Origin of the sequence: Bacillus sp. 22483 (genome assembly GCF_052044605.1) — a bacterium.
Lineage (GTDB): Bacteria > Bacillota > Bacilli > Bacillales > Bacillaceae > Bacillus > Bacillus altitudinis.
In genome coordinates this window covers 1-57,671 of the sequence record NZ_JBQENU010000012.1, presented here as the reverse complement: position 1 = coordinate 57,671, position 57,671 = coordinate 1, and the positions used below count along the sequence as shown (strand labels likewise).

At 41.5% G+C, this 57,671-nt stretch carries 51 protein-coding genes, 4 tRNA genes and 1 other annotated feature (1 of these 56 running past the window's edge); of the genes, 37 read left to right on the top strand and 18 right to left on the bottom strand.

The window, feature by feature from the left end; translation table 11 throughout:
* The 10 genes from ACTJJQ_RS15920 to ACTJJQ_RS15875 all read right to left on the bottom strand — a co-directional run.
* A protein-coding gene (locus ACTJJQ_RS15920) for an iron-hydroxamate ABC transporter substrate-binding protein (protein WP_056703837.1) crosses the window boundary here: on the bottom strand, nucleotides 1-628 show its 5' portion. 338 nt of this gene lie to the left of the window's left edge; only the first 628 of its 966 coding nucleotides appear in the window; it begins with the start codon at nucleotides 626-628; its stop codon lies off the left edge, out of view.
* Nucleotides 629-726: 98 nt separating this feature from the next.
* Entirely contained in the window at nucleotides 727-2,352 is a 1,626-nt protein-coding gene (locus tag ACTJJQ_RS15915; RefSeq protein WP_025208331.1) for an ABC transporter substrate-binding protein, read from the bottom strand.
* 122 nt (nucleotides 2,353-2,474) lie between these two features.
* Complete coding sequence (locus tag ACTJJQ_RS15910) at nucleotides 2,475-2,702, bottom strand: MbtH family protein (protein WP_024718451.1); 228 nt, start codon at nucleotides 2,700-2,702, stop codon at nucleotides 2,475-2,477.
* Between the two features lie 20 nt (nucleotides 2,703-2,722).
* Complete coding sequence (locus tag ACTJJQ_RS15905; protein WP_440600388.1) at nucleotides 2,723-9,871, bottom strand: amino acid adenylation domain-containing protein; 7,149 nt, start codon at nucleotides 9,869-9,871, stop codon at nucleotides 2,723-2,725.
* Nucleotides 9,872-9,886: 15 nt separating this feature from the next.
* Nucleotides 9,887-10,795 (bottom strand): isochorismatase family protein, encoded by a 909-nt coding sequence (locus ACTJJQ_RS15900; RefSeq protein ID WP_039169005.1) that lies wholly within the window; start codon nucleotides 10,793-10,795, stop codon nucleotides 9,887-9,889.
* 18 nt (nucleotides 10,796-10,813) lie between these two features.
* Nucleotides 10,814-12,433: a (2,3-dihydroxybenzoyl)adenylate synthase gene (locus ACTJJQ_RS15895; protein WP_440600387.1), complete on the bottom strand. Its 1,620-nt coding sequence runs from the start codon at nucleotides 12,431-12,433 to the stop codon at nucleotides 10,814-10,816.
* A gap of 25 nt (nucleotides 12,434-12,458) precedes the next feature.
* A complete protein-coding gene (gene dhbC, locus ACTJJQ_RS15890) occupies nucleotides 12,459-13,640 on the bottom strand; it encodes an isochorismate synthase DhbC (RefSeq protein ID WP_440600386.1) in 1,182 nt (393 codons plus the stop codon).
* A gap of 26 nt (nucleotides 13,641-13,666) precedes the next feature.
* The gene (locus ACTJJQ_RS15885) at nucleotides 13,667-14,452 is read right to left on the bottom strand and encodes a 2,3-dihydro-2,3-dihydroxybenzoate dehydrogenase (protein WP_440600385.1); all 786 of its coding nucleotides are present in this window, start codon (nucleotides 14,450-14,452) and stop codon (nucleotides 13,667-13,669) included.
* A 7-nt stretch (nucleotides 14,453-14,459) separates the two neighbouring features.
* Nucleotides 14,460-15,341 carry an alpha/beta hydrolase gene (locus tag ACTJJQ_RS15880; RefSeq protein ID WP_039168998.1) on the bottom strand — a complete coding sequence of 294 codons (882 nt, stop codon included), beginning with the start codon at nucleotides 15,339-15,341 and terminating at the stop codon, nucleotides 14,460-14,462.
* A gap of 736 nt (nucleotides 15,342-16,077) precedes the next feature.
* Complete coding sequence (locus tag ACTJJQ_RS15875; protein WP_440600384.1) at nucleotides 16,078-16,935, bottom strand: hypothetical protein; 858 nt, start codon at nucleotides 16,933-16,935, stop codon at nucleotides 16,078-16,080.
* A gap of 109 nt (nucleotides 16,936-17,044) precedes the next feature.
* Here ACTJJQ_RS15875 and ACTJJQ_RS15870 point away from each other — a divergent pair, with 109 nt between their 5' ends.
* The 3 genes from ACTJJQ_RS15870 (at nucleotide 17,045) to ACTJJQ_RS15860 (ending at nucleotide 20,194) form a co-directional block, all read left to right on the top strand.
* Entirely contained in the window at nucleotides 17,045-18,001 is a 957-nt protein-coding gene (locus ACTJJQ_RS15870) for a DUF4885 family protein (protein WP_440600383.1), read from the top strand.
* Between the two features lie 284 nt (nucleotides 18,002-18,285).
* Nucleotides 18,286-19,650, top strand: coding sequence for a replicative DNA helicase (gene dnaB, locus ACTJJQ_RS15865; protein WP_003214779.1), 1,365 nt, complete (start codon nucleotides 18,286-18,288; stop codon nucleotides 19,648-19,650).
* A gap of 130 nt (nucleotides 19,651-19,780) precedes the next feature.
* Complete coding sequence (locus tag ACTJJQ_RS15860) at nucleotides 19,781-20,194, top strand: VOC family protein (RefSeq protein WP_008347509.1); 414 nt, start codon at nucleotides 19,781-19,783, stop codon at nucleotides 20,192-20,194.
* Between the two features lie 32 nt (nucleotides 20,195-20,226).
* Here ACTJJQ_RS15860 and ACTJJQ_RS15855 read toward each other — a convergent pair whose 3' ends face one another.
* Nucleotides 20,227-21,432: a cytochrome P450 gene (locus tag ACTJJQ_RS15855; RefSeq protein ID WP_148779908.1), complete on the bottom strand. Its 1,206-nt coding sequence runs from the start codon at nucleotides 21,430-21,432 to the stop codon at nucleotides 20,227-20,229.
* A 137-nt stretch (nucleotides 21,433-21,569) separates the two neighbouring features.
* On the opposite strand from ACTJJQ_RS15855, the gene ACTJJQ_RS15850 reads away from it, so the two are divergent.
* From ACTJJQ_RS15850 to ACTJJQ_RS15835, 4 genes are all read left to right on the top strand, one after another.
* Entirely contained in the window at nucleotides 21,570-22,151 is a 582-nt protein-coding gene (locus tag ACTJJQ_RS15850; protein WP_304414256.1) for a TetR/AcrR family transcriptional regulator, read from the top strand.
* 216 nt (nucleotides 22,152-22,367) lie between these two features.
* The gene (locus ACTJJQ_RS15845; protein ID WP_007497400.1) at nucleotides 22,368-23,663 is read left to right on the top strand and encodes an adenylosuccinate synthase; all 1,296 of its coding nucleotides are present in this window, start codon (nucleotides 22,368-22,370) and stop codon (nucleotides 23,661-23,663) included.
* A gap of 131 nt (nucleotides 23,664-23,794) precedes the next feature.
* Complete coding sequence (locus ACTJJQ_RS15840; protein ID WP_241511662.1) at nucleotides 23,795-24,928, top strand: DUF418 domain-containing protein; 1,134 nt, start codon at nucleotides 23,795-23,797, stop codon at nucleotides 24,926-24,928.
* A 15-nt stretch (nucleotides 24,929-24,943) separates the two neighbouring features.
* Complete coding sequence (locus tag ACTJJQ_RS15835; RefSeq protein ID WP_024718463.1) at nucleotides 24,944-25,153, top strand: hypothetical protein; 210 nt, start codon at nucleotides 24,944-24,946, stop codon at nucleotides 25,151-25,153.
* Between the two features lie 30 nt (nucleotides 25,154-25,183).
* Here ACTJJQ_RS15835 and ACTJJQ_RS15830 read toward each other — a convergent pair whose 3' ends face one another.
* Nucleotides 25,184-25,708 (bottom strand): peroxiredoxin family protein, encoded by a 525-nt coding sequence (locus ACTJJQ_RS15830; RefSeq protein ID WP_039170410.1) that lies wholly within the window; start codon nucleotides 25,706-25,708, stop codon nucleotides 25,184-25,186.
* 332 nt (nucleotides 25,709-26,040) lie between these two features.
* On the opposite strand from ACTJJQ_RS15830, the gene ACTJJQ_RS15825 reads away from it, so the two are divergent.
* From ACTJJQ_RS15825 to ACTJJQ_RS15775, 11 genes are all read left to right on the top strand, one after another.
* Nucleotides 26,041-26,116: transfer RNA gene (locus tag ACTJJQ_RS15825), tRNA-Lys, on the top strand.
* 6 nt (nucleotides 26,117-26,122) lie between these two features.
* Nucleotides 26,123-26,194, top strand: a tRNA-Glu gene (locus tag ACTJJQ_RS15820).
* A gap of 81 nt (nucleotides 26,195-26,275) precedes the next feature.
* Nucleotides 26,276-26,352 (top strand) — tRNA-Asp (locus tag ACTJJQ_RS15815).
* A gap of 26 nt (nucleotides 26,353-26,378) precedes the next feature.
* Nucleotides 26,379-26,451, top strand: a tRNA-Phe gene (locus tag ACTJJQ_RS15810).
* Between the two features lie 347 nt (nucleotides 26,452-26,798).
* Complete coding sequence (gene yycF, locus ACTJJQ_RS15805) at nucleotides 26,799-27,506, top strand: response regulator YycF (protein WP_017359978.1); 708 nt, start codon at nucleotides 26,799-26,801, stop codon at nucleotides 27,504-27,506.
* A 7-nt stretch (nucleotides 27,507-27,513) separates the two neighbouring features.
* Entirely contained in the window at nucleotides 27,514-29,352 is a 1,839-nt protein-coding gene (gene walK / locus ACTJJQ_RS15800; RefSeq protein WP_007497390.1) for a cell wall metabolism sensor histidine kinase WalK, read from the top strand.
* Nucleotides 29,342-30,721 carry a two-component system activity regulator YycH gene (yycH, locus tag ACTJJQ_RS15795; protein WP_024718466.1) on the top strand — a complete coding sequence of 460 codons (1,380 nt, stop codon included), beginning with the start codon at nucleotides 29,342-29,344 and terminating at the stop codon, nucleotides 30,719-30,721. The genes walK and yycH overlap by 11 nt, the downstream gene beginning before the upstream one ends.
* Nucleotides 30,708-31,571, top strand: coding sequence for a two-component system regulatory protein YycI (locus ACTJJQ_RS15790; protein ID WP_017368442.1), 864 nt, complete (start codon nucleotides 30,708-30,710; stop codon nucleotides 31,569-31,571). Before yycH ends, ACTJJQ_RS15790 begins: the two co-directional genes overlap by 14 nt.
* 6 nt (nucleotides 31,572-31,577) lie before the next feature.
* The gene (locus tag ACTJJQ_RS15785; RefSeq protein WP_035704178.1) at nucleotides 31,578-32,372 is read left to right on the top strand and encodes an MBL fold metallo-hydrolase; all 795 of its coding nucleotides are present in this window, start codon (nucleotides 31,578-31,580) and stop codon (nucleotides 32,370-32,372) included.
* Nucleotides 32,373-32,453: 81 nt separating this feature from the next.
* Complete coding sequence (locus ACTJJQ_RS15780; RefSeq protein ID WP_035704177.1) at nucleotides 32,454-33,641, top strand: S1C family serine protease; 1,188 nt, start codon at nucleotides 32,454-32,456, stop codon at nucleotides 33,639-33,641.
* A 68-nt stretch (nucleotides 33,642-33,709) separates the two neighbouring features.
* The gene (locus tag ACTJJQ_RS15775) at nucleotides 33,710-34,174 is read left to right on the top strand and encodes a GNAT family N-acetyltransferase (RefSeq protein WP_035704176.1); all 465 of its coding nucleotides are present in this window, start codon (nucleotides 33,710-33,712) and stop codon (nucleotides 34,172-34,174) included.
* 39 nt (nucleotides 34,175-34,213) lie between these two features.
* Here the strand turns inward: ACTJJQ_RS15775 and ACTJJQ_RS15770 are convergent, their stop codons facing one another.
* Both ACTJJQ_RS15770 and ACTJJQ_RS15765 read right to left on the bottom strand, forming a co-directional pair.
* Nucleotides 34,214-35,095 carry an ABC transporter ATP-binding protein gene (locus ACTJJQ_RS15770; protein WP_017359972.1) on the bottom strand — a complete coding sequence of 294 codons (882 nt, stop codon included), beginning with the start codon at nucleotides 35,093-35,095 and terminating at the stop codon, nucleotides 34,214-34,216.
* Nucleotides 35,096-35,785, bottom strand: a complete 690-nt coding sequence (locus ACTJJQ_RS15765) for an ABC transporter permease (protein ID WP_008347476.1) — start codon at nucleotides 35,783-35,785, stop codon at nucleotides 35,096-35,098.
* A gap of 192 nt (nucleotides 35,786-35,977) precedes the next feature.
* Nucleotides 35,978-36,248, top strand: a binding site (T-box leader).
* Between the two features lie 112 nt (nucleotides 36,249-36,360).
* Between ACTJJQ_RS15765 and ACTJJQ_RS15760 the strand changes: the two genes are divergently transcribed.
* The 10 genes from ACTJJQ_RS15760 (at nucleotide 36,361) to ACTJJQ_RS15715 (ending at nucleotide 46,033) form a co-directional block, all read left to right on the top strand.
* Complete coding sequence (locus ACTJJQ_RS15760) at nucleotides 36,361-37,221, top strand: SAM hydrolase/SAM-dependent halogenase family protein (RefSeq protein ID WP_041508072.1); 861 nt, start codon at nucleotides 36,361-36,363, stop codon at nucleotides 37,219-37,221.
* A gap of 14 nt (nucleotides 37,222-37,235) precedes the next feature.
* Nucleotides 37,236-37,793, top strand: coding sequence for an ECF-type riboflavin transporter substrate-binding protein (locus ACTJJQ_RS15755; RefSeq protein WP_440600382.1), 558 nt, complete (start codon nucleotides 37,236-37,238; stop codon nucleotides 37,791-37,793).
* Between the two features lie 19 nt (nucleotides 37,794-37,812).
* The gene (locus ACTJJQ_RS15750; RefSeq protein ID WP_335358007.1) at nucleotides 37,813-39,528 is read left to right on the top strand and encodes an ABC transporter ATP-binding protein; all 1,716 of its coding nucleotides are present in this window, start codon (nucleotides 37,813-37,815) and stop codon (nucleotides 39,526-39,528) included.
* Nucleotides 39,519-40,349: an energy-coupling factor transporter transmembrane component T family protein gene (locus ACTJJQ_RS15745; protein WP_440600381.1), complete on the top strand. Its 831-nt coding sequence runs from the start codon at nucleotides 39,519-39,521 to the stop codon at nucleotides 40,347-40,349. Before ACTJJQ_RS15750 ends, ACTJJQ_RS15745 begins: the two co-directional genes overlap by 10 nt.
* A 161-nt stretch (nucleotides 40,350-40,510) precedes the next feature.
* Nucleotides 40,511-40,681 (top strand): CxxH/CxxC protein, encoded by a 171-nt coding sequence (locus tag ACTJJQ_RS15740; protein WP_008360116.1) that lies wholly within the window; start codon nucleotides 40,511-40,513, stop codon nucleotides 40,679-40,681.
* An 80-nt stretch (nucleotides 40,682-40,761) separates the two neighbouring features.
* Entirely contained in the window at nucleotides 40,762-41,241 is a 480-nt protein-coding gene (gene rlmH, locus ACTJJQ_RS15735) for a 23S rRNA (pseudouridine(1915)-N(3))-methyltransferase RlmH (RefSeq protein ID WP_017368434.1), read from the top strand.
* Between the two features lie 315 nt (nucleotides 41,242-41,556).
* The gene (locus ACTJJQ_RS15730) at nucleotides 41,557-42,705 is read left to right on the top strand and encodes an HNH endonuclease signature motif containing protein (protein ID WP_234823382.1); all 1,149 of its coding nucleotides are present in this window, start codon (nucleotides 41,557-41,559) and stop codon (nucleotides 42,703-42,705) included.
* On the top strand, nucleotides 42,695-43,000 hold the full coding sequence (locus tag ACTJJQ_RS15725) for a nucleotidyltransferase domain-containing protein (RefSeq protein ID WP_113746786.1): 306 nt from the start codon (nucleotides 42,695-42,697) through the stop codon (nucleotides 42,998-43,000). Before ACTJJQ_RS15730 ends, ACTJJQ_RS15725 begins: the two co-directional genes overlap by 11 nt.
* Nucleotides 43,001-43,297: 297 nt before the next feature.
* Entirely contained in the window at nucleotides 43,298-45,127 is a 1,830-nt protein-coding gene (locus tag ACTJJQ_RS15720) for a hypothetical protein (RefSeq protein ID WP_440600380.1), read from the top strand.
* A 57-nt stretch (nucleotides 45,128-45,184) separates the two neighbouring features.
* Nucleotides 45,185-46,033, top strand: coding sequence for an MBL fold metallo-hydrolase (locus ACTJJQ_RS15715; RefSeq protein ID WP_440600379.1), 849 nt, complete (start codon nucleotides 45,185-45,187; stop codon nucleotides 46,031-46,033).
* 58 nt (nucleotides 46,034-46,091) lie between these two features.
* Here ACTJJQ_RS15715 and ACTJJQ_RS15710 read toward each other — a convergent pair whose 3' ends face one another.
* Nucleotides 46,092-46,334 carry a hypothetical protein gene (locus tag ACTJJQ_RS15710; protein WP_046527577.1) on the bottom strand — a complete coding sequence of 81 codons (243 nt, stop codon included), beginning with the start codon at nucleotides 46,332-46,334 and terminating at the stop codon, nucleotides 46,092-46,094.
* A 14-nt stretch (nucleotides 46,335-46,348) separates the two neighbouring features.
* Nucleotides 46,349-46,597 carry a hypothetical protein gene (locus ACTJJQ_RS15705; RefSeq protein WP_072368203.1) on the bottom strand — a complete coding sequence of 83 codons (249 nt, stop codon included), beginning with the start codon at nucleotides 46,595-46,597 and terminating at the stop codon, nucleotides 46,349-46,351.
* Nucleotides 46,598-46,697: 100 nt separating this feature from the next.
* On the opposite strand from ACTJJQ_RS15705, the gene ACTJJQ_RS15700 reads away from it, so the two are divergent.
* The 5 genes from ACTJJQ_RS15700 (at nucleotide 46,698) to ACTJJQ_RS15680 (ending at nucleotide 49,709) form a co-directional block, all read left to right on the top strand.
* Nucleotides 46,698-47,288 carry a Crp/Fnr family transcriptional regulator gene (locus ACTJJQ_RS15700; protein ID WP_440600378.1) on the top strand — a complete coding sequence of 197 codons (591 nt, stop codon included), beginning with the start codon at nucleotides 46,698-46,700 and terminating at the stop codon, nucleotides 47,286-47,288.
* Between the two features lie 71 nt (nucleotides 47,289-47,359).
* Nucleotides 47,360-47,701, top strand: a complete 342-nt coding sequence (locus tag ACTJJQ_RS15695) for a darcynin family protein (RefSeq protein WP_242732013.1) — start codon at nucleotides 47,360-47,362, stop codon at nucleotides 47,699-47,701.
* A 105-nt stretch (nucleotides 47,702-47,806) separates the two neighbouring features.
* The gene (locus ACTJJQ_RS15690; protein ID WP_440600377.1) at nucleotides 47,807-48,313 is read left to right on the top strand and encodes an LURP-one-related/scramblase family protein; all 507 of its coding nucleotides are present in this window, start codon (nucleotides 47,807-47,809) and stop codon (nucleotides 48,311-48,313) included.
* 15 nt (nucleotides 48,314-48,328) lie between these two features.
* Nucleotides 48,329-48,835 (top strand): hypothetical protein, encoded by a 507-nt coding sequence (locus ACTJJQ_RS15685; protein ID WP_142153380.1) that lies wholly within the window; start codon nucleotides 48,329-48,331, stop codon nucleotides 48,833-48,835.
* Between the two features lie 13 nt (nucleotides 48,836-48,848).
* Entirely contained in the window at nucleotides 48,849-49,709 is an 861-nt protein-coding gene (locus tag ACTJJQ_RS15680; RefSeq protein ID WP_440600376.1) for a LysR family transcriptional regulator, read from the top strand.
* Nucleotides 49,710-49,748: 39 nt separating this feature from the next.
* Here ACTJJQ_RS15680 and ACTJJQ_RS15675 read toward each other — a convergent pair whose 3' ends face one another.
* Nucleotides 49,749-50,645, bottom strand: a complete 897-nt coding sequence (locus tag ACTJJQ_RS15675; RefSeq protein WP_440600375.1) for a PhzF family phenazine biosynthesis protein — start codon at nucleotides 50,643-50,645, stop codon at nucleotides 49,749-49,751.
* A 322-nt stretch (nucleotides 50,646-50,967) separates the two neighbouring features.
* On the opposite strand from ACTJJQ_RS15675, the gene ACTJJQ_RS15670 reads away from it, so the two are divergent.
* On the top strand, nucleotides 50,968-51,531 hold the full coding sequence (locus ACTJJQ_RS15670) for an Imm64 family immunity protein (protein ID WP_440600374.1): 564 nt from the start codon (nucleotides 50,968-50,970) through the stop codon (nucleotides 51,529-51,531).
* A 39-nt stretch (nucleotides 51,532-51,570) separates the two neighbouring features.
* On the opposite strand, the gene ACTJJQ_RS15665 is transcribed toward ACTJJQ_RS15670, so the two are convergent.
* On the bottom strand, nucleotides 51,571-52,281 hold the full coding sequence (locus ACTJJQ_RS15665) for a GntR family transcriptional regulator (RefSeq protein WP_046527583.1): 711 nt from the start codon (nucleotides 52,279-52,281) through the stop codon (nucleotides 51,571-51,573).
* A gap of 155 nt (nucleotides 52,282-52,436) precedes the next feature.
* Here ACTJJQ_RS15665 and ACTJJQ_RS15660 point away from each other — a divergent pair, with 155 nt between their 5' ends.
* From ACTJJQ_RS15660 to ACTJJQ_RS15650, 3 genes are all read left to right on the top strand, one after another.
* Entirely contained in the window at nucleotides 52,437-54,335 is a 1,899-nt protein-coding gene (locus ACTJJQ_RS15660) for a beta-glucoside-specific PTS transporter subunit IIABC (RefSeq protein ID WP_440600373.1), read from the top strand.
* Nucleotides 54,336-54,344: 9 nt separating this feature from the next.
* Nucleotides 54,345-55,784 (top strand): 6-phospho-beta-glucosidase BglA, encoded by a 1,440-nt coding sequence (gene bglA / locus ACTJJQ_RS15655; RefSeq protein ID WP_123766604.1) that lies wholly within the window; start codon nucleotides 54,345-54,347, stop codon nucleotides 55,782-55,784.
* Nucleotides 55,785-56,157: 373 nt separating this feature from the next.
* Entirely contained in the window at nucleotides 56,158-57,393 is a 1,236-nt protein-coding gene (locus ACTJJQ_RS15650) for a TerD family protein (RefSeq protein WP_440600372.1), read from the top strand.
* The last annotated feature ends 278 nt before the right edge of the window (nucleotides 57,394-57,671 follow it).

Genomic DNA, 57,671 nt, shown 5'->3' with positions numbered 1-57,671 from the left:
GGTACACGTACAGGTCGCCCTGTCTAATGCGTAAAATGACAGCTGTTTTGTTGTTGCTTTTGTCTTTCAGGGTTTCTTTCGCTTGTTTGAGATCTTTCTGATAATCAGAGATGATGCTTTTCGCTTCTTCACTTTTTCCAGTCAGTTCACCGAGTAATAAAAGGTTGCTTTCCCAGTCGGAAGAGACATGTGATACTGGGATCGTCGTTTGGACTTTATCTAGTTTTTTAATTGTTGCAGGCGGGAACTTGGTTGATCCGAGTATCACGTCTGGTTTTAGTTTTAAGATTTTTTCTAGGTTCGGTTCAGTTTTTTCCCCAATGCCTTCTGTTTTTGCTGTAATGTCTTTAAATAATTCAGGGAAAGTGCCGCCGACAGTAGAAGCACCAATAGGCTCGATACCAAGTAGTTTTGCATCTTCCATCGATTCTAGGCTTCCAGCAATGACGACTCTTTTCACTGGTGTTTTGAGTTTGTACGTTTGATCTAAATATTTGATGTTTGTTTCTGCTGCTTCAGCTGACTTGCTTTTGGTTGTGTTTGAAGCCGGTTTATTTTCTGCAGCACCACAGGCTGCTGCGGTGATCGTCATGATACAAAGGATAAGCAATGCGAACCATTTTTTCATTTATTTTCTCCTTTAACTGATAATTGTTCTCAATTAAAGATTGTAGTAGTCATTCGTCCTTTTATCCATAGACAATGATCTGTCTAGTGATGGACTTTTTACGGAAAAAAAGATAAAAGGTCCTGAATGACTCGTTGATGACTAGCTGCTGTGTATTCACGCCAAGGGTCAGAAGCGAGTGGATAGACAGCTTGTTGCGTCACAGCCTTGAGATTTTGCCAAGCCTCCTGTTGCTTTAATTTTTGATAAAAAGCAATGGTTTTTGGTTCTTTATGCAACAAGAGGAAGATGGCATCGGGGTCTAACTGCTGTATAGAGTGAATGCTGATTTTTTTTTCGATGAGCTGGCCATCATTCTGAAAAGCTGGCGGAAGGCCAATGTCATGAAAAATTACTTCTGACATGGTGCGATTGACAGATAAGTAGAGCTGATCTTGAAAGATACGAAGAGGCAGGACGGTTCTTGGTGGATGATCAATAAGGCATGCCTTTTTCGCTTGAATGACGAGTTCCTCGTAATGAAGGAGCCATTCTTCTGCTTCCCTCGTTTCGTTTAAGAACATAGCTGTTTGTCTGAATTGAGCGCGCCAATCCAATTGTGTGAATGGAACAAAGTGAACAGGACAGATGGTTTTCAACACTTGTTTTTCTTCCTCTGTCACATGATCATTGGCAATGATCAGCTCAGGTTGTGCTTCCTTCAATTGCTGTAAATTGGCTTCAGCGTGTTCGTTGATACGATGTGCACTCAGATGAATCGGAATTTCTTCTGCATAATGCTCAAAATCATGTGCTGTCCATTTAGGGTGAAGAGGGGCAGCATATGGGATGATATGAATGGGTGTGAGCTGACCGAGTATGGAATGGCCATAGGCAGCCATTTTCCGTTGACGGCTTTTCATATAAGCAGAAGGAGTGATACCCGTTTTTTTCTTAAAGATACGGCTAAAGTAATAGGGGTCTTGATAGCCGATGTCCTGTGCAATGTCTTTGAGCTTTGCATGACCTTTTGCCATGAACTGTTTGGCTCTAGCCAGTCTTTTCTTGGTGATATAATCAGTGACACTCACATCAAAATGCTTTTTAAATAGCTCGCTGTAATGATTGGCGCTGATACCAGCCATATGAGATAGACTTGTAAGGCTGAGAGGTTCTTCGGAATGTTGATCGATATATTGTTTTGTTTTAAAAAGGGCGTGTGTTGTGTCACAAATGTCTTCTTTATGCAGTGTGAAAAGCTGCATCATGAGCTGTTGAAAAAGGGTTTGGCTTCTAAAAAAGCTAATGGATTCAGGTTTTTGCCATTCTGCTGTCATGTCGGACAGTAAAGAATGAATGTGTTCAATCGAGCTAATATCGATAAATTGCCATACATTCAGTAAAGAGCGGGCATGTTCAGTTGATACTTCTTCTATGTTTTGACCTTGCGGCGTGTACATCTGAAAGCGAAACAGATAGAGCTCGTGTTTTTGATAAGGCTCTGTTTTCAACATAAATGTTTCCCCAGGCATCATCGTATAGAGTGTCAGATGTTTCAATCGCCATCTTTGATCGTTCAATGTAAGTAAACCGCTGCCGCTTATGCTAAAAAGGAGGCAGAAAGTATCTGACAACTGCTGCTCCGTATGTGGAAGATCTGCATTATTTATTTTTTCAGTATATGTTAATCGATAAATGCATTGTTCAGCATTTACCTTTGTACATAATTGATGATTGTTTCCCATAAAACCACCTGATCTCTTATTAATTGATAAATATTCTCAATTGAATTGTATCAGAAAGAGCTGGAAAATGGTGTGTTTATTCTGTCAAAAAAGCACCCTGATGGAGATCAGGGTGCGATGATTTATTCCGTTTTTCCATGTGCTAACGCAGGTTCTTTTGTTAAGCTTAATGGCCGTAAGTCCTGCCAGTGTGTCTGGATATAATCAATGCAGGCATTTCTAGTGTCTTCACCAAAGACCTTTTCCCATCCATCTGGTATTGGTGCAAATGATGGCCAAAGTGAATGTTGTCCTTGTTCATTGACAAGCACAAGAAATACACCGTCTTCACGATCAAAGGGATTTGTCATTTGTCATCTCTCCTTTATTCTTAGTGCTTTTGTTTGACCCGGTGCAGAGCGTTGTCTAAGATGACACCAATTTCTGCTAGGGGTTTAGGCTGGCACATGTCTTTGTGCCGGCAATGAATGTCGTGCTGTTCAATGGTTCCATTGATATAAGGTGCCCATGCTTCGGGATCAATCGGTGTAAACCAGTCTGGGATAATGGTAGATCTAAAGAATAATATGTCCCCTTGATAAGTTTTTGGCTGATATTCCCCGAGCAATCGCACTGAGTTGACATAGGTTTCTTTTAGATTTCTAATGGCATCCTCACTTAAGCTTGCTAGTGCACTGCCGTCTTTCTTCAAGATGTCGACAGCACTTTTCATCGTGAGCGGTTCACCTGTTAAGGTATCTGGATCATAACCGCCGAGTGCAAGAAGAGCGATTAGTGCTTCTTCTTCATCAGGTGCTTCTTTAATCGGTAAGAAATGGTTCGGATAGGCATCCAGCATCGCAACGAGAGCGATTTCTTCACCTTGCTGCTGGAGTTGAGTAGCCATTGCTTGTACAACGTTTCCGCCAAGTGACCAGCCAAGTAGATGATAAGGGCCTTTTGGCTGAATCGTTTGGATGTGCTTAATATAATCGGCAGCCATATCATCGAGTGTATGCGGATAGTCATCTTTTCTTGCGATTCCTCGTGCCTGTAATCCATAAATAGGGATGTCTTTCTCTAATGTATTCAAGAGGCCTGCATAGCACCAGCTAAGACCACCTGCTGGGTGAACACAGAAGAGAGGGTGTCTTTCTCCATTTGTTCGTAGCGGCAGTAAGATTTCTAGTGCGTTTTCATCGCTTCCTGTTTCTAGTTTCTCTGCCAAGCTGGCAACGTTCGGTGCTTCAAACAACGTTCCGATGCTCAGTTTCACACCAAGTGCATCACGAATGCGGCTGATTAAACGAACCGCAAGTAAGGAATGCCCGCCAATGTCAAAAAAGCGATCGTCAATGCTGATTTTTGGCAAATCAAGCACCTCTTCAAAGAGGTGGCATAGAACTTCCTCTTTTGGGTTTCTTGGTCCGCGGCCATCCGTTTGCTGTATATGCAATTGAGGTGCCGGTAGTGATTTTTGATCAAGCTTCCCGTTTGCTGTAAGTGGCATCGTATCAATCTGTACATAAGCCGCAGGCACCATGTAATCAGGAAGACTGGCCGCCGCAAAATGGCGAAGAGTCTCTGTATCGAAATGGTCTTCTTCAGTTGTTACGATGTATGCGACTAAGCGTTTGTCACCAGGCTGATCCTCTCGCAAAATGACGGCAACTTGTGCAACTGCGTCGTGGCGTGATAGAACGGCTTCGATTTCTCCAAGTTCAATCCTAAACCCGCGTATTTTAATTTGATGATCAGCTCTACCAATGTAATCAAGTGCCCCTTCTTCTGTCCAGCGAGCGAGGTCGCCTGTACGATACATCCTTGTGCCAGGTGCTCCATAAGGATCAGCAGGGAATCGATCTGATGTCAGGTCAGGCCTGCCTAGATAACCTCTTGCCAAACCAGCTCCAGCTACATACATTTCACCTGTTGTCCCAGGTGGAACAGGTTGTAGGTATTCATCTAGTACGTATACGTGTAAATCAGGAATTGGTTCGCCTATTAAACTGCTGGATTTCTTTGCGATCATGTCTCGATTGAGTACATTGTACGTAACGTGAACGGTGGTTTCTGTAATGCCATACATGTTAATTAATTTTGGCTTGCAGTCTGAGTGACGGCTGTACCAATCTTCTAATCTGCTAAGCTCTAATGCTTCACCGCCAAAGATGACATAGCGGAGTGATAATGCTTGACCAAGTGTTTGTTGTTCCTTGTCTACCTGCATGAGCTGATAGTAGGCGGATGGTGTTTGATTAAGCACAGTCACACCTTCATCGACTAGAAGCTGCATCATCTCTTCTGGAGAACGAGAGATGGTATGAGGAACAATGACAAGTCGCCCGCCATATAAAAGGGGTCCCCATATTTCCCAAACTGAAAAGTCAAAGGCATATGAATGGAACATTGTCCAAACATCCTCTTCATCGAAATGGAACCAATGTTCAGTAGATGTCAGAAGACGGATGACATTTTGGTGTGGAATGACCACTCCTTTTGGTTTCCCTGTAGAGCCAGACGTATAAATAATATAGGCCGGATGCAGAGAAGATAGCGGCTCAATTCTGTCTATATCAGCCGGATTGTGATTTGGCGTAGTCAGCAATTGATCAATTGTTTCTTTTTCGTCTAACAAAATCAAATCGCAATCAGCAGGGAGATGTAATGCAGCTGCTTTTGTTGTGATGCTGCAAACTGGTTTTGCATCTTGTATCATGTATGCCAGCCTGTCTGCTGGATAATCAGGATCAAGCGGAACATAGGCTGCGCCTGCTTTATGAACGGCTAATAAACTGACGAGCATATCAATTGATCTAGGCAGGGCAAGTGCAACGAACTGTTCTGGTCCAACGCCTCTTTGTATTAATAAATGAGCCAGACGATTGGCTTTGTTGTTTAACTCTTGATAAGTAAGCTGCCTCTTGCCATCCGTTACAGCCACTCGATCAGGGAATTGCTGCACCGTTTTTTCCAATAAGGCTGGGAGATTAGGTGCTTGGTCTGACTGAGCGAATGTCTGTTTGTCAGGGAGAAATGTTTGTCGTTCTTGATCTGATAAAATGTTCACTTGACCAATCGGCACATGTGGGCGCTCAGCTATCTCTGTTAAAAAGCGCTTCATTCTGTCAGCGATTGCTCGAACGGTACTTTGTTTAAATACATCTGTGCTGAATTCAAACAATCCTGTTAATCCTGCTGCTGATCCAGTTTCAGTTCTTTGTTCTGTCAATTCGATGGTCAGATCAAATTTAGCTGATCCCACTGGTTTCACGTAGAGATCCGAATCAAGTTGTGTCAGCTTCATTTCCGCCTTCGGTGTATTTTGGAAGGCAAGCATGACTTGGAATAATGGATTCCGTGATCTGGAGCGGGTTGGATTTAGGATTTCCACTAGCCGTTCAAATGGCAGATCCTGATGCTCATAGGCTGCTAAGTCAACGTTTCGCACTCGCTTCAATAGCTCACTAAAGGCTGGATTACCAGCTGTATTTGTACGTAATACTAGTGTGTTTACAAACAATCCGACAATATCGTCAAGTGCATCGTCATTCCGTCCAGCAATTGGACTGCCGATTGGGATATCTGTCCCCGCCCCAAGGCGTGTCATTAATGCTGCAAGTGATGCTTGAAGCACCATGAACAAACTCACTTGATGCTGTTTCGCAAGCTCAAGAAGGTTTTGATGTAAAGCCGGTTCGATCGTAAAGTCTATCGTCGCACCGTTAAAGCTTCCTTCCTGTGGACGCGGGAAGTCATAGGGAAGCTCCAGTTCTTCAGGCAGGTCATGTAAAGCACCTTTCCAATAGCTGAGCTGCTTGGCAAATAGACTATCCGTCTCTTCTTCACTACCCAACAGCTTCTGCTGCCAAATAGCATAGTCAGCATATTGAACAGGTTCCGCTGGCAAGGTGAGGGATTTCCCTTGAATACGAGCTTCATAAGCAGCAGCTAAGTCTCGTGTCAACGGTGCAAGTGACCAGCCGTCACCAGCGATGTGATGCAGCAACAGAAGCAGCACATATCGATTTGCATCAAGCATGAATAATTCAGCTCTCAGTGCAGGTTCTTCTTCAATCTGAAAGCTATAGCGAATGGCTGCATTTAATTGATTCTCAATTTGTTGATCACTCGAAGCTGTGACATGGAGTTCAGGCTGAACACTTTTTGGGTGTAAAATAACCTGTCTTGGCATTCCATTCTTATTTGGAAAAATGGTTCTAAGGGTTTCATGTTTTTCAGTGATATCTGCCAAAGCACCAGTTAGAGCTTGTTGATCTAGTGTACCTGTCAGCTGAATGACAAGTGGAATATTGTAAGTTGGACTTGGCCCTTCAAGGCAATGAAGGAACCAGAGCCGTTTTTGGGCAAAGGATAACGGTATCTCATCTGGCTTGTTTTCTACCTGAAGCGGCGGCCGAATGTCCTTCGCTTTGTCCAAGTGCTGCGCAAGTTCAGCAACCCGAGGTGATTCAAAAATGGTGCTCATGCTTAGGTCTGCACCGAATGTATCGCGTATACGTCTAAGCAGACGAGCGGCAAGTAAAGAATGTCCACCTAAGTCAAAGAAACTATCATCTATGCCAATTTGAGATAGGCCAAGTGTTTCTGCAAATAAACTACATAACATGTCTTCTTGGGGTGTTCTAGGTGTACGCTCGGAACTAACTAAAGACATATTTGGCACCGGCAATGCTTTGCGATCGATTTTGCCGTTTGGTGTAAGTGGCAGTTCCGGCAAAAAGACAACAGCAGAAGGCACCATGTAGTCTGGAAGTAATTCAGCCACAAATTGCCTGAGCTCTGAAGGGTGAAGAGCTGAGTCGTCTGTCAGCACAACATACGCACAAAGCAACTGTTGCCCAGGTTGATCTTCACGAACGATCACAGATGTATGCTTTATAGCTTGATGCTGCATAATCACGGTTTCAATTTCACCCAGTTCAATACGGAAGCCGCGAATTTTAATTTGATGATCGGCACGGCTTATATAATCAATCGAACCATTTTCACGCCATCTGGCTAAATCTCCAGTACGATACATTCTCGTACCTTTTGTGCCGAACGGATCAGCGACAAATCGTTCTGCCGTTAAGTCGTATCGTCCAAGATATCCTCTTGATACTCCTTCACCTGCAATATAAAGTTCACCGATTGATCCTGCTGGGACTGGGTTTAGTCCTTCATCTAAAATGTAAATGCTCGTATTCCAAATGGGTTGACCAATTGCCGGCCCGCTATTCTCTTGATGTGCTGTGACATTTTGCATCGTAGACCAGATCGTCGTTTCTGTAGGTCCGTACAAATTAGTAATGTCGCATTGAAGAGATTGCAGTGTGTGCAAAAGGGAGGCAGGAAGTGCTTCTCCTCCAACAAGAACACGCATACCTGTGATCACGTCAGGGTATTCATCTGCCAATGCATGCCACAACGTTGGTGTTGCCTGCATGATTGTGACCTGATGAGTACGAATCATGTTTGAAAGCTTTGCTGGTTCTTGTATCGTTTCTTTTTTTGCCAATAAAATAGCTGCCCCATGTAAGAGTGGGAGAAACATTTCTAGCCCGGAAATATCAAAGGCTATGGTCGTTACCGCTAAAAGCTGGTCTCCTTGACCTAATAAAAATGCATCTTGCATGGACAATATAAAGTTAATTACATTTCGCTTTGTTACAACAACACCCTTTGGTTTGCCTGTCGATCCTGACGTGTAGAGGATATAGGCGGGGTGATGTGGAGAGCCCTCGCTCCAGGTAGGATTGAGATGCGGACTGCCTGCTATCTCCTGATGAACAGTTGCATCATCCAGTTGAACGATGTGAGGATAGTCCAAACCACCTGCTGTCTCATTGATTGTGAGCAAGCACGCCGGTTTGGCATCCTCTAGCATATAGGCGACACGATCGTTAGGATAATCAGGGTCTAGTGGCAGATATGCGGCTCCCGTTTTGACGACGGCTAATAGACTTACGACCATATCGATGGATCGAGGCAGAGCGATTGCGACGAATTGTTCTGGTCCAATGCCACGATTTTTCAAATAATGAGCTAATTGATTTGCCCGCTGATTCAACTCTTCATAGGTCAAAATGATTCCTTCAAACTGTAATGCTTTTGCTTGCGGCGTTTTGCTCATTTGTTTTTCAAATAGTTCCCGTAATGATTCTTTTGGTAATTCTCGTTTTGTATCATTCCAGTGCTTGAGAATGTTCTCTTTTTCTTCAGACAAAAGAAGGTTGAATTGACTGATTGTCTGATCTTGCTCTAGTCCGGTTATTTCCTCCAGCAATTGAAGAAAACGATGTTGATGAGCGTCAACGGCTGTCTCTTTGTAAACAGCAGGGTTTGCATCAAAGTCGATTTGAAATCCGTTTCCATCCGCACGGTCGTATATGTTGATCGATAAATCATCTACCGGTCCTGCTGAGAGATTGTGTGCTCGACCAATGCTCTGATCGAACTTGAGATTATAATCAAATGGCATGATATTGATCTGTGGACCGAATAATCGTTGATTTCTTCCGATGAGCTTAAAGTCTCTCCGCATGTCTTCATGACGATATCGTTGATGAGGACGAATGGCTTTCAGTTCATCAGATACTTGACGAACAAGTGCTGAGAGCGTCATTTCTGGTTTGCATGTTAAACGAAGCGGTACCAGGTTCATGACCATTCCAGGTGTTTGCAAGGCGCACGATCCAAGGCGCATCATCACAGGTAATCCTAAAACAATATCATGTGCACCCGTCATACGATGCATATAGAGTGCGGATGCGGCAAGAATCATTTCATGCCACGTACTACCGAAGGCTTGGGCGTTTTTTTTCATTTTGCTTACCTTTTCGGTATCGTATCTAGCCGTTTTCCGGATAAAATGATCCGACGTTCTTGGGGCAAGCTCAGCAAGGCTGATAATTTCCGGTTGATCAGCAAAACGATTTTTCCAAAATGCTCGATCATCTTCAAATCGATTGGACTGTTGATAAGTGATCTCTTCTTGGACTACATCATGTAAAGCTCCAAATGTTTGAGGAGGCACAGGTGTCCCTTGCGATAGGGCTGAATAGACCTCAGCAACACGACGTGCAATGAGCGAAAAGGCGAATCCATCAATGGCAATATGATGAATGCGCTGATACCAAATAAATCGGTCGTCAGCAATTTGAAAAAGCACTTCACGGAATAATACATCTTTCTCTAAAGAGACTGGTGTGGAAAGATCGGCTTTCATCCATGCTTTAGCCGCATCAAACGGCTGTTTTTCATTTTGTAAATTGACATATTGAAATGGGATCTCTTTCTTAGATGTCATCCATTGCTTTGGACCGTCAGTATCCTCAATGAATTGCATATACAAGGAATCTGCTTCTAAGACAGTCTTTCGAATGGCTGCTTCAAAGTGTATGGGATCAATAGGACCTTTAATCTCTATATACTCAGCTGTATTGAAAATAGGGTTAGATGGATCAAGCTGCTGCGCATACCAAATGCCTGATTGGGCACCGGTTAGTGGGAATGAATCGACGGACTGGATCGACAAGGGCCTAAACCTCCTTTACAAGTAATCGATATTTGGGATAGATGGCTGTTTTTCTGGGAAAAGAAGAGTCCGCCAAGACATGAGCGTTGGATTTGCTGCAAGCTCAACGAAATTGACTGTTGCTCCTTGCTGTCTCCACTTTTCCGCTAGGCTCATCATTCTAATTGAATCAAGGCCAAGGTAGACGAGATTCTCGTCAAGCGGTATTTCATTTGGATTGATTTGAAGATACTCAGCTACTTGGTGAACGATGGCATCAAAGGATAGGTCATCACTGTTTGCTTCTTGTCCTGTTAAACGACTGATGATTTGGTTTGTCGTTGTGGTGACTGCACAGCGTTCAGCTGCATAGGTCATTGCCATTTTGTGATGCTTAAGTGAAAAGTCAGCGACGGCATCGGCGACAAAAAAGGTTTCAATATCGAACATGAATGCTTCTGCGGCTGTCAGCATACATCCAATATGTGCATATACGCCAGTAATGATCAGTTGATCACGTCCGCCTTCGTGAAGAAGATCTAAAAAGTTGGATTTTTTGAATGCGCTATAACGCCATTTTGTCAGCATTGTATCTGATTCAGATGGAGCAAGCTGATCAATGATTTTTGTCAGTGCTTCATCATCACCAAGACCAGGTCCCCAAAAATCGGTTAATAAGGCACGATCCTTCGGGTCTTGATCGCCAGGTTGAGCTGTATAGACGACTGGAATGCCGAGTTCTTTGCACGTATCACGTAATTGTTCAATATGCTGCACTAACTCTGTAATCGGTGAAGTATCTTGTTGAAATGCATTTAAAAAATATTGCTGCATGTCATGTATCAGCAAGACAGCACGTTTCGGATCAGGGATCCAGTTCACTTTATTTTCGGGTAAATCATGTATGCTTGGCATTGGATACGCAGGAATAGTAGGGATTGCCATGGTTTTCACTCCTCTTTTTTATACGTTGGCAGTATGGATTGCAGCTAATTCTCTTAATGCTTTTTTACTGATTTTTCCTACACCTGTTTGTGGGAACGCATCAATCCATTCAATGCGGTCAGGAATTTTATAGGCAGCGAGCCCACGTTCTCTTAGAAATAACTTTAAGACATGCGGTGCTGGTTTGTTGTTTCCTTTCGCAATAACAAAGGCACATGAGCGTTCGCCAAGAAATGGATCTGGCATGGACACCATGGCGGCATCATGAATGTCAGGATGTGCAAGTAAATGGTTTTCAACTTCTTCAGCAGCAACCTTTTCGCCACCACGATTGATTTGATCCTTGTCTCTGCCTTCTACAACAACATTTCCTTCTTTGGTTAATCGCACGATGTCACCTGTTCTGTAGAAGCCATCGGGTGTAAATGCTTTTTTGTTTTGTTCATCGGCTTTATAGTAGCCGCGAATCGTATAAGGTCCTCTTGTTAAAAGGTGTCCAGCCACTTCATTCGGGACGGGCTTGTCCTCATCGTCTACCACTAGTACCTCATCATATTCAGACATCGGGCGTCCTTGTGTATGGATAATGACATGTTCAGGATCATCCAATCTGGTATAGTTGACCAGACCTTCTGCCATGCCAAAAACTTGCTGTAACTTACACCCAAGGGCAGGCATCACTCGTTTTGCTGCCTCAGCACTTAATTTAGCACCACCGACTTGTAAGACCTCAAGACTCGATAAGTCATCTGATCGATGAGGAGCGGCTTCGAGCCAAATCAATGCAATTGGTGGAACGACAGCGGTAATAGTCGCCCGTTCTTTTTCAATGAGTGGAAAGACGACATCAGGGCTTGATCCAGGTGCAAGAACGACTCTTCCACCAGCGTATAATGTCCCAAGGACGCCAGGCGAGCTTAATGGATAGTTGTGTGCAACTGGAAGTGTAGCTAGATACACACTATGTTGTGTGAGCTCGCACACCTCATTGCTTTTCCAAAGACTATAAATATAGTCATCATGTGTACGAGGTATGAGCTTTGAAAGGCCTGTGCTTCCTCCAGATAACTGAAGAAACGCAATGTCGCTTGCCTCTACATGTATTTGTGGATCAAGCGCTGGGTCCTTGCGCAAATCATCCAAGTTTAGGAATTCCTCAGTTTCTCCTGCAACAATGACATGAGGCAATGAGGGAAGCTTTTCTTTCACTTGACGTGCGAGTGATCGATAATCAAAGCCGCCATCGACATCTGGTATGACATATGCGTCTGCTTCGGCAAACTCAATAAAATAAGTGATTTCACTGCTTCTATGAGATGGCAGTGAGAAGACGGGTAAAGCACCGATTCGAAATAAAGCGAAAACGACTTCAAAAAAAGCAGGAATGTTAGGAAGCTGCACGACAACTCGACTTCCCTTTTGGATTCCAAGCTGATGAAAACCGGCAGCAAGACTGCTGACGCGCTCATCAAGTTCTTGATAGCTCATGTGTGTATCAGCGTATGTAATCGCTGTTTTATTTCCTAACGATACGGCGCGTTCACGAAGCATCCCGCTAAAGGTTTCTCCACGCCAACAGCCGTTTTCACGGTAGCGTTTTGCAAATTCTTCTGGCCATGTAGGTGGTTGAACAAACATGTCTTTTGTCATCTCCTATGTATTTTTATAGCTGATGGATGCCCATCGCATGAAGCATCGTGTTGAATTTTGCAGATGTTTCGGCTAGCTCTTCTTCTGCCTTTGATCCTTTGACCACTCCTGCACCAGCAAAGAGGCGAAGGGAGTGACCTTCAGCTTCTGCACAGCGAATGGTGACAATCCAATCTCCATCACCATTTGCATCTGCCCAACCGACCATTCCTGTGAAAAATCCTCGATCGAAGGGTTCAATCGCTTGAATGGCTTCACGTGCATCTGCTGTAGGTGTTCCGCATACTGCGGGTGTTGGATGGAGGCTAAGCGCTATATCAATGGAGGACACATTGGAATCTGTTAATTCACCTTTGACCAGAGTAGATAAATGCCACATCGTTTCTGTCTGTATGACGGATGGTGATGCAGGTACATCTAACGTATGACAGTAAGGAGCAAGCGCTTTAGTGACAGCATCGACAACCACTGCATGCTCGTGTAAATCCTTTGCAGAAGTAAGAAGTTCATCGTGACGACGCTGGTCTTCTACGGGGTCTGAACTGCGTGGCCGAGAACCAGCGAGTGGATTGGAAATCACAGATGAACCAGTTTTTGAAAGAAGCAGCTCAGGGCTTGCCCCAAGAAGTGTGCGCTTTTGGGAAGATTTCGGATCAGCTACGTTTGCAGCAAATGTATAGCCATTCGTATTATGACGAGCCAGTCGTTCGAGTATTGTTTTCGTATGAATGTCTTGATTTGATTTGAGATGGAGAGATCGAGAAATGACGATTTTGCTAAGCTCTCCTTTTTCAATTTTAGCTAACCCTTCGTTCACACCATTCATGTAGACTTCAGGAGAAGGGACAGGTGTCACCTCATAGGATTGTGATGTCACTTCTGAATCCTCATCACCTTGATGAAATTCGAGTGGATCACTAAACTGTACATGGACTGGCACATTTAAACGAACGGGTTGCGCCGGATCAAACGGAACAGCACCAGCAACAATCGGTGTTTGAATACCAGCTTGTTTGGCAGTCTCAAAAACATGGGCTACCTTTTTGGATAGTTCATCGAGTTGATTGGTTTTAATATGCTGGAATATCCCCTCTGCAAGTAACGCTCGTTTAGGAGAAGCAAGGAAAAATGCGCCTGGCTGATAGTCTTGGATCAGCTGTACTTTTTCTTCTGTCGACAATAATGAATGTTTCATGAAAAGGCCTCCTTTTTGATAAAATGCTAAATTCCGAGTGTTGCACCACCATCAATTGTGAGATTCTGCATCGTAATATGACTGGATTGCTCAGATGCAAAGAAGATGACTGCATCAGCAATCTGTTGAGGGTCAGCGATTTTTTGTAAAGGAATACCGGTTTTATACGTCTCTAATGAACCTTTAATCACCTGATCTGCTCCTTGCTCATCAGACCATAAAGCCCATTGCATAGGTGTTGCGGTAGAGCCGGGCGAGACGACGTTGCATCTAATGCCATAGGTAGCCAGCTCTAATCCAAGCGTTTTTGTAAAAGAAGTAGCTGCTGCTTTTGAAGCAGCATAGGCAGCCATATTCATTCTAGGAATGGCACCTGCGTTAGAACTGACAGTCACAATGACCCCTTCTGATCTTTTCATCATGTATTTGGAGACAGCTTGGGATATGTAAAAGAGACCATGTGTATTGACTGCGAAGGTTTGGTGCCAATCATCTGTACTAATCTGATCAATCGAACTAATCCGAAGAATGCCTGCTACATTGACCAGTAAATAAATGGGGCCAATTTGCTTTTCAATTTGATCGACAATATGTTGAACAGATGCTTGATCGGTAATGTCACTTGGATAGGCAAAGGCACGTATGCCTTTATCATTCAACTTCTGCACGGTGCTTTGCAGCTGATCTTCATTTGTGTCAACTGCTGCAATGATCGCACCTTCATCTGCTAGTCTTTTGGCGACTGCTTGTCCGATACCTTGCCCTGCGCCTGTAATAAGGGCAATTTTATGAGACAGACCACTCTGTTTCATGTGTTCACTACCTTTCTTTCAAGTCTGTAGTTGTTAAAGGATCTTGATGATAAAATGCAAAACGAAAAGCGTCATTCATCAGCACCGGTAAAACAGACGTATGTCCTTCTTCAGGAAATTCGTGATAGGTCGTATGCAAGCCATACGAGGATAAAGGCAGCATACGATTGGCTAGAGACTTTGCATGAGCATTCATTTGACATGGATGATGTTTTTCTAACTCACCTACACCTACAAGTAGCCTTACATCCATAGGCACTTGACGGATGCGGTTGGTAAATTGGTGTTCTTTTTCTAGAAATAATTCTTTGTTCCAGTGGATAGAAGGACTGCCCGCAATATATGTCTGATAAGCGTCAGGGTGCTCAAATAGTGTGTGTAATACAAAAAGCCCGCCAAGAGAATGGCCAAATAGTGTTTGACGACTCTGATTAATCGGAAAGCGCTGCTCAATGTATGGCTTAACCGTCTTTTCTAAAAAAGAAAAAAAAGCAGAGGCGCCGCCATATGTATGGATGGAGAAGTCCTTTCTTTTACCCTCAATGGAAACGTCAGGGCCGGTAAGAGTGAGATCATAATGCCTAAGCGGATGATAGGGCGCTTCTGTCTGATAACCAATTCCAACAATAATAGCAGGTACGACACCTGTTTTTTCAGGTCTTCTTGACTGTAAACGGATGGCTTCGACCATTGTGCCAAAAAGTGAATTCCCATCAAGCACGTACATGACTGGAAAACCAGTTTCGGGAGGAGTGGTATTCGGTTTAAATATAAAAAGTCTGTATGGGTGTGCTGTGATATCTAGTTGCTCCGTCCCAGGTATAAAAAAAGGACGGCTTTCTCCAAAAAGTGAATCATCAGTACCCATTCCTTCAGTGCGTTTGGCCATATGTGAAAAATCCCCTTTCTCAAATTGACCTCATATGATGATAAAAGCAGGCTTGCGGATATTGGATGAGTGTATTAATAAAAATTTAAATGAAAATGATTCTCAATTATCACGCAAGCAAATCAAATGATAATGTTTATCAATTAGGAAGTCAAATGTTCATAAAGTGGTATAATCGATAATTTGATCTAAATATTCAGAAAATAAAGGACTAACTAACTACCAAATGATTGGAAATAGAGAATGCCGGATTGTGTCATTAAAACAGAGTAGAAATGCCAAAAAACCTTGGCAATCTCAAATTATTTACCATTTTCTTCTGTTTGAATCATGATTAAATATAGGTTTTTCTTCTTGAAATAATTTTGAGAAAAATAAGTCTATAGACCTTCTTGTGTTTTTAGAAAAAAAGAGGTGGATTTTGGGGAAAGTTAGTGTTCTTAATTCACAACTTATTCAATATCATGCTTAAATTCATAGACAATTTTCTATGGAAGACAAGATCGCAGGGAATGTAGGTAGAATGAAACCCCCATTAGGAAAACTGAGGCTAAATCTGCTTGAAAATCAGCTCAAGCTGAAAAATACGTTTATAGTGGAGGAATATCATGAAGTGAAGCAATTATGACAAGCACTGTAGAGTGGCGAAATAACATATAACATCAAAAATGAGGCAATAAAAAAAGTAAGGGATGCTCCCTTACTTTTTGATCATATCGGTGTAAACACCATTCAATTAAAATCCATCTGTGACATCATATTCGTAACGGATATCGGCTTTGACATTGCTCATAGTAGATCTCGCTGTAGCTTTTGCGTTGTACTTAAAGCTCCATTTTTGAGCGACTCTTAATTGATCATCCAGAGATATACGATAAGAACCACTTGTTGCAGAGGAGAAAAGTGATTGATACCAAATGTTACTATCACTAGCCATCAGTTTGTGTGTGACATTCCCTTGGTTGGGTGTTTGAGTGCTAGTTGTCGTAATCGATTTGACAATTGCACTTTTAGGAATAGAAGAATTGTTCGTTAAATCCATTGTAATGACAGAAGAATCAACCCCTAAAAAATTTAAAGAAGAATTCCCCAAGTTTGTAGCAGTCCCCGTAAAATTGAATGTCCCATTTCCAGATTTAATACGATCTTGAATGGAAACAGTAAAATACATGTTTCCGCTATATGTACCACGGGTTACTTTCACAAAATAAGTTTCTGAAGTTGAAGTCACGTCACCAGTATTTGCAAAAATAAAGGGTGTGACTGAATCAGGATTAATTACTTCTGTTTTCGCATCAGAATATTTTGAATTATAAACCTCGATTTTCATCCCAGTATATTGCTTATTATACGAACTTCTGACATAAACTCTTTCACCTTTATTGATCGTAAACTGATAATATGCTTCATTTTCACCTTCAGGTAAGATTGTCGTGTCTGAACGACTATTTTTCCAATATCCCATTGAACTTGCAGTGTTAGGACTATTATTCTCCGTAATTGCTGCTTCTGCTGAAGTAGGTGCAAAAAAACTAGTAACAAGCGCCAATAATAATGCTGGTAATAATAAACGTTTAAAGATAGTATTTGTCATATATTAACCCTACTTGTAATAATTACTATATCGACATTAAACTAACAAATTTTAACTGAATTGCCGATATATTTAATAATCACTATTTTCTTAAAAAAGGAGAATCAAAATGAATATTAATACGTCATATACAGCCAGTTCTTCGAACAATCTGAATCAAATAGATTCTAAAGGCCAATCAGCTATTAAAAGTACAAATGAAGTGATGACCGAATCTGATAGACGGATGAAAATATTAGATGAAAAATATGAAAAAATAAATGAACAAAATAAACGATTCAAAGATCCTCATGGTCATATATTTGATAAGTATCGAAATCCATACTCTCCTTATTTCAGAAGTGACCTAACCAAACCAGAAAGAGATGCTGCTTACTCTATGGAAATTGGTTGGGCTAACCATGGGAGAGGAGGGTATTATAATTTTAATGATGCCGCCTTCCGTAATGAAAAACGGTACGATCCTACCCAAGAAAGTGTAGAAAAGAAACTATTAAATCGTCAGAAGGTGAACGAACAACTGCAAGCTTTGTTTTCTACCAATGGTTTGAACATTCCTAAAAATGCTAATTTAACTTTTACCATTGATCCGAATCATTTTAAATTAGTGGTGAGTGGATCAACTGATGAGTCGCTGGTCAAACAAATAGAAGACATATTGAATACAAGCAACAATACAAGAGAACTATTTTTTCATATTATGAAAAGTAGAAATGATGATTCGACTCAATTCACGCCGGATTCACTTGCAAAGTTCCACCTTGTCAATCAAATCAAAACGGTGACAGGCTACAATTTAAAAGATTTAAGCATTGTAAACGGTCAATTTGTAACGGATACCGGAGCGAATATTTTTGATATGTACAAAGAAGAACTTCTGAAAAACCCATACACAGCTGAAAATGCCCGCATTGCTGCATCACATTATGGTGCACAACTCTTTGATCTAGCGAAGAACGGATATGATTCTATTCCTGATTTGGTGCTATCTATTGGGTATGAAAACGGGTCTTTATATGACATTGGACAAAAGGTGAATTACGGAGTTAAGAAAACGATAGATTAAAAAACGCACCTGATATTTTCAATATTTGATCATGTGCGTGTACTGCCATGTTGGAGTATCGATCACATGTGTGAACAACAACAGCTACAAATCCCATTAGCGATACAAAGGACTCTATAACAATTTATGTTACAGAGTCTTTTCTATTTGAAGTGTGTTGTTTCGCTGTTCAACAAAACATCGACATGGTAATTTTGACTATAGTTGATGTTTTTCACTTTTTTATTGATGAAAATGTTAAAATGATGAGTAGCGTATTTTTTTATGAAAGGACGGTGCTTGGCATGACGGAACTTCTCGATGACCGGCTGCCGCCGCAAAATATAGAAGCCGAGCAGGCCGTATTAGGTGCTGTTTTTTTAGAACCATCTGCGCTAACGCTCGCTTCTGAGGTATTAATTCCAGAGGATTTCTATAGAATGTCGCATCAAAAGATTTACAATGCGATGCTTGTACTTGGTGATAGAGGGGAACCGGTTGACCTTGTCACGGTGACATCAGAACTTGCCAATACAGACTTACTAGAAGAGGTAGGCGGGATTTCGTATTTAACAGATATTGCGAACTCTGTCCCAACTGCCGCAAACATTGAATATTATGCAAAAATTGTAGAAGAAAAATCCATTTTAAGACGTCTGATCCGTACAGCGACAACCATTGCACAGGATGGATATACGCGTGAGGATGAAGTAGAAGATCTATTGAGTGATGCTGAAAAAACCATTATGGAAGTGGCTCAGCGTAAAAACTCAGGAGCTTTCCAAAACATTAAAGACGTTCTTGTTCAGACATATGATAATATTGAACAGCTTCATAATCGAAAAGGTGATATTACTGGGATTCCAACGGGTTTCTCAGAGCTTGACCGGATGACAGCTGGCTTCCAGCGAAATGACTTGATTATTGTAGCGGCTCGTCCGTCCGTAGGGAAAACAGCCTTCGCGTTAAATATTGCACAAAACGTTGCAACCAAGACAGATGAAAGTGTCGCCATCTTTAGTTTAGAGATGGGCGCTGAGCAGCTGGTCATGCGTATGCTTTGTGCCGAGGGAAATATCAATGCACAAAACCTAAGAACCGGTAACCTCACAGAAGAGGACTGGGGTAAGCTGACAATGGCGATGGGTTCGCTATCAAACAGTGGGATTTTCATTGATGATACACCTGGCATTAGAGTCAGTGAAATTCGCTCGAAATGCCGCCGTTTGAAGCAAGAAAACGGGCTTGGCATGATCCTGATTGACTACTTACAGCTCATCCAAGGGAGTGGACGATCAAGCGATAACCGTCAGCAAGAGGTATCTGAAATTTCTAGGGCTTTAAAGTCACTAGCAAGAGAACTTGAAGTGCCGGTCATTGCCTTATCACAGCTTTCTCGTGGGGTAGAGCAGCGTCAGGACAAACGTCCGATGATGTCTGATATTCGTGAATCAGGAAGTATTGAGCAGGATGCCGATATTGTGGCGTTCCTTTATCGTGATGATTACTATGACAAAGAATCAGAGAATAAGAACATTATTGAAATTATTATTGCGAAACAGCGTAACGGTCCAGTTGGAACGGTATCACTGGCTTTCGTGAAAGAATATAACAAATTCGTCAACTTAGAGAGAAGATTTGACGATGCGGGTGTTCCGCCCGGTGCTTAAAGCCCAGCTCAAGAAGCTGGGCTTTTTTGATCCATCTACATCGAAAGAATGACTGAAAAACAGTCGAAATGAGGAGGAGTGGTAGAAAAAGAGAGCGTATACTAAAGGGAGAGAAAAGGAGTGATGACTGATGAAGTTTCAACAATTCGAAGCCGCTCAATTACGCATCGCACGTCCGACCGTCAACATGAAAGAGGTTGTTTCTTTTTATGAAGAAGGTTTAGGGCTGAAACGAATTGGCTCATTTGATCAGCATGAAGGGTATGATGGGGTCATGCTTGGGCTTCCTCACCAGCATGTTCATCTGGAAATCACCAAACATGAAGAAGACGAAAGCTTGCCTGTTCCCCACCCAGAGCAGCTGCTTGTATTCTATATTCCGAATGAAGAAGAATTTCAGCAGATGAAAAAGAGACTGATCGCATTTGGTGGACGGCATGTCACCTCTACGAACCCGTACTGGGATCGAGGAGGCGTGACGATTGAAGATCCAGATGGATATCGAGTGGTGCTCATGAATACAGAAGGAATTACACCTGATTAAGAAAGACTCCCATCTCGTGGGAGCCTTTTTTGTTAGGAACGAGGCGTGACACGGAGCTTCAGTTCTTTTAGTCCATACATACCGCTGCTTGTCATTGGGACGTAAGAGAGAAGCTCTAGTGATTCATATCGTGACTGTATGGCTTTGATGGCAGTGCAGGCTTCTAGGCGAGCAAGTGGTGCGCCTAGGCAGAAATGAATGCCGTGGCCGAAGCCAATATGAGGATTAGGGTGCCTGTGTATATCGTACTCATGTGCGTTTGGAAATTGACGCTCATCCCGGTTCGCAGAAGCAAGAAAGACAATCACACTGTCTCCCTTTTTCAAGACTTTCCCTCCAAGTTCGGTGTCTTCTGTGACATACCGGACAATTGTAGGCGCAGGGGCACGAAAACGGACAGCCTCCTCCACAGCTCGAGGAATGAGGTCAGGTGATTGAGCGAGCGCTTCATACGACCCCGGATTTTCTAACAAACTAAAGATCATATTGGAGATCAGGTTGGTGGTCGTTTCGTTGCCTGCTAACAGGAGAAGATTGCAGAAAGGAATTAATTCGTCTGCGGACAGCTTATCTCCATCTTCCTCCGCTTGGATTAAAAGCGAAATCAAATCCTCACTAAGGTTCTGCCGCTTCTCTTCAATGATGTCAGCAAAAAACGCCATCATGTCCGCTTCGCTTTGATCCCGTGTTTTTTGCCATTCAACGACATCTTTTTCATGTTCACTTTTAGGCATGCTGACGAGGATATCGGACCATTCTTTAAAGGATTGTTTATGTTCTGTTGGCACACCTAAAAGCTCTGCAATGACTATCACAGGAAGCGGATAGGAGATGTCTTGAACAAGATCAATCTCTTCCTTACCTTCTATTTGTCCAATGAGATCATCCATTAACTCTTGAATGCGTGGTTCCCACAATTTCATCACCCGGGGTGTAAAAGCTTTGCTTACAATGGAACGGATTCGTGTATGTTTTGGCGGGTCCATCATGACCATTGTTTTCATCAGTGAATGTTTCCGGTGGTCTTGAGGAGGTTGACTAGAAAAGGTATCTTTATCGATGGTGACGCGCTTTGCTTCTTCATAGGTGAAGACACTCCATGTTTGGCTGTGTTCATCAAAATGAACAGGAGATTCTTGACGCATTTTGGCGTACCAATCAAATGGGTGATACGGGTCCTGCTTATTTTTCCCTCTTAATAACGCTTTTTGAACGGCACTAGGTGTTGTTGTTTCCATGATCATCACTCCTTATGGGTTGTCAGATGATTCCTTTTTTTTACTGTGTTAGATTTAAAGGTAATTCATCAGGAGAAAGGATTCAACCAACAGAAAAGCGAAATCTGTTGAAGAAAATGGGAAGGGGAGAGCGGCTTGTGGCGGACTGCTACAGAGGGGATAAGCGCGCAACTGAATCAAAGCAACAATTAAGAAAAGCATTATTTCAGTTATTAAAGGAGAAGGAATGGGGGAAGATTTCTGTACAAGATTTGACGAACAAGGCAGGGATCCATCGCACAACCTTCTATCAGCATTATGAGGATAAGTTTGACTTAGCTCAGCAGGTCATGGATGAGATGTTTGATGTCATGAAAACCGCTATTTTTGCTCCTGTACATGAAAATGAGTGGAAGAGCGACCATGCAGCATATGTGTATATTTATCGCTTTTATCAGCATTTGCAGGAACATGAAGAGGAGTATCAGATTCTCTTGAAAAGGGGAAAAGAGCTTAATATTCATCAGACGGCCAGTGCTTTTTTTGAAGAAAGCTTTACTTTGGGGCTCGAAGAAGTTACAGGTTCACCACCTGATCCACAACACGTTCCTCTCGAAATGCAGAAGCAATTTGTCATTTCTGCTTATGTTGGAACAGCTGAGTGGTGGCTGAGAAAAGGTAGACCATATTCACCCGACTTTATGGCAAGTTCGATGATTCAATTGATTGAAAATCACTGAACAAACGGAAATGAGAAAAACAGTAATTTTGATCGAAATCTTCTTGTTTAAGCGTAGAATGAGCAATTAAAGCGCTTTTCCTCACATGTAAAACGAACAAAATTTGATTTCGAGATATTAATGTTCGGATTTCACGTTGACTTTTTCATTGTCCATTGATAAAATAAATGTGTTTGAAAGAGATAACGTTTTGAAAGGTTAACGGAGGTGCACGATATGTCTTCAGTAGTCGTAGTAGGTACGCAGTGGGGTGACGAAGGGAAAGGGAAAATTACCGATTTCCTTTCAGAAAATGCAGAGGTGATTGCCCGTTATCAAGGGGGAAACAATGCAGGTCACACAATCAAATTTGATGGAGTGACTTACAAGCTACACCTCATTCCGTCCGGTATTTTTTACAAAGAGAAAACTTGTGTCATCGGTAATGGAATGGTGGTTGATCCTAAAGCGTTGGTCACTGAGCTTGCGTATCTTCACGAACGGAATGTGAGTACAGATAACCTCAGAATCAGCAATAGAGCCCATGTCATTCTGCCTTATCACTTAAAATTGGACGAGGTAGAAGAAGAGCGGAAAGGGGCTAACAAGATCGGTACGACGAAAAAAGGAATCGGACCAGCTTATATGGACAAAGCTGCCCGCGTCGGAATCCGTATCGCAGATTTATTAGATCGTGAAGTATTTGAAGAGAAGCTTGCCCGTAATCTAGAAGAGAAAAATCGTCTTTTAGAGAAAATGTACGACACAGAAGGCTTCAAAATTGAAGATATTTTAGATGAGTATTATGAATATGGTCAGCAAGTGAAAAAATATGTCGTGGACACATCTGTTGTATTGAACGATGCTCTAGATGAAGGCCGCCGTGTTCTTTTTGAAGGGGCACAAGGCGTTATGCTTGATATCGATCAAGGAACATATCCGTTCGTGACGTCATCTAACCCAGTGGCTGGAGGCGTGACGATTGGTTCTGGTGTAGGTCCTACGAAAATTCAACATGTGGTCGGCGTATCAAAAGCTTACACAACTCGTGTAGGTGATGGCCCATTCCCGACAGAACTCCATGATGAAATTGGCGATCAAATCCGTGAAGTTGGCCGTGAATACGGTACGACAACTGGCCGCCCGCGCCGTGTTGGTTGGTTTGACAGTGTTGTTGTCCGTCATGCACGCCGTGTGAGCGGAATTACAGATTTATCTCTTAACTCCATCGATGTACTGACAGGGATTGAGAAATTGAAAATCTGTGTCGCTTATAAATTGAACGGAGAAATCACTGAAGAATTCCCAGCAAGTCTAAATGAATTAGCGAAATGTGAACCTGTCTACGAAGAAATGCCAGGTTGGACAGAGGATATTACAGGTGTGAAGAATTTAAGTGAACTGCCTGCAAATGCCCGTCATTACTTAGAGCGCATTTCACAATTAACAGGTATTCCACTTTCTATTTTCTCAGTCGGACCAGACCGTTCCCAAACGAACGTTGTCCGCAGCGTGTACCGTCCATCATTATAGACTGATCAGACACCAGTAAAATCACACATTTTACTGGTGTTTTTTTGTTTAAATATTCCTTAATTTCTACGGAACGCTCTTCCTGTCATTACCAAAATATGATAACTGTATAAAAGGGAAGGAGCGTTCTAGTGAAAGAAAGAATACGATTATTAGATATTTTACGAGGTTTTGCGATATTAGGCACATTGGGTACAAACGTCTGGTTTTTTGCATACGCAGGGGATACCTTTGCGACAGATCAAATTGCGGATGAATATGAAAATGGCAGTTTTCTTGAAAGTCTTGTCTCTATGTTCGTTTATGGCAAAATGCTATCGCTGCTCACAATCATGTTTGGCGTAGGGCTAGAGCTGAAATACCAGCAGGCGAAAAGAAAAAATATGACTTGGCCGGGTACATATTTATGGATTCTTTTATTTTTATTTATTGAAGGCTTTGTCCATTTTGCGCTAGTGATGGAATATGATGTGCTCATGAGTTACGCCATCACGGGTTTGCTTGTGGCGTTTATTGTCCGTGGAGGAAGTCGGCGCATCAAAAAAGGCATGATTGTCTCGGGTGTCATTCATTTGTTGGTGACGGCTTTTCTCGTTGTATTTTCTTTCTCTGAATTGGAAAATGAATCCTATGACGAGAGCAGTGAACCAGCGTACGAAGAACAACTGCCGGAGACATGGATATCTCAAGTTCAAGACCGATTACAGCACTTTTTGATGTACCGAGAAGAAGCGATCTTTATTATCCCAATGAATACCTTTTTGTTTTTATTAGGTGTGCGGATGATGAGAGCCGGTGTATTTTATGCAAATGAGCGTGGGCAAACTCTACGGAAAACATTGTTCCGAATGGGTTTGTGGATTGGACTGCCGCTGAATGCGCTCGTCTTTGTACCAAATGACATAGTGGAATTCGTGGTGCGCTATGTGTTTTCGCCATTCCTCTCTATTTTCTATATTGCTGTCGTGGCGAAGCTTCTAGCACGCACGGAGTCATGGTTCATGTGGACTTGGTTTGAATATGTAGGGAAAATGGCGCTTAGCTGCTATATCCTGCAAAATGTCATCTGCTCGATCCTTTTTTACAGCTGGGGATTGGGTCTTGGCGGTCAAATCAACGCCCCCCTTATCGTCTTGTCATGGTTGTTGATCTCTCTGCTGCAAATCGCCATTTCAGCCCTTTGCTTACACGTCTGGCGTATTGGGCCAATGGAGTATATCAGATCACGGGCACTTCGCCGTGTGACAATGAAGAAAGCATCTTAAAGGGGAATAGATACAATGTTTTTCAAAAAAACGACGAAAAGAGAACAAGCCAATGCACAAAAAGCAGCAGGATCGGCGTTTGTTTTTTATCTTCTAGCATTAGGAGGACATGCGTCTTACGCTTTTTTTCAAGGTGAGAGTACACCTGTGACTTTTGTGATTTTAATGACAGGTCTTCTTGTGTTTTTCACCGCAGATTGGCTATACAACAAAAAACATTCATAAAAAAGAAGCCCTCTGATGAGAGCTTCTTTTTTATTTTAGGCTTTTATATTGGCCTTTTAAATTTTTACGAATGTATTGAATGATTTTGCGCAGTTCGTTGGCGTGCGGTCTGCCAAATGGACTTGTTTGTCTTTGTTGATAGAGGACTTGGCCTTTTTCATTTAATAAGAAGTAGGCGGGTTCTCCGTGCACCCCGTGATCTTCATATGGGGCATCTTCCCCGTGATAGAAGACTTCATAGGCTTTCAATGATGTGAGGTCTTGGTCAGACATGATGGGGAAAGAAAGTCCCTCTTTGTCTGCAAATTCTTTCAAGTCTTCAGGATTATCCGTTGAGATCGTCATTAAGTGAATATCCTTTTCTTGAAAATAGGATTGCTGTTTTTCCAGCTCTTTTAATTCTTCGACACATACTGGGCACCATGATCCTCTAAAGAAAACGATAAGGTGCCAGCTTTGATGCTCCTCTAAATGTTTGTAAAACTCAATGTGATCGCCCTGCACTGTTGGCAGTGAAAAATCGGGCATTTTATCTCCTAATTTAAATGAACTCATCCTATGCTTCCTCCTTTTTCAATCACCATGCTGTTTGTTTCTTGTATAACCAATATTGTTCGGAATCAAACGTTTCTGTGTGCTGGATTGGGCAGTGGCCATTGATTGAATGAAGGCGCTTTCGGATTTAGGCGATGTAACAGAAGATATCAAATCCGACACTTTTTTTAAAAAAATGTCGAAAAACGTATTGCCATATGTAATTACTCTATGATATTATAAATCTCGTTGTTGCAAAGGTCTCTGAAACTTGTTAAGATGCGATTTTCCAGCTTTTAAAGCGATTGGTTTGACGCAATACAGCTTCTTCAGATTCACTTTTCACAAACCGAGAGCCATTAGCTCAGTTGGTAGAGCATCTGACTTTTAATCAGAGGGTCGAAGGTTCGAGTCCTTCATGGCTCACCATGTTTTGGCCCGTTGGTCAAGCGGTTAAGACACCGCCCTTTCACGGCGGTAACACGGGTTCGAATCCCGTACGGGTCATTGATTTACTTTAGCGTTAAGCTAATTTTTCCTCACTTGCTTGAAGGAGCACCACGATTGCTTTTTCGGGCAAGTTACTGAGGTCCGGTAGTTCAGTTGGTTAGAATGCCTGCCTGTCACGCAGGAGGTCGCGGGTTCGAGTCCCGTCCGGACCGCCATTTATACATATKMATCTTTTGAYGATGGCTCGGTAGCTCAGTTGGTAGAGCAACGGACTGAAAATCCGTGTGTCGGCGGTTCGATTCCGTCCCGAGCCACTTCCAAACGCATCTGCAATCGCAGGTGCGTTTTTATTATGAAAAGAAGGCATAAAAAGGGAGAAGCCGGACCTAGGTAGGGCCCGGCTCCATAAGAAGAAGACGTTACATGTATATAGACGTTTGGTGATTGGAAAAGTTTCAATAAAAAAGGAAAAAGTCATCAAATCTTTTGGGTGAAGTTCTTCTATCCAACGTTTACTAGCAAAGAAAGCCGTTATTATTTTTATCTTTGCCTCGTAAAACGTTATAATAGACAGTGAGCCTTTTTTTCGTAAATGAAAAAGGCGTAATGAGACATGCAAAATGGAATGACATAGATGCTAAAAATGCAGGAGGAAATCACAATGGAAAAAAAGATTCTTGTCGTAGATGATGAAAAGCCGATTGCGGATATATTGGAATTTAACTTAAGAAAAGAGGGCTACGAGGTTCATTGTGCGTATGATGGAAATGAAGCCCTTGAAATGGTAGAAGAAATTAAGCCAGACATTATTTTGCTCGACATTATGCTACCGAACAAAGATGGCGTTGAAGTATGCCGTGAAGTGAGAAAGAAATATGATATGCCGATTATCATGCTGACAGCAAAAGACTCTGAAATCGATAAAGTCATTGGTCTTGAGCTTGGCGCGGACGATTATGTCACAAAGCCATTCAGTACACGCGAGCTGCTTGCACGTGTAAAAGCAAATTTAAGAAGACAGACGGCTGCTCCGCAATCAGAGGAAGAATCTGAATCAAATGATATCGAGATTGGTTCACTTGTGATCTACCCAGATGCGTATGTTGTGTCTAAGCGTGACGAAACGATTGAGTTAACGCATCGTGAGTTCGAATTGCTTCATTACTTAGCAAAACATATTGGACAAGTCATGACACGTGAGCACTTACTGCAAACGGTTTGGGGCTACGATTACTTCGGAGATGTCCGTACAGTAGACGTGACAGTCCGCCGTCTTCGTGAAAAAATTGAAGACAACCCTAGCCACCCGAGCTGGATCGTAACAAGACGAGGCGTCGGCTACTATTTAAGAAACCCAGAGCAGGACTAAGATTCTTATGAGTAAAGTAGGTTTTTTTCGCTCGATTCACTTTAAATTGACCTTGATTTATGTGCTGCTGATCATTGTCGCCATGCAGATCATTGGCGTGTACTTTGTGAAGCAGCTAGAGCAGTCCTTAATTAATTCCTATGATAATTCCTTGAATCAGCGAATCTACTCGTTATCGTATTACCTAGAACAAGATTCATCGAAAAGCAAGGCAGAATTAAAAGAGGATGCTCAAAAGATATTAAACGATTTTAACAACAAAGATGAGTCTAATGAAATTTCTGAAGTCAGCTATATTGACGAAAGCAGAGAGGTCATTGCCTCTGTGAATAATGGCAGTCAAGAGATTGCCGGGAAGAAAATCACAGATCAAATCATTAGCCGTATTTTCGCGGTTGGCAAAGACTACGAGAAAAAATTCTATGACCCAGAATCGAATAAACGAGTCCGCATATCAGCGACAGCCGTGAAAAATGAGAACCAAGAAACCGTTGGTGTCATTTATGTGGTCTCATCCATGGAAAGTGTTTTTAACCAAATGCGAACGATCAACACCATTTTGGCGACGGGTACACTCATCGCACTTGGGACGACCGCTCTACTTGGTATATTCATATTCAGAACCATTACACACCCAATTTCGGATATGAGAAAGCAAGCGATAGAGCTCGCCAAAGGGAACTTTTCCAGAAAGGTCCGAAAGTATGGACATGATGAGATTGGTCAGCTAGCGACGACATTTAACCATCTGACGAGAGAGCTGGAGGAAGCGCAGCTGATGACAGAGGGTGAGAGGAAAAAGCTTTCTTCTGTTATCGCCTATATGACCGATGGCGTCATTGCCACGAATCAAAATGGTGCCATTATTCTATTAAACAGCCCAGCACTAGAGCTGTTGAATGTTTCACGTGAAACAGCTCTAGAGATGCCGATCACATCCTTGCTTGGCTTAGAAGAAACTCATACATTTGAAGATTTAGTCGAAAATCAAGACTCCATGCTACTAGAAATTGAACGCGAAGATCAGTTGTCTGTTTTGCGTGTCAATTTCTCAGTGATTCAGAAAGAGCATGGGAAGATTGATGGTTTAATTGCAGTCATTTATGACGTAACCGAGCAGGAAAAAATTGATGCGGAACGTCGTGAATTCGTGGCGAACGTATCGCATGAGCTGCGCACACCGCTTACGACGATGCGAAGCTATCTGGAGGCACTCGCTGAAGGTGCGATTGGTGATAAAGAGCTTGCGCCAAGGTTCCTCAGTGTCACGCAAAACGAAACAGAGCGCATGATTAGACTTGTGAATGACCTGCTCCAGCTGTCTAAGTTCGACAGCAAGGATTATCAATTCAATCGTGAGTGGACGAATTTTATCAGGTTTATCTCGCTCGTCATTGATCGTTTTGAAATGACGAAGGAGCAGCATGTCGATTTCATCCGCAACTTGCCGCAGCGTGAAATATATGTGGAAATTGATCAAGATAAAATCACTCAGGTGCTCGATAATATCATTTCCAATGCTATGAAATACTCGCCAGAGGGTGGACACATTACGTTCACTGTCGATTTGGATGAGGAGCAAGGTCTTGTGTTATTCAGTGTCAAAGATGAAGGAATCGGTATTCCGAAGAAGGATATGGATAAAATCTTTGAACGTTTTTATCGAGTGGATAAGGCAAGAACAAGAAAGCTTGGCGGAACCGGCCTAGGTCTTGCGATTGCAAAAGAAATGGTTCAGGCTCATGGCGGAGATATTTGGGCTGACAGCATTGAAGGAAAAGGAACAACGGTAACCTTTACCCTTCCGTACAATGAAGAACAAGAGGATGATTGGGATGAAGCGTGAGACCTTTAAAACCATTATATTGACAATCCTAATTGCGATCAGTCTTGTGTTTACGTGGAATATTTGGATGTTCCAGCCCGTCATGCAGGATCAGGCGGATGCCGGCACACAGGTCGTGGAAACGAAGAAGATTTCAAGCGACGAGCCTCGGAGTCTCATTGATGTCGTGAAGCCGCGTGAGATGTTCATCCATTCCAATGGAGAGCATTTCAAAGTGGATCAAAAGGAACTCTTCCAAAACTTTTGGAATGATGTGAGCCTGTGGGATGTCAAAGAGATTGCTGATGTGTCGGACCAATATTCCGAGCAGAAATTTAAGAATTTCTTCTATGGACGCGAGGGGCAAGGCAAAACATTGGATCTTGTGTTCAATGATCCGATTCCGATTGATATTTTCCAAGCGCTGTTTAAATGGCCGAATAAATCCATTGAATACAACTCGTTTGACCGGATGATTGTGCCGTTCGCTCAGCCGGATAAGGCCAATAAGAAAGTTTATTTGGTTTCATACAGCAAGGAATCGGTGCTTGAGCTAACGATTGAATCTGCCAACTATCGTAATTTGATGGATAGTATTGCAGCCGCTCAAAACGAGATGCCGCGTTATGATCTATATACTTTCTCTACAAATTCAAAACGAGATTTCCTTCTGCCGCAGAAGCAAAAGCAGCTTGAAGCAAAAATGTTCTTTATCGAAACGATTAAGACAAGCAAATTCAAGGACGCTTTGTTTACAGACCCAAGTCTAGTTGGGGAGGAGTCTAATTTAAACCGGACGGTGTATACAGATGGAACGAGTCGTCTTGAAGCAAATCAAAAAGACCACCGCATCCAATATCAGCATCGTAATATCAATTCTAGTACCGTATTCCAAACGGGAGATTTGATCAAGCGAAGCGTGAAGTATTTCAATGATACCGGAAGTTTTACCGATAATTATCAATACTTCGGCATTAACAGCAACCAGCAGCTGTCCTTTAATATGTTTATGGATGGACTGCCGATCGTCAACAGCACAAAACATCCATTTGGTATGACATCACTTGAAGTGCAATGGGCGAATGATGACATCTTGAGTTATAAGCGTCCAAACTACATTCTCGGCAACAAAGCGAGTCAGAGTGAACAGGTCAAACTGATGAATGGGACAGAGCTGAAAAACTTGATCATCAAGCAGACGAAGTATGATGATTTAGAGAAAATTGAACAGATTTTCCCTGCCTATCAAGCGACATCCACGGCATCAGATCAAGATCAAGCGATGTTTGTTTGGCTAGAGCCAGTATGGTGTATGAAATATAACGGAAAAACCGTCATTTTATCGAATGATTTGCTGACAGAGGGGAGCGAGAATCATGGAGTGGAATAAGACCAAAACGATCTTTATCCTAGCCTTTCTCGTTCTCGATATCTTTCTAGGTTTTCAATACTTTGAAAAGCGATCGACCGATCATTTTGCGATTATCGAAAAAACAGATACGCTGGAAGAAATGAAGGCAGACGGAATCAAATATGGCAATCTATCAGATGAAGCGAAGATTGGATACCGTATTACAGCTGAGAAAAAGCAATATACGAAAAAGGATGTCGACGGATTAGCTGATCAAAAGACGAAAAGCACATTCCCGAAAACCGAGAAAGATGATCCTGTCACCCTGCTTGAAATGACCTTCAATAAACCAGTCGCATTGCCGAAAAAAGATATGAAAACAGCAGCGACCAATCTTGTGAGCCAGCGTTTGCTGGATGGCAAGAATTATAAGCTCTGGAGCATCGATGAAGAAACAGGTGAAATCGTCTTTTTCCAAACGTATAAAGGAAAATACATCTTCCAAGAAGGTCTTGATGACACCGAAACCATTGGGAAGATCACATTGGATGTGAACGATCAAAACGAGGTCGTCTCGTATCGGCAGTCGATGGTGACATCGATTAATGAAGTGAGAAAAGAAACCCTTGTCCCGGCGCTTGAAACGGTGAAGGACTTATATACACAAAATATGCTGAGCCAAAACACGACAGTGAAAAAAGTGGAGCTTGGCTACTACACGCAATACCCAGGTGCAAGCACTCAAGTAATGGTTCCTGTATGGCGAGTAGAGATTGAAGGCGTGGCAGCTGGTTCAAAGAAAAAGACAGAAGAAGAATATTTGATCAATGCCATTGATGGCTCAACACTTGATCATATAGAGAAAGAAGACAAATCTTCATTGGAGTGAGAGAACATGAGCTTGCAGTTCAGTGTACTAGCGAGCGGAAGTACGGGGAACGCTTTTTATTTAGAAACAGACGAGCATGCTTTTTTAGTAGATGCGGGCTTAAGCGGCAAACAGATGGTAGAGCTGCTTGGTCAAATCGATCGCAAGCCTGAAGACTTGGACGGAATTTTTGTCACACACGAGCACTCAGATCATATTAAAGGACTCGGTGTGATGGCAAGAAAGTACAAGCTTCCTGTCTATGCAAATGCGAAAACATGGAAGGCGATGGAGTCACATATTGGGAAAGTGGATACGGAGCAGAAATTCCACTTTGATATGGAGACGGTTCAATCATTCGGCGGACTCGATGTTGAATCATTTGGCGTATCACATGATGCGGTAGAGCCCATGTTTTACGTATTCCATTATGGCGGGCGTAAACTTGCCCTTATGACGGATACAGGCTATGTGAGTGACCGGATGAAAGGGATTATTAAATCAGCCAATACGTTCGTATTTGAGAGCAACCATGATGTCGGCATGCTGCAAATGGGGCGCTACCCCTGGAGTATTAAACGCAGAATTTTGAGCGATGTCGGACACGTATCCAATGAAGATGCAGCTCTTGCTATGACAGACGTGATTGGAGACGCCACCTCACGCATTTATTTGGCCCACTTGAGTCAAGACAACAACATGAAGGACTTAGCCCGTATGGCGGTCCAGCAGACGCTTGAAATGAAGGGCTTTGTTGTAGGGGACGGCTTTGATTTATATGATACGGACCCGAAAAAAGCAACCCCGCTTTGCGCCGTATGATTTTTACAATCGTATGATTAAGATAAGAGCTTCTTACCAACACTATATACATCATCTATTCACTGAAAGGAAGGAAACATAGTGGATTATCGCGATGTAGAGTGGAAGCCGAGACGAAGCAGAAAAGGATATTTCCTATCTGGTCTGATCGGTGTATTGGTAGGAGCTTTTTTAATGGGATTCTTTTTCCCCTATGTGTCTGGACAAAGCGGCAGCCCCTTTGGCTGGCAGTCAGCTGGAGATCAGCAGGCATCAGATGGCCCTTTAAAGACCGTCAATGTGAACGTGAATGATGCGGTCACAAAAGTGGTATCGAGTATGTCGGATACGGTTGTCGGCGTCATTAACATTCAAAAGTCGAGCTTTTGGGAAGAAGGCGGTGAAGCAGGCAGCGGGTCAGGTGTGATTTATAAAAAAAAGGGTGACACCTTTTATATTGTGACCAACCATCATGTCATCAAAGGCGCAAACCAGCTTGAAGTGAGCCTTCAGGACGGGACAAGGATCGGGGCAAATCTTGTCGGCAGTGATCAGCTTATGGATTTAGCGGTACTCACGGTCAAAAGTGATAAGATCAAAAAAACCGCTGCCTTCGGCAATTCAGACCATGTCAAACCAGGTGAGCCTGTCATCGCCATTGGAAATCCATTAGGCCTTGAATTTGCTGGCTCCGTCACACAAGGTGTGATTTCTGGAACGGAGCGTGCGATCCCTGTTGATTCTAATGGTGATGGACAGACGGATTGGAATGCGGAAGTTTTGCAAACGGATGCCGCCATTAATCCTGGGAACAGCGGCGGAGCCTTGATCAATATGGACGGCAAAGTGATCGGCATCAATTCAATGAAGATTGCTGAGTCAGAGGTGGAAGGGATTGGGCTGTCTATTCCTGCGAATCTGGTGATCCCTGTCATAGAGGATTTAGAGCGCTATGGAGAGGTGAAGCGTCCGTACCTTGGTGTTGGGATGAAATCACTAGCAGATATTGCGAGCTATCATTGGCAGGAAACGTTAAAACTGCCATCAAAGGTCACAACCGGAGTCGTCGTGATGAGTGTCGAGCCTTTGTCTCCAGCAGGGAAAGCAGGGTTAAAAGAGCTGGATGTCGTGACGTCGTTTGACGGCAAGGAAGTACAAAACATCGTCGATCTGCGTAAATATCTTTATCAAAAGAAAGTAGGCGACAAGGTAAAGGTGCAATTTTACCGAAGCGGAAAGAAAAAATCAGTCGAGATCAAACTCTCCCAAACCGATCAGTTCGGTGGCTAGCCAGTTCCTATAAGGGACTGGCTTTTTTTACATGCCCGGCATATGATAAAGAAAAGGGGGAGATACGATTGGTCACATTACTACCAATGTCGCAAACAGATTATGACGTCTTGATAGAGAAGGCCATTAAGCGGTACGCAGAAGAAAAGGTACACGCAGGGACATGGAATCAGGAAGAAGCGCAAAAGAACGCAGAGGAACAATTTGACCGGCTGCTTCCTGAAGGACTTCAGACAGAAGATCATGAGTTGTGGAACATCTTACATGGAGAAGAAGCCATTGGATGGGTATGGCTTTGCTATGATCCAGATCATCCCCAGCATGAAGGCTTTATTTATAATTTTATTTTGTTTGAAGCGTATCGAGGAAAAGGGTTGGCAAAACAGGCCATGGCGGCATTAGAAGAGCAGGCAAAGTCATTAGGTGTGAAGAAACTATCGCTGCATGTCTTTGCCCATAATCAAATCGCCCGCTCACTTTATGAGAAAACGGGATTTGCTGAGACAGGGATTTACATGAGCAAACCTTTATAAAAAAAGAGAAGTACCGTGCAGAGAGCGTACGGTACTTTTTTATGTGGACATCATGGCATCTTGCGCCGTGACTCGGTATAGGTCGACTTTGCATTTCACAAACGCACGGATGATGGCTGGGACTTGAGCTTCTGAACGAATCAACAATGAGGTCTCGTCATCTCTGATCACAAGGTCTGTTCCCACACTTTGTAAGTACTGCGTGAGAACAGGCTTCACCTCATCATCAATCCATGCATGCTTGAAGGTGGCACGAATGGTTGAAGACGTGATGGTTTTCTCTTGAGGATGAGTACTTGAGGACACGATTTTTCCTTCAGATATGAAAGCTGTTTTGGTACAAATAGGTTGGGTGAACCTTGGCTCGTCTGCTGTTAAAAAGACAGTTTTTCCTTCAAATTTTAACGATTCAATCACCCGCTGGATATGTAAGATAGAATCTGCATCAATATCCGCAAAAGGCTCATCAAGTAAAATAAAGTCAGGCCGATGAGCGATGGCCTGAGCCATTCCGAGCCGTTTCTTCATCCCAGGTGTAAAGGCACCGACTTTCTCTTGATGATAACGATGTAAGCCAACAAATTCGAGTAATTCTTCATAATAGCTCGTTTTCTGCCGAGTACCCGTAATTTTCGATAAATAGGCAATATGCTCAATAGCAGTCAGCCCTTCATATAAATCTGTATATTCAGGCAGAACACCGATATGATGACGTACTTTTTTTAACGATGTCATGTTCATCATGATAAACGTGCCAGAGGTGGGGCGGGAGATCCCTGTAATGATATTAAAGAAGGTCGTCTTACCAGCACCCTTCGGTCCAATGAGGCCGAAGATATCCCCTTGATGGATATCAAGATCAATATGATCTATTGCGACTTTCGTCCGATATTTTTTTGTCAGCCCTTTTGTGTGAAGCACTTAGACATCCCTCCTCTGAAACAGTAGTGCAGTTCCAACGAGTAAGACAACAGTCAATGCGGCATTCATCAGCACATAGGTCAGCGGTTCACTCCAGCGCGCATAATAGTAAGGCGTCACGTATTGGAACCAGTGAATCAACCGTTCTGAAGAAAGAACAGACATCATGCTCATGATTGGAAATAGAAAGGAAAACAACATGCCAACAAACATCGATTTCTGTGGTGTTGGAAAGAGCATGGACAAAAACAAAGCACAGGAGATGCCGACACTGATAAACGTTAATATTTTTAAGGCATCAGAGAACAGAAAACGATGTGAAATCACCATATTTAATATATATGTGGTCATAATGCAACTGAGCCAAAACAGCATCAGCCCAAGATATTTCCCGATGACAATGTTTAAACGGGTCGTTTTGCTGACGAGAAAACGAATGGTTTTCAAATGAATTTCGCGGCTCAAAATATCATGAGATAATAAAAAAATAAGGAAGAAACCAAATAACGAAATCACTAGTTCATTCCCAATGGAATAAGGGTCCTTTGCCTGTTCCCACTTCCCTTGATAAGCAGCTATAAATGGAAGACTTGATACAAAAGTAGATAAAATGAAAATAATAACAATTGTTAAGATGGATTTTGTGCTTTTGAAGAGCTGCTTAAATTCATTCATACAGATGGTCCACACACACTGTACCTCCCTTCATCTTTATTATACCGCTAGAAAAGAAAGACACCATATCTCGCTCTTTAACATTTGCTTAAATTTTATAAAAAAGAAGACTCTTCCAGAACAGTTAACTCATTTTTAAAAATGTTCAGAAAAATATCTTGATTTATCAAAAAACATCATGTATGATAGCTTTAATTCAAGATAGTTAAACAGGCAATGACGAGAGAAAGTACAATCATCAATTTTTCCACAGAGAGCTTCGGCAGCTGAAAAGAAGCAAAAATAATGATTCGAAAAATGGTCTCTGAGCCTCGTGCTGAACATATCCATGATATTAGTAGGTGACGACGAGAGTTGGTACTCGTTATCAAAACCACAGTATATGAGCCAAATTGGAGCTTTGTACTTGTAGAGGCTGTTTAGCGCGAGCAAACAGTAAATAAAGGTGGTACCACGAGACAAATACCTCGTCCTTATGATTCATAGATAAGGATGGGGTATTTTTTATTGTCCACTTTTTTTTCATACAAATGTTCAAATGTTCCACGTGAAACACCACAACCATTTTTTCAAATGAAAGGGAGATTAACATGAGTGAACATGCATTGGTTTTACAATCAGATTTCGGTATTGATGATGGAGCGGTCAGCGCAATGTACGGCGTAGCCAATACAGTGAGCAACGGCATCCGCATTTTTGATTTAACTCACAACATTCCCCAATATGACATTTGGGAAGCGTCTTATCGCTTGCTTCAGACGGTTACATATTGGCCGGAAGAAACGGTATTTGTCTCCGTTGTTGATCCAGGCGTTGGATCAGAGCGAAAGAGCCTTGTCGTCAAAACAACAAGCTCACACTACATCATCACACCTGATAATGGGACACTTACGCATGTCGCACAGGATATTGGCATCGTGGAGGCTCGGTATTTAGATGAAACCATCAACCGTCTGCCGAAGTCAGGGAAATCACATACATTCCATGGTAGAGACATTTACGCCTATACAGGCGCGAGAATTGCTTCAGGTGTGATTTCTTTTGAAGAGGTCGGGCCAAAGGCGAATATAGAGGACATTATTCACCTTCCAGTCGTACAAGCTTATGCGGAAGAAGAAGTGATCACAGGGACGATTGATATTTTAGATGTGCGGTTCGGAAACCTATGGACAAACATTCATCATACGTTATTTGAACAGCTTTCAATCAATTATGGGGATGCAATAGAAGTTACCATTGCCAACGGGCCAAAAAATGTGTATAAAAATATCATGACCTATGGACGATCTTTTGCCGATTTAAAGGTAGGCGAACCACTCGTATATGTCAATTCACTCGATCATTTAGGCGTGGCGATCAATCAAGGGTCATTTGCAAAGGCTTATAACATCGGTACAGGCACAGGCTGGCGCCTTTCGATTCGCAAAGCTCCGCGCATTATATATGAATAAGAGGAGGAAACATCATGGCAGGTAAACAACTTTCAACGAAAACTGTCGTTGCCATCGGAATTGGCGCAGCCGTCTTTGTCATTTTAGGACGCTTCGTCTCCATTCCAACTGGGATTCCGAATACACAAATTGAAACATCGTACGCGTTCCTTGCGTTAATGGCCGTGCTATTTGGTCCTGTTGCAGGCGCATTGATTGGATTTATTGGTCATCTCATTAAAGATGCCACCACATTTGGACCTTGGTGGAGCTGGATTATCGTTTCTGGTTTGGTAGGTTTGATGATCGGTTTAATTTCCAACCGTTTAAAAGTAGAAGAGGGTGACTTTGGCTGGAAAAAAATTGCGTTCTTCAACGCCGTCCAAGTCGGCGCACAAGCATTAGGCTGGTTTGTCATTGCGCCGGTACTCGACATTGTGATCTATGCAGAACCTGCTAACAAAGTATTTTTTCAAGGCATCGTAGCAGGAATCTCAAACATCATCACAGTCGGTGTATTAGGCACCATCATCATTGCGGCTTATGCGAAAACAAGAAGCAAAAGCGGCAGTCTATCGAAAGAAACATCATGAAGCAAGGTGGAACACATAAATGAAGAAACCGATGATTCAATTCGAACATTTCGGATTCAAGTATCGCAGTCAGGCAGAACCAACATTGAAAGATATCAACCTGACCATCTATGAGGGAGAAAAAGTTCTCATCGCAGGCCCGTCTGGATCGGGAAAAAGCACACTAGCCCATTGTATCAATGGGCTAGTTCCTGCGTCTTATAAAGGTTCTATGGAAGGAAGTCTTCACATCGGCGGGAAAAATGCAGAGAAAGAGAACATTTTCTCCCTCTCACAGCTCGTCGGAACGGTGCTGCAAGATCCTGATGGACAATTTATCGGGCTGACCGTTGGAGAAGATATCGCGTTCACACTAGAAAATGATCAAGTCACACGCGAAGAAATGAAAACACGTGTCGAGAAAGCGGCAAAATTAACAGAGGTAGACGGCAAACTGGCATCATCCGTGCATGAGCTGTCAGGCGGTCAAAAACAACGTGTCGCCATCGCAGGCGTACTTGTCAACGATGTCGACATTTTGCTGTTTGATGAACCACTGGCAAGCCTTGATCCCGCAACAGGTAAAGAAGTGATCGATCTCATTGACCGTCTGCAAAAAGAAACGAAAAAAACGGTCGTGATGGTGGAACATCGATTGGAAGACGTCCTCTTCCGCCATGTCGACCGCATCATCGTCGTCAATGACGGCACGATTGCAGCGGATATGACACCAGATGAATTGCTCGCCTCAAATGTATTAGAAGCGGCGTATTTACGTGAGCCTTTATATGTGAGAGCGATGAAATATGCAGGTATTCCGATTGCAGCAGGAGATCAGATCGCTAATTTACAGCATCTCACCTTAAATGACGAGGCAAAAGAGAAAATCGAGCAATGGATGGAAGCATCTGAGCCATCAGTCGAGCAGAATGAAGCGCCGGATTTACTAGAAGTGCGTGAGCTGAGCTTTGATTATCCGACAAGACCAAACACGCTGAGCAACATCTCTTTTACCGTCAAAAAAGGAGAAATGATCAGCATCGCCGGTGCCAATGGCGCAGGCAAGACGACACTATCCAAGGTGCTCTGCGCATTTGAAAAGCCAACAAAAGGGACAATCCTTTTAAATGGCAATGACATCTCAGGAGACACCATCAAACAGCGCTCCGAACGAATCGGTGTCGTCATGCAAAACCCAAATCAAATGATTTCGAAACAAATGATTTTTGATGAAGTCGCCCTCGGTCTCGTTTTAAGAGGTGTACAGGAAGATGACATCAAGGATCGTGTAGAGCGAGTCCTGAAAGTGTGCGGGCTGTATCCATTTCGGAACTGGCCGATCTCAGCCCTCAGCTTTGGACAGAAAAAGCGCGTCACCATTGCATCCATTCTTGTGTTAGAACCAGAAATCATCATTTTAGATGAGCCAACGGCCGGTCAAGATTTTAGACATTACACAGAGATGATGACGTTTTTAGAGCAATTAAATCAGCAGGGCGTCACGATTTTGATGATCACCCATGATATGCATTTGATGCTCGAATACACAACAAGAACCATTGTCATTTCAAATGGAGAAAAAATCGCAGATGATACACCAGCCAAAGTGCTGACAGATCAGCTGCTAGTCCAAAAGGCGAGCTTAAAAGAAACGTCGCTGTATGAACTGGCGCTAAAAGCAGACTGGCCGAATCCAAATGAACTCGTGGATCGCTTCATTGAGGTTGACAGAAAGGAACGAATGACATGGCTGTAGACATGCTGTCTTATATCGATCGCCCATCGCCAATTCACCGGCTGACAGGGGCAACCAAACTCATTTGCTTTATCCTCTGGTCATCCGCAGCGATGCTCACATATGATACAGGCGTATTAGTGTTTATGCTAGTTGCCAGTATCGTGTTCTTTCAGCTATCAAACGTACGATTTCGTGATATCTCTTTCGTAGTGATTGTCTTGGCGATTTTTCTTGTCATCAATAACATCGCCATTTACGTCTTTGCGCCTCAGCAAGGTGTCGCCATCTATGGAGCGAAGCACGAGCTGTTTCACATTGTAGGCTGGTACAATGTCACACTTGAACAGCTTTTCTATCAATTGAACATTACACTGAAATACGTGACCGTGATGCCAGCGGCGCTTTTATTTATCGTGACAACAAATCCAAGTGAATTCGCCTCATCGCTCAGCAGAATCGGGGTCAGCTACCGGATTTCGTATGCGGTAGCGATTGCTCTGCGCTACATCCCAGATATTCAGCGTGATTTTCGAACGATTGCCATTTCTCAGCAAGCAAGAGGCATTGATTTATCGAAGAATGAAAAACTGGGAAAACGGATTAAAAATGCGCTGTCGATTGTGATGCCGCTGATTTTCTCCAGCCTAGAGCGGATTGAAACGATCAGCAATGCGATGGAATTGCGCGGGTTTGGAAAGCATAAAAAGCGCACATGGTTTACGGCGAAAGACTTTCAAAAAGCAGACTATGCGGCGTTAATCTTTGTTGGAACGGTACTGATTGTGTCGCTAGTGATTACATTTGTTAGAGGAACGAGATTTTATAATCCATTTTTATAGGAAGGAGCCTTCACAGGAGTGGAGGCTTTTTTATTTGGTTTGTGGATAAAAGGTGTGGAAAATGGTAAAAGACTATTAACATGTGAATAAATCGGTTATATTGAACAATGAGCGAAACACATGTGAATAACCAAACAACATATTGGAGGAATTAGAAACTTATGAACAAATCACTTTATGCTTGTGCAGAACATATAGAAACCGTACTAGACATGTACATAGATGATCACGAAACACCGCCAGAATTCAGAAAAATCGAACATACACACAGCTTATCCACAACCTGTGAATTGTGCGATGAACCTGCAATATATATAGTGGGGAACGAATGATCGGACACAAAATACACAAATTTTATCCACAATTGTTGATAACTTATATGAATAACTTGTTCTTAAGGTGGGGATGACCTGTGAATATATCAATTATCACAGTAGGAAAATTAAAAGAGAAATATTTAAAGCAAGGCATAGCCGAATACACAAAACGATTACAAGCATACGCAAAAATCGAGATCATTGAGCTCGCAGACGAAAAAGCACCCGAGAATCTCAGCGAGCAAGACATGAAAATCATCAAAGACAAAGAAGGCGAACGCATCCTAAGCAAAATCAACCCAGACGCCCACGTCATCGCCCTCGCCATCGAAGGAAAAATGAAAACTTCCGAAGAATTAGCCGATACAATAGATAAGCTGGCAACATACGGAAAAAGTAAGGTGTGTTTTGTCATAGGCGGATCCCTTGGGTTAAGCGATGCTGTGATGCAGCGGGCGAATGAGAAGCTGTCGTTTTCGAAGATGACGTTTCCGCATCAGTTGATGAGGTTGGTGTTGGTGGAGCAGATTTATCGGGCGTTTCGGATTGTGCGGGGGGAGCCTTATCATAAGTAGATGGGGTTTTTAAAAGAACCATCAAGAACGTTGATTTGCCAGCGTTTTAGGCGGTTGTTTTTATTTGAATTATTAATAAGTTTATGAATTAACATATTAAATTGCTATGATGTTGAATTTGTTATTATTTGCTATAATTAAATTAATTTTGATTTTTATTTGTAGGTGTTTATAACAGTAGATATATTAATTGTGAATCCTATAAAATATATTAGTGTTTTAAAACTTAAAGAAATTATTAAGTATAGTAAGGCTAGAGTAACGTGAATCTTTAATGCAGTAAAGAGAGAGACTAAAGCAGTGAGTTTAAAGGAGATGAACGAGGTGAGCAGAAAGATAAGTACTCAGGTTGAAAGAAGGATATATGCTGAATCTATGGGGCGATGTATGAACCCAGAGTGTAAAGTAGATTTATTTAAAGATAGTGGCGACATAATGGAAAAGGCTCATATAAGTCCTTATTGTGATACTAAAGACAACTCGTATGAAAATTTAATTATTTTATGTCCAAATTGTCATACAAATTTTGATAAAAACAGTGCATTCAGTGCTGATGATGTTGAAAAATGGAAACAAATACGTAAGGTTGAATTTGAGCGTTTTTTTAGTAAAGAGTATGATACATTTGAGGAATTAAAAAGTGAAGTAGTTATATTATTATTACGTAATCAAGAAATTTTTGAAAACTATTATTCAGAGAACCAAAGGGAATTATGGGACATTTTTGAAGGCGAAATTATATCAAATAATAGAAAAATAAGAAAAATTTTGAAAAATAATACTAAGTTGATTCAAAATCATTCTCAGGAAAGTTACTCAAACTTAGCATTAGTACAAAGATTTATGCTTCATATTGATGAATTTGAAGCTACTCGAATAAGTAAAGAAAAAATAAGACATGTATTATTTCCGGCTGAGATTAACTCCTTGTTTGGAATAAAACCTGTACATGAAAACTTTATGCCATCTGTAGAGTCTATTGAGAGTTTAATATCAGTATTACTGAATAAGGGGGAATTTGAATCTATTGTTTTAGGCATTAATAATCCATATATACAGGTTAAAAAAGACAGTTTTTCTGAAAAGATTTATCTAAATGACACTCCAATGTTAAGACAATTATACTATGATAGTAATTGTTTTAGGGAAGTTAATGTACGATTCAAAAGTTTAAATTATGCTTTAAAAGTTATAAAATCAAGAGGTTTAAATTTTGATTTTTTAGAGGTAGACAATCTAAAAGAAATTACAGTAAATGGTGTAAATATAGTTTTTATTTATGAGTATTGCTTAAGTAAAGTTAAATTACAACAACTATGTCCAAAGGAAAAATGTGTGGTTTTAAACTTACATAATTGGAATGGTGAGTGTTGTATTTCAGTGGAAGCATACGAACTAGCAAAAGAAATGAAAGTAACATTACTAACAATGGATAAATTTTATAAATACATTAATGGAATTTAATACAAAAGATTTTGTCGTAGAGAAAATTCTATATCATATAGAATTGTTTAAATCATTTAAAAGTGTGTATTTATTTGGGTCAATTCTCAATGAGAATAGATCCCCAAATGATATAGATTTATTGCTAGTTTACAAAGATTTTTCTAATCAACTTTTAATTGATTTGGATAAGATAGTCACTTTTTTTGATCAATCATATGAACTCTCCTTTGATTTAACTGTACTAAGTGAACGTGAGGAAGAAGAGTTAGGTTTTATAATTAGATTAACCTCAAATTACTTAAGACTGAAATGAAAAATCCTTATATTTAAAAAATGATAATATCTCAAGTGAATTCACTTTTATTATTAAGTAATTAAACTTTTTAACCAAATAATTCTTTGTTCAGTGGAAGATAAAACTACATTTGTATAGATGGTTGAAATTTATTGCTCTTAGAAAACTGCTGTTGCACTATGTAAGGTAATTGGATCATAATTCACTTTTTAAATCAAAAGGTACGGGAATCTAATTATCTCCTATACCTTTATTTACGTTAGAAGATTCAATATATATTCAATCCATAACTATTTAAAGTTAAAGGAGACTTCCATGAGTTTTAAAGCTGACTTTAAACGTGAAATGCGTAACGTAATAAAAGACGTAGAAAAAGAAATAAATAAAACGTGGAAAATTGATTATAAAGGGCATTCTATAGAAATTATAAATCAAATAAAAGAAGAACAACTGATCATTGATGGTGTGACAGTTGATAAAAAGCAACGAAAAAGTGTATTGTCTCATATAATTCCATATTCAACATTATCGGGGATATTGGAACTTCAAGATGGTACAAAACACAAAGTGTCCGTTAAACTTGGTGGGTATGTACGATTTCGTTGTATGGTGAAGGTAGATCATGAAACGGTTTTAGATGAATCAATGAAGATAGACCTTCTATCATGGGATCATAAAGAGAAAATCGTTCCCTTTATTCAACAACAAATTCAAACACATCATAAAATAGTAGATGATCGTTTACCCGATGAAGATTATTTATTTGACGAAAATGAACCACGATTGGCTCCCGGTTTATCTGATTATTATGTAGATGAACGACCTGCCCCTTTTTATGTGAAGAAACTATTGAAGCTTTTTGAAATACAACTGAATCATCCTACAAACGAAACTAGAAAAAAAACATATGAAAAAATCATTTCTAACAATATGGCCAGCCGTAGTAGTGAATTAATTGAACGATTTCAGCAAACACAATGGGATGAATCCCGTGTACAGCAAGAAGCGTTATGGCTTCTTGAGCATGCAGCACATCGGGAGGTAGTCAAATTTGCAGTCATGATACTGGGATGTACAAACTGTGAAAAATACAAAGAGCTTTTATTCACAATAGGTATGCATGAAGAATTTACTTCTTATGTCGTGTTTGCATTGAAGAATGGCACAATTCAAGGAAACGAACATGTTTGGCGTCTTGCAAAGTCCGTCGATGGATGGGGGAAGATTTCGGCTGTTGAGCAATTGGAAGCATCGACGCCAGAAATAAAACGATGGCTCCTAACAAAGGGCTGCGAAAATACAATCATGAATGAATACTTAGCTTATACTTGTGCTCTTAATGGTGATCTGGAAACAGCTTTATCAAAAGATGAAATTTCCAAAGAATTATATGATGGAGCGAGTCTCATCATTCAAGCATTATTAGAAGATGAGGTTTCTAACTATGGTATCGAAGAGTATCCAAATGCAAGCTTAGTTCTCTGCCGTTTTATTCACCATGCTCATAAGCACTGTCAATCAATTGAGGACTTTTATCCAATATTGAAAATAAATGAGTTTTTAAATGATGAACAAGAGATTTGGGAAGACCGATTGAATGCTTCATGGAAACAGGACGATTATAAGGCTATCCAGGAAGCTGTTCAACCGTTTATCAATGACAGTAGATGGCCAAAGCTTGCAATCGATTCGTTACAACAGGGTTTCAGCTCCCAAGCACTTAAAATCGCTCTCTTTTATCGTTTAGATGTGATTGAGCATCTATTTGCTTTGCTTGAGAAAGATCCGACAAATAGTGAAATATACTTTGCTGTGATGGACACAAGTCCACACCAGCATATTAGAGAGCTTTGTACATTTGCAGAAACACATTTATCGTTATCAAACCTCTCAGATGATGAAGTGGCTTGTCTACAATATATTGTGCAAGATTTATATGAACACGACGGTGTAGGATTGCCATTGATTCAAGCTGCACTTAGATCAGATGATGGAAATTTACAGTATCATGCTTTAAGTGTATTAAGGGAATGGTCTCCTTCGTATTCTCAGCAAGCGGCCACAAGAGAATTGATTGAACATATTGCTGTGAAGACAAAGGATAAAGAAGATCGAAAGTTAGCCAAATACTTATTAAAGAAATAGGATTGGATTTACCACCGCATAATCAAAAATCTAAAAATATCAGAAAGCAGGAACACCATGCACACAATCAAAAAAATAGGCCAAACCTTCTCCTACATCACACCAGTATCACTCACCGACCGCCCCATCCTAGGCATGGTCGCAGGCAATGACAAAACATTAATGATTGATGCCGGCAACTCAGAAGATCATGCCAAATACTTTATCAAAGAAACTTTAAAACACGAGAACGCCAAGCCCGATCTCGTTGTCCTCACGCATTGGCATTGGGATCATATCTTTGGTCTGCCTGCGCTACCTGATACGGTTTCAATTGCTTCTGCACAGACAAGAAAGAAAATGGAGGAGCTTGTTCCGTTTTCGTGGTCAGATGAGGCGATTGATGAGCGGGTGAAGGAAGGAACGGAGATTGAGTTTTGCGCGAAGGCCATCAAAGAAGAATATAAGAATCATCGAGAGATTCAGGTGGTTTTACCGGATGTCACGTTTGATCGTCGGATGGAGATTGATCTTGGCGGGGTCACTTGTGTTGTGCAGCATATTGGAGGCGATCATGCCGCAGATTCAGTGATCGTGTATGTGAAAGAGGAAAAAATCCTGTTTCTTGCTGATTGCATTTATCCGAAAATGTATGCAGAAAAAGTACATTATACGGTAAAAGAAATCTTGCGTCTTTTAGATGAGTTAGATGCATTTGATGCGGAGACGTATATTCCATCGCACCAAAGGCCGTGGACAAAAGAGGAGTTTCGACAGGAAACAGACAAGCTTAGGAAGATTGCGAAATTCACTGATCTATGTGGTGGAGATAAGCAGAAAATCACGAATGAATATCAAAAGTACGTGAACAGAGAACTGAAAGAAGATGAATTAGAAACTATAGAGTGCTTTGTAAATGGATATTAAATAATAAATAAAAAAAGTCTCATTTGAGTGATTTTCCTCAAACGAGACTTTTTTATTTCTATGGTAAACCTACAAAGTCTTCTGCATCACGAACTGTGACAGACATCTGTTTTGCATTAATAATAATGACACAATCCCAAGTGGGCTTTATTTGCAGTTCATCATTCTCATCAATACGAATAATTCCTTTAAATTCAACAGTCTGTTCTAGAAAGACCATTTTCTTTTCTGTATCATCTTTGACGGCTGTTAAATGTTCAGGATAGTGAACGGTCCAATCATAAAAAGTGGTTTTCTTCATAGTTCCTCCTATTTTCATTCGTACACATCTCCGAATACTTCTTTTGTTTGCCGGATTGTCAGTGATTTATTGGTTGGATCAATTGAAATGACACAATCCCAAGTAGGTTTGATTTGTAGCTCGTTGTTGTCATCCAACCAGATGATGCTATTTAGTTCAATAGATGGCTCTAAAATGACCATTTTCTTTTCATGATGATCTGTAATCGCTGTTAAGTCTGCTTGTAAATGGATGGTCCAGTCAAAAAAAGTGATTTTTTTCATTGTTTCTCCTCTCATCATCGCTTATATTTCCATTATAACCTGAGTGTTTTCTGACACCATTTTTTATCAATTCTTCTATTAATAGAGAGGTTACTTACAGATGGACAACATAACTGACCTATACGACACGTTCAAAACCAAAATATCGAAATATCCAATTGAACAAAATCATTGGCAAGCTTTCAAAGATGGAACAACGATTAAACAGTTAAAAGCAGGTACATGCATAATCAAGGCTGGCGATCCGGTGAAGCATGCCTATTTCTGCATAACAGGTCTCTTCCGTCTCTTCTATTTGTTACCGGATGGAAGGGAGTACAACGTGGCTTTTACGTTGGAAGATGATTTTGCTACTTCTTATGCAAGTATGATCAACGGGCAGCCTTCTCCTTATTCGATTGAAGCGATGGAGGATTCTATCGTGATTGAAATTCCGTATGATCTACTTCAAAGGTTGATGAACAGCAGTCATATGTGGGAGCGGTTTGTTCGGGTGAGTGTAGAAAGGCTGTATACGAGAAAGGAAGAGCGTGAGAGGGAACTGCTCTATTTGCCAGCCATTGAGCGATATCAGGCGTTTTTATTGAAATATCCCGGGTTACATCAACGTATCGCTCAATATCATATTGCCTCATATATCGGTATTTCTCCAGTTTCGCTGAGCAGGCTACTGCATCCTGCTGAACATTAACCTATGTTAATGCACATTCTCTAGATCTGGCGTACAATCATCACATCATAGAAGAATCGAGGGGCTTGATGATGAAATATATGATGGTTGTTTTATTAGAGTTCTATCCATCTTGGCTTGCTTTACCACGAGAGGAGCGCAGAACCCATGCGGCTTCGCTGCAAGAGTTGATGCAAAAATATGAGGAACATGTGACGGTGCGCTTTTTTGATGCTGAAGCTCTTCCAGGTAAGGATTACACAGATTTTGTGATGTGTGAAACAGATGACCTGAAGTTCTATCATTTTATGTGGGAAGAGATTAGAGATTCTATTCCTTACACAAGTGGTTATGTCAAAATTAAAGAAGTCATCAAGGGAATGGAAGATGCTTTTCAAACATATGAAAAAGAATCTCTGAAAATGGACCAGTAATCGAAAACCACCTGCTATCAGGTGGTTTTTTGCACATTCTATTTTTTGGTATAATCAGGGGTAAGGTAAGAACGGATAAATTTTTGAACTGAATCGGAGGTACTTATGAAGCAGCTGTATATGAAGCAAAAGGTATTTAGTCTGAGCGGCAGGTTTACGGTAAAGGACCAACAGGAAAATGATGTATATGTGGTCGAAGGCAGCTTTATGAAGGTGCCAAAGACGTTCACCATTTTGAATACAGAACGAGAAGTCATCGCTGTAATTACGAAGAAAATGTTTAGCTTTTTACCGAAGTTTTTAGTAGAAGTCGGTGGGCAAGAGGTATTGACGATCAAAAAAGAGTTTACGTTCTTCAAAGCAAAATATTCAATTGATGCTGCTGGAATCGAAGTACAAGGGAACTGGTGGGATATGAATTTCCAAGTGCTGCAAAGCGGCGAAGTGATTGGTCAGGTAAAGAAGGAATGGTTTACTTGGGGGGATAGCTACAAGGTGGATATTTTGAAACAAGAGATGGAGCCTGTGATGATTGCATTGGTTGTTGCGATTGATTGTGTGAAAGCGGATGAAGCGGCGTCTAGGTCTTCGTCGACGACGATGAATAATTAATTGGAGGGTTTAAAGTTGGACAATCTCACCCGCATTTTAAGATTAAGAGATGCAGAGATATGGGCGTATGAATTTCTCGATAATAAAGACATCATCGTTTATTTCTCGATTACAGATTTAAATAGAAAAGCAACGATTCATGATAACCCTCTGGCCACTCAAGAAGAACTGGATGAAAGAGATAATTACATATCAATGGATGTGCACAGCCATCTAGATCTCAAGAAAACGCTAGAAGAAGATATATTTGATGACTTTATCACCAATATCTCAGCTTTAGTAGAGCATATGCATGATTTTCACAATGCGCATGTTTTTATTCACATGCATGTTCATGACAAAATCGAATTGACAGATTTTCAGTTAGAAAAAGATGAAGAGATGCATGGCGATGAAAAAGAACAACTCTATACATTTAAACGTTTATGGATTCAGCAGGCATGTTTTCAATTGGTCGAACAACAATTAAATCGAAAAATCACAGACATGTCTAACAGTAGGTTTTGCCAAGATCTAAAGTGAGGTGAGCAAACGAATGACATTCCCATACAAAGTATTTCAAACAGTCGTCGAATGCGGCAGCTTTACAAAAGCTGGAGAGAAGCTTGGGCTGACGCAGTCTGGGGTGAGTCATAATATGGCGAAGCTTGAGTCAGAACTTGGGATTGTGCTGCTTCATCGGAATCGAAACGGGCTGTCGCTGACAGATGCAGGTGAGCGGGTGATGCCCCATATTCGCCAAATCATTCATCATGCGTCATTGCTTGAGCAGGAGGCGGCGTTGATTCAAGGGATGGAAGTGGGGAGTATCAAGATCGGCACGTTCTCTAGTTTTTCTTCAAAAATGCTTCCGCAGCTCATTCATCGTTTTACGAAAAGTTATCCCAATATCCAATTGGAGTTATACGAAGGCGGCTATGAAGAGATTGAAGAGTGGATCGCGTCTGGCACAGTTGATCTTGGGTTTTTAACACAGCCATCTAGAGATTTGGAAACTGTTCCACTGTTTCAAGATGAATTGGTAGTGCTCATGCAAGAGAGTCATCGTTTCCATACAAAGAAGGTGATGGAAGTGGCTTCGTTCCAAGATGAACCATTTATTATGCCAAAAGCGGGCTGTGATCAACTCATTAAGAAAATATTAAAAGAAAGAGGCGTAAAACCCCATGTTTTATTTGAGATTGGGGACAACAATACGCTCATCTCTATGGTTCAGGAAGGCATTGGGCTCACGATCATTCCGAAGTTGATTTTGCCGCCTCAGGTGCCTCATGCGAACGTAATTCCACTTGAGACCAGTGTTTATCGCGAAATCAATATGGCGTTTAAATCTTTTAACGCAGCCTCTCCCTCTACTAAAAGATGGATTGAAGCGGTCAAAGATCATTTTAAATAGATTCAGCTTGAACGAGAGTCTCTATTCAAGCTGATCAATTTATAGCGTGATTACCCCGCGAATGGTAATAACCGCTGCACCTGCAACTTTAATCACCGGCTTTGCTTCATTCGGAATGACCGTGATACGAAGCAATCCTGGTCTGCCGATGGCATCACCTTGAGCAATGCGCAGATGAGTGGTTTCTTGCTGAGGAATGATCCCTTCCAAATACAGATATCCGGCTAATGCTCCGTTTGCTGCTCCGGTTACAGGATCTTCGGGTATACCAATGCCAGGTGCAAAATCCCTTGTATAAAGATCACAGTCCTTTGTGGATTGAAACGTATAAAGATGAGTCGTTGTGATACCCTGCGCTTTATTCAATTTCCCTAAAGCTGCTAAGTTTGGTGCCGCTTGATCAATGTCATCCTGATGTTTCAGCGGAACCAGGAGATGCCAGTTTCCGGTGTTTGCTAATTTTATAGGATAGGATGGATCAATCCTGTCACTGCTTATACCGAGCATGTCACTAAGCTCTTCTACATCGATGATAAAATCTCGCGTCTTTGGCGTGACCTGTGTCATCTCCACATCCACAACTTTGCCATTCACTTCGTGCCATACAACGGGAACATGGCCGATCTTTGTTTCTAACACAACCCCTGATTTTTCTTTAGCCATCCCTAGCTCTGTCGCTAAAAGCCAAGTCAACCCAACCGTCGCATGCCCGCAGAAATTGACCTCTTCCGTTGGAGTGAAATATTTCACTCGATAATCAGCTTCCTCATCATGTGCCGGCAGCAAGAAAACAGATTCGGGTAAGTTCAACTCCTTGGCGATATTCTGCATCTCATCCTCTGTTAACCATTCCCCATCCAACACCACCCCAGCGGCATTACCTCCAAATTTCTCAGTTGTAAACGCATCGACATGATACACTCTAATATCTTTCATCTGACGAATCCTCCTAAACATGTTGTTATGTTCATCATAAGTTTGTATGATGCATTCGTAAAATGAATCTTTTGAATGTGATGAATTGGAATTGTTCATGTAATATCAAACAACTAGGCGCTAAGGGCGGAAAGGTCTTACCGTTACAGGAAAAGGAATGTCGGAGAGTAGTAAGACGGTAAAGTCGTTTAAGGCTGAAAGAAAATAATATCGGATCAAAAGGCAGGTTCAAAGAGAATCTGCTTTTTTGTAGTATGCTTGAACAAAACAAAAAGAAAGCGAGGGGGTCAGCATAGCTTTAGGAGGATATATCAATATTGGATTGGTATTCTATGATGACATTCATTTAACAATCACTTTTCGCAAACTGACTGACTTTTTAACAAAAAAAGGAATATTGATAACGAAGGTAAAGTTTAGTCAGGACGCTAACGGCGAAGCATGGATCGAACATGATGTAAAAGAGAATAAAATCAAAAACAATTACTTGGAAGGTTTTTATTCAGAATTTGAATTGGAGGGAACATGTCTAAAACATACGACCATGAACATACAAAAAGAAGCTGGTTTTGTGGGATTCGTTCTATATTTAAAGTGGACAGAGGTTGTTTCACATGATGTCGTTCGTATTCAACAGGAGATCGTACAGTGTCTTGTAGAACTTTATCATACTCTTACGTTCGAGTATTCATTCATTGGACATGAAATAGAAGTCGAGATTCATCCAGATGATGTTGAAATGAGTCTGCAAAAACATCATGCTTTTCCAGTTGTTCTTATAGGTAAAGGGGATTATTTAGTCATTTTTTATGGTGATACTCTCATTGACGGGCTAATTACTCAAGAGAGAGGGAAGAAATATTTAAAGGTTAAAAGAGAACAGTAAAAAAGCCTCCTGAATGTCTCAGGAGGCTTTTTCCTTTCATCACCCATAATAATTATTCGCCTGAATAAAAAATTGGGATTGCATGTAGTTATAAGTGATTTTCGAGAAGTCGAAAGGCTGGCCGTTTGTGAGATGAAAGACGGTTTCGACGCGAAGAGCAGGATCATTTTGCTTAAGTCCGAGGTGCTTCGCTTCAGTTTCGTTTAGTTTGCCAACTTGCAGGTACATGTCAGAAAAGCCCACTTTAAGACCAAGGCCTTCACTAATGAATTTAAAAACAGAATCGGCTGCAATTTCTGTGTTGAGGTAAGGAATAATGGTTTTCCGGTAATAGGACTCTTCTAAACATAAAGTTTGTCCATTGATGTAACGAATGCGTTTAAGGTAGAAAACATCCTCATCTGGTTCAATGTTTAAATTCAGCGCAGCTTCTTCTGGCGGTTTGACGGTATCTAACGTGAGAACTTCTGATGTCAGTTGAAATTCCTCTAAATCTTTTTTAAATCCTTGGTTGGATAAAAGGCTGATATAGCCTTTGCGCCTGTGCCTTCTCACAAAGATGCCGCTGCCCCTCACCTGATAGACAATCCCTTTTCTTTCGAGTAAATCTAATGATTTGATAATTGTACTTTTGCTCACAGCAAATTGATTCATGAGCGTCTCAAGCACAGGAAGTTTGTCTCCTTGCTGCAGCTCATGTGTGACAATATATTTTTCAATATCGCTCGCAATTTGTTGATACTTTAACATAGCCATTCCTCTTTGTTTTCACGATTTATTGTCTTTGTATTATAGCACATCCCGATTTCTCTTTGATATGCAAACTTAAATTATATAGGCATTGATAAATTGTACCGGTATAATTATAATGTACATATACTAGTGGTGATAAAGGGGGGTTTTATATGTCAAAAGTGAGGGATTATCAAAAGCTTGCAGAAGACATCTTAGAAGCAGTTGGCGGAGAGGAAAATGTGGTGAGTGCCGCAAGATGCGCCACGAGGCTGCGTTTGGTGCTGAAGCGCTCTAATCCAAAGGCAAAAGAAGCAATCAACGCCATGCCTGGCGTCATTACAGTGGTGGAAAACGGTGGTCAGTTTCAGGTTGTGATCGGTCAGCATGTAGGTGAGGTATATGAGCATTTTTCCAATCTTGTTCAGCTTCAAACGTCGGATGATGACCAGCCGAATGAACACAAAGGAACGATACTGAATCGGGTCATTGCGACCATGTCCGCTGTGTTTGCGCCATTTGTGTATATTTTAGCCGCAGCTGGTATTTTGCAAGGTGCACTTATCTTAATAAATTTGATATTTCCAAGCTTCTCGAAAACAGGCACTTATGAAGTGTTTAGCTTTATTTCTTGGGCACCGTTTACGTTCTTGCCCATTTTTATTGCGATAACTGCAGCCAAGCATTTCAAAACGAATATGTATATCGCGGTTGCTTGTACAGCAGCGCTTGTCAGTCCTTCTTGGACAGAGATTGCTGGACGTGTAGCATCAGGGGAAGGTGTGACCTTTTTAGGGATTGCGTTATCTGAAACGGTTTATACATCATCCGTCTTGCCACCGCTTTTCTTAGTATGGATTCTTTCTTATGTAGAAAAATTCTTAAACAAACGAATTCATGAGGTTGTCAAACCGCTATTTGTCCCATTTCTATGTATGGTCGTCATGGTTCCGTTAACCATTCTATTAATCGGTCCTCTTTCGACAGCAGGTGCAAATGGGATTGCAAACGGATACAATATCTTAGCTGAAAATGTGCCAGCTCTGGCAGGGGCCATTATCGGTGGTTTCTGGCAAGTACTCGTGATTTTCGGTGTTCACTGGGGCATTACGCCAATGGTACTTGCGAACTTTGAACAATATGGACGTGACTCCTTTCAGGCATATCAAACCATCGCTGTTATCGCTCAAGTCGGTGCGGTGCTGGGAGTTATTTTAAAAGCAAGAAATCGGGAAACACGGAAAGTTGGGGTTTCAGCTGGAATCACAGGACTCTTCGGTATTACGGAGCCTGCGATTTACGGTGTCACCTTACGTTTTAAAAAGCCGTTTATTTTTGGGTGTATTTCTGGAGCGGTCGGTGCCGTTGTGGCCAGCTTCTTTAACCCTTATTACTTTGCATATGCAGGGCTGCCTGGCCCGCTGACCATTGTGAACGGAATCAGTGCAGATTATCCAACGTCTATCATTGGTATTTTGATTGGTGTGGCCATTGCGCTGATTTTACCAGTTGTGCTTATTCAAATGTTCGGATATGGAGAAGATACAGTAGAACAGTCAGCTGGTGAAACACCTCTTAAAGATCAAGACGGAGAAACGACACAAGCTTCTATGAACAATGAAGAAATGATCACGGCTCCACTTACAGGAAAGGTGCTTTCGTTATCTGAAGTACCAGATGCCGTATTTAGCTCTGGGGCGATGGGGAAAGGCTTTGCCGTTCATCCGACCGATAACAAACTGTTTGCACCGTTTGATGGCAGTGTCGTCATGCTTGCACCAACAAAACATGCGATTGGTTTGCGTTCTGAATTTGGTGTAGAGTTACTTGTTCATGTAGGAATTGATACGGTTTCTCTAGATGGATCGGCATTTACACTCAATATCAAAGAAGGCGACAAGGTGAAAAAGGGTGACTTGTTGATGACATTTGATCAGGAAGCAATTGAAAGCAAAGGATTACAAACAATCACACCTGTTATCATTACCAATACCCAAGCATACGAAGATGTGATTGTAGAGGAACGTTCGACATGTCAGCCAACTGACGTCATGTTGACAATTGTGAAATAGGAGGAATAGATAATGACTTTACCAAAAGATTTCTTATGGGGCGGGGCATTAGCCGCTCATCAATTCGAAGGTGGATGGAATGCAGCTGGCAAAGGGCCGAGTGTTGTAGATGTGATGACAGCCGGTGCTCATGGTGTACCAAGACAGATCACGGAAACGATAGAAGAAGGAACTTTTTATCCAAACCATGAAGCCATTGATTTCTACCACCGTTACAAAGAGGATATCGCCATGTTTGCTGAAATGGGATTAAAATGCTTGCGAACATCGATCGGCTGGAGCCGAATTTTCCCTAAAGGGGATGAAGAAGAGCCGAATGAAGCAGGCTTACAGTTTTATGATGATGTGTTTGATGAACTGATTAAACATGGAATCGAGCCTGTCATTACGTTGTCTCACTTTGAAATGCCCCTCCATTTGGCAAGAGAATACGGCGGATTCCGAAGCAGAAAAGTCGCTGAATATTTCGCGAAATTCGCGGAAGTATGCTTCAATCGTTACAAGGACAAGGTCACGTACTGGATGACATTTAATGAAATCAATAACAAAATGGACGTCAACAACCCGTTGTTCCTTTGGACAAATTCAGGGGTATCTGTCAAAGAAGGGGAAAATGCCAAAGAAGTCATGTATCAAGCGGGACATCATGAATTGCTTGCAAGTGCATGGGCAGTGGCAAAAGGAAAAGAGATCAATCCGTCCTTTCAAATTGGAGCGATGGTGTCCCACGTGCCAATTTATCCATATTCCTCAAACCCAGAGGATGTCATGCTGGCAGAAGAATATATGAGACAGCGCTATTTCTTCCCAGATGTCCAAGTGCGTGGCTACTATCCAAGCTACGCGTTAAAAGAATTTGAGCGCGAAGGCTATCACATTCCATTTGAAGAAGGCGATGAAGAAAGTTTAAGAAAAGGAAAAGTAGATTACCTTGGCTTTAGCTACTACATGTCAACAACGGTCAAAAGCGATGCAGTATCTGATCACAACGGAGACATTGTCAATGGAGCATTGCCACATGGTGTAGAAAATCCGTATATCAAATCAAGTGACTGGGGCTGGTCCATTGATCCGACAGGCTTAAGATATACATTGAATCGTTTTTACGATCGCTATCAAATCCCGCTATTCATTGTGGAAAATGGCTTTGGTGCCATTGATCAAGTGGAAGAAGACGGCTCTATTCATGACCCAGAGCGAATTCAATATCTCGCTTCTCATATTCAAGCACTGAAAAAAGCGGTTGAATATGACGGTGTGGACCTCATCGGCTACACACCTTGGGGCATCATTGATATCGTGTCATTCACAACCGGTGAAATGAAAAAACGCTACGGCATGATTTATGTTGACCGTGATAACGAAGGTAATGGTTCAATGAAGCGTCTTAAAAAAGATTCGTTTACTTGGTATCAAAACGTCATCGCAACGAATGGTGAAGAAGTGTAATAAAGAAATGACTGGCCCGGATGAGCGTGGGATGCGCTTGTCCGGGTTTTTTTATTTCCTATGCTTCAATGTAGCCTGAATACAAAGAAAAAAGAGAGTGATCACAATAAAATAATTCATTGGATTGTGAAAGATATTGATACTAAATGCTAATTGAAGAAGAATCCAAAAACCGAATATCACTGTAACAGCTGGGATGATTTTTTTATACACATTGATTCTCCTTTCGAGAGTAGTTTGTTTTTAGGTGGCATTGTCTCATATCATTGCAGAGATGAAAAGAGAGAAAGATATTAATAGGTTCTATTGCACTATTTGGTATAATTGGTCTATAAAAACGATAAATGGTAGATAAAGAATAGGAGTTGTTGAAATGAATCAAACTCTGCAAATGGGTGCCAATACCGTACTAAACTCTCCAAAGGGGCAATTATCCATCAGTTATGAAGTGTCATCTGCAATTGATATTTCTTTAACGGCGTTTCTCTTAACAGATTCAAATCTAGTTCAAGGAGATAATGGCATTATTTTTTACAATCAGCCGGAGAGTACTACGGGTGTCGCGACACTTTTACCAGCAGAGATATCAGATCAGTTGAAAAGACATCAATTGAATTTTGATATGAGCAAAGTGCCTGTCGGAATCACAAAGATGGCTATTACACTAACAGAGGATCGAGGAATCGGCTTTTCTCATGTGAAGAATCTGCAAGCAGAAATTCGAACAGGTGATGAGGTGCTATACCTAACACCAGTTAGCTTTACAAATGAAAAGGGTATTGTCGTAGTAGAGCTATACATAAGAAATAGTGAAACGAAAGCACGATCCATCTGGCGTGGCTTCGATTCTGGATTGGAAGGGCTATGCAAGCTTTATGGGGTAGAGGTTGAACCTGATGAACAGGATGTTTCTACACCTCCTGAAATGGTTTCTGAAAAACAAATTAATGAGCCTGCTCCAATGAACACAGCCGCTAAACAGAAAGTCGCTGCACCTATTAGCTTAGAGAAAGTTCAAGGTAAAATTAGTCTAGACAAAGGTCATAAACCGATCATCATTGAAAAAACACCAGAGATTACGGCTACAGTATCTTGGGAGTCTGGAACCGATTATGATATTTACGCATTGGTCTATACGAAATCAGGAAAACAAATAGATGTGGCCATGTTTGGTGCAAAAGGTGTTCCCGCTCTCAAAAGTTACGGTAACGGGGCTGTTGAGCATATGGGAGATGTCGGTAGAGATCGTGAATCAATGAAAACAGAAGTCATTAAACTAAGGTTAAATGATGATATCCTTGCGGTGGTTCCCGTTGTTTACTCTGCTCAATCAAATGGAACAGGTTCTTTCTATAGATATAGAGTGTCTATGAGTATCGATAATCATCAAGGAACGTCTGTCACGATTCACGCGAAACATGCAAATGACAATGATCGGATTTATTCTTGTGTTCCAGGTATTCTTCAAAACACAAATGATGGCGTGATCATCCGTCCACTAGAGCTTTACAGTAAACCAAACTCTGAGCGTAGACCGAAGTTAAAAATGAAATATTCAAATGAGATCGATGTTTTGATGGATAAAGGACCAATCAATGATTATAAGTAACGTGAACATGTGGCTAGACAGAGTATAATGAACTGTCTGGCCTTTTCTAGATCTCTACAATGGATAAACTCGTTTATCCATTGTAGAGGGTAAATTGAATAGAGAGTCCATTCCATTTTTTATGTCATTTAGCCTATTTTTCCGTTTTGGAGGTCACGGTAAAATAGACTTTATGATCAATAATGGAGGGAGTGGCTTAATCTGGGCAAGATACTTGATGCAAAAGCACTAACCAGTGCCATGGATACAAGGGCAAAACACTATCAGGAACTCCGCGA

Coding starts and splice junctions, on each gene's coding strand:
- ACTJJQ_RS15660 (WP_440600373.1), top strand. CDS start 52,437: ATGTCAAAAGTGAGGGATTATCAAAAGCTTGCAGAAGACATCTTAGAA.
- ACTJJQ_RS15750 (WP_335358007.1), top strand. CDS start 37,813: ATGAAGAAACCGATGATTCAATTCGAACATTTCGGATTCAAGTATCGC.
- ACTJJQ_RS15665 (WP_046527583.1), bottom strand. CDS start 52,281: ATGTTAAAGTATCAACAAATTGCGAGCGATATTGAAAAATATATTGTC.
- ACTJJQ_RS15740 (WP_008360116.1), top strand. CDS start 40,511: ATGAACAAATCACTTTATGCTTGTGCAGAACATATAGAAACCGTACTA.
- ACTJJQ_RS15835 (WP_024718463.1), top strand. CDS start 24,944: ATGTTTTTCAAAAAAACGACGAAAAGAGAACAAGCCAATGCACAAAAA.
- ACTJJQ_RS15860 (WP_008347509.1), top strand. CDS start 19,781: ATGAAGTTTCAACAATTCGAAGCCGCTCAATTACGCATCGCACGTCCG.
- ACTJJQ_RS15830 (WP_039170410.1), bottom strand. CDS start 25,708: ATGAGTTCATTTAAATTAGGAGATAAAATGCCCGATTTTTCACTGCCA.
- ACTJJQ_RS15695 (WP_242732013.1), top strand. CDS start 47,360: ATGAAATATATGATGGTTGTTTTATTAGAGTTCTATCCATCTTGGCTT.
- walK (WP_007497390.1), top strand. CDS start 27,514: ATGAGTAAAGTAGGTTTTTTTCGCTCGATTCACTTTAAATTGACCTTG.
- ACTJJQ_RS15885 (WP_440600385.1), bottom strand. CDS start 14,452: ATGAAACAGAGTGGTCTGTCTCATAAAATTGCCCTTATTACAGGCGCA.
- ACTJJQ_RS15700 (WP_440600378.1), top strand. CDS start 46,698: ATGGACAACATAACTGACCTATACGACACGTTCAAAACCAAAATATCG.
- ACTJJQ_RS15675 (WP_440600375.1), bottom strand. CDS start 50,645: ATGAAAGATATTAGAGTGTATCATGTCGATGCGTTTACAACTGAGAAA.
- ACTJJQ_RS15730 (WP_234823382.1), top strand. CDS start 41,557: ATGAACGAGGTGAGCAGAAAGATAAGTACTCAGGTTGAAAGAAGGATA.
- ACTJJQ_RS15855 (WP_148779908.1), bottom strand. CDS start 21,432: ATGGAAACAACAACACCTAGTGCCGTTCAAAAAGCGTTATTAAGAGGG.
- dnaB (WP_003214779.1), top strand. CDS start 18,286: ATGACGGAACTTCTCGATGACCGGCTGCCGCCGCAAAATATAGAAGCC.
- ACTJJQ_RS15725 (WP_113746786.1), top strand. CDS start 42,695: ATGGAATTTAATACAAAAGATTTTGTCGTAGAGAAAATTCTATATCAT.
- ACTJJQ_RS15880 (WP_039168998.1), bottom strand. CDS start 15,341: ATGGCCAAACGCACTGAAGGAATGGGTACTGATGATTCACTTTTTGGA.
- ACTJJQ_RS15690 (WP_440600377.1), top strand. CDS start 47,807: ATGAAGCAGCTGTATATGAAGCAAAAGGTATTTAGTCTGAGCGGCAGG.
- ACTJJQ_RS15915 (WP_025208331.1), bottom strand. CDS start 2,352: ATGGGAAACAATCATCAATTATGTACAAAGGTAAATGCTGAACAATGC.
- ACTJJQ_RS15875 (WP_440600384.1), bottom strand. CDS start 16,935: ATGACAAATACTATCTTTAAACGTTTATTATTACCAGCATTATTATTG.
- ACTJJQ_RS15745 (WP_440600381.1), top strand. CDS start 39,519: ATGGCTGTAGACATGCTGTCTTATATCGATCGCCCATCGCCAATTCAC.
- ACTJJQ_RS15650 (WP_440600372.1), top strand. CDS start 56,158: ATGAATCAAACTCTGCAAATGGGTGCCAATACCGTACTAAACTCTCCA.
- ACTJJQ_RS15715 (WP_440600379.1), top strand. CDS start 45,185: ATGCACACAATCAAAAAAATAGGCCAAACCTTCTCCTACATCACACCA.
- yycF (WP_017359978.1), top strand. CDS start 26,799: ATGGAAAAAAAGATTCTTGTCGTAGATGATGAAAAGCCGATTGCGGAT.
- ACTJJQ_RS15680 (WP_440600376.1), top strand. CDS start 48,849: ATGACATTCCCATACAAAGTATTTCAAACAGTCGTCGAATGCGGCAGC.
- yycH (WP_024718466.1), top strand. CDS start 29,342: ATGAAGCGTGAGACCTTTAAAACCATTATATTGACAATCCTAATTGCG.
- ACTJJQ_RS15900 (WP_039169005.1), bottom strand. CDS start 10,795: ATGGCAATCCCTACTATTCCTGCGTATCCAATGCCAAGCATACATGAT.
- ACTJJQ_RS15760 (WP_041508072.1), top strand. CDS start 36,361: ATGAGTGAACATGCATTGGTTTTACAATCAGATTTCGGTATTGATGAT.
- ACTJJQ_RS15710 (WP_046527577.1), bottom strand. CDS start 46,334: ATGAAGAAAACCACTTTTTATGATTGGACCGTTCACTATCCTGAACAT.
- ACTJJQ_RS15895 (WP_440600387.1), bottom strand. CDS start 12,433: ATGTTTGTTCAACCACCTACATGGCCAGAAGAATTTGCAAAACGCTAC.
- ACTJJQ_RS15910 (WP_024718451.1), bottom strand. CDS start 2,702: ATGACAAATCCCTTTGATCGTGAAGACGGTGTATTTCTTGTGCTTGTC.
- ACTJJQ_RS15705 (WP_072368203.1), bottom strand. CDS start 46,597: ATGAAAAAAATCACTTTTTTTGACTGGACCATCCATTTACAAGCAGAC.
- dhbC (WP_440600386.1), bottom strand. CDS start 13,640: ATGAAACATTCATTATTGTCGACAGAAGAAAAAGTACAGCTGATCCAA.
- ACTJJQ_RS15870 (WP_440600383.1), top strand. CDS start 17,045: ATGAATATTAATACGTCATATACAGCCAGTTCTTCGAACAATCTGAAT.
- ACTJJQ_RS15755 (WP_440600382.1), top strand. CDS start 37,236: ATGGCAGGTAAACAACTTTCAACGAAAACTGTCGTTGCCATCGGAATT.
- ACTJJQ_RS15790 (WP_017368442.1), top strand. CDS start 30,708: ATGGAGTGGAATAAGACCAAAACGATCTTTATCCTAGCCTTTCTCGTT.
- ACTJJQ_RS15845 (WP_007497400.1), top strand. CDS start 22,368: ATGTCTTCAGTAGTCGTAGTAGGTACGCAGTGGGGTGACGAAGGGAAA.
- ACTJJQ_RS15720 (WP_440600380.1), top strand. CDS start 43,298: ATGAGTTTTAAAGCTGACTTTAAACGTGAAATGCGTAACGTAATAAAA.
- ACTJJQ_RS15785 (WP_035704178.1), top strand. CDS start 31,578: ATGAGCTTGCAGTTCAGTGTACTAGCGAGCGGAAGTACGGGGAACGCT.